This window comes from Corynebacterium sp. HMSC058E07 (assembly GCF_001809885.1).
Lineage (GTDB): Bacteria > Actinomycetota > Actinomycetes > Mycobacteriales > Mycobacteriaceae > Corynebacterium > Corynebacterium macclintockiae.
The window spans coordinates 1-57,515 of sequence record NZ_KV799275.1 but is presented as its reverse complement, the minus strand read 5'-3'; the positions used below and the strand labels follow the sequence as shown (position 1 = coordinate 57,515).

The window sequence follows — 57,515 nt, the reverse complement described above, 5'->3', positions numbered from 1 at the left end:
GTTCCACAGGGCGGTGTAGGCCACCGACGGAAGGCTGGCGATCTGCGCTGCCAGCATCCCCTTGCCCGTCAGCACACCGGCCCGCGCCGGGCGCGCAGCGACGGTCGGGGTCAGCAGCACATCGACCTCGTCGAACACCCGATCCAGCTGCTCCCCCAGCCGGTCAGAGAAGCTCTCGGCCCAGCGCAGCACCGGCCCCTGCGCCCACACGCCCGCCGCGCGCGTGACTTTGTGACGCCCCTCGATGCGCTCGGGGTACTCAAGGTCAGCGATCTCCTTGCGGATCCCCGCAAAGAACTGAGTCACAAACGCCGCCGTCGGATCCTTGTGGCGCAGCGTGTAATCGCGCACGTCGTGGCCCATTTCGCGCAGCCGCTCGGCCATCGCGCGCACGGCACGGACGTGGTCGCGGTGCGGTGGAGTCAGCGGCGTTGTGGGGCGCAGGCTTACGCCGATTCTTAGTGACGCCCCCTCGGATTCGGTCGCGACGGAATCAGACAGGGCGTCAAAAAGAAGGGCGCAGTCGCGTGCGGAACGAGCGATCGGACCGGCGGTGCCGAGGCGACACCACAGATCCTCCCCTGGCAGTGTGCCGCGGGCGGGCTTGAGGCCGTACAGGCCGCAATGCGCGGAGGGGATGCGGATGGACCCGCCGCCGTCCCCGCCGACGGCGAAGGGCACCCAACCAGCAGCAACGGCGACGGCAGAGCCTCCGGAGGAACCGCCCGGGGTGAAGCGCGGGTTGTGCGGGTTGCGGGTGATGCCGCGGGCCTCGGACTCGGTGAACGGGAAGGCGCCGAAGGCGGGCATGGTGGTTTTGCCCAGGATGATGGCGCCGGCGTTGCGTAGGCGACGAACAATCTCGTCGTCAGCGGCCGCGGGCGTGGGGTTGGCGTTGGTGCCGTAGGTGGTGGGCACGCCGCGGACGTGGACTTCCTCCTTAATGAGCACCGGCACGCCGTGCAGCGGGCCGGGGTCGGTAGAGGAATCGAGTTCGGCGGCGGTGGCCAGAGCCTCGTCGTCGAGCAGCACCGAGACCGCATTGAAGTTCCGGTCCTGGGCGCGGATCCGGCGGAGGGCGCGTTCGATCAGGGGTACGGCGCCCTGATCCAAGGCCGCGGCGCGCCATTCGCTAGCGCTGAGCAATGGTCGCCTTCAGGTTCTCGCCGACGCGCTTGCCGGAGTGGATGCAGCCGCCGAGGAAGGTGCCTTCCAGGGCGTTCTTGCCGTGCATACCGCCACCGCCGAAACCGGCAACCTCGCCAGCGGCGTAGAGGCCCGGCAGCACGGAGCCGTCGGTGCGCAGGCAACGGCCGGACAGATCAGTTTCAATACCGCCGAGGGTCTTGCGGGTCAGCACGTGCAGCTTGACGGCGATGAGCGGCCCCTTCGTCTCGTCCAGCAGGCGGTGCGGAGCGGCGCAGCGGACGATCTTGTCGCCCAGGTAGCCGCGGGCGGTGCGGATGTAGTTGATCTGCGAGTCCTTGCTGAACTTGTTGTCGATCTGGGAATCGCGATCCTCGATGATGCGGCGGATCTCGTGCACGTCGAGCTTGGGCGCATCGTCGTCGGCGATAGCGTTCATGCCCTCGACCAGGGAGCCGAGGTCGTCGGCGACTACCCAGTCCTCGCCATGATCCATGAACGCCTTGACCGCTGGGTGCGTGCCGGGGCCAACCTTCGAGAGCAGGTTCTTGACCTTCTTGATGGTCAGATCCGGGTTCTGCTCGGAGCCGGAGAAGATGAACTCCTTGTCGGCGATCGCCTTGTTGAGGACGAACCACGAGTAGCTGTGGCCAGTGGTACCGAGGTGCTTCATGGTGGCGATCGTGTCGCCGCCCGGGATGATGTTAGACGGGAAGCGCTTACCGGTCGCGTCCAACCACAGAGAGGACGGGCCAGGGATGATGCGGATTCCATGGCCAGGCCAGATGGAGTTCCAATTCTTCATGCCCTCGGTGTAGGCCCACATGCGGTCGGTGTTGACGAGGTTCGCGCCGGCGGTTTCAGAGATTTTGATCATGCGGCCGTCTACGTGGGCCGGCACGCCGGTGACCATGTCGTTCGGGACCGGCCCCCACTGGTCGGTCGGCCACGCGCGGCGCACCAGGTCCAGGTTGCCGCCGATGCCGCCGGAGGTCACTACGACGGCGGACGCACGCTGTTCGAACTCCCCCACGACCTTTCTTGAGGACGCCACGCCGCGGTCCAGATCGCTAGGTTCCAGCACGCTGCCGCGAACGCCGACGACGGCGTCATTTTCTACGATCAGTTCGTCGACCTGGTGGCGGAAGCGGAACTCGACCTTGCCTTCTGCCTCGGCGGCTTCGATGGGCTCGCGGAAGACGCGCACAACCTCGGGCCCTGTGCCCCAGGTCAGGTGGAAGCGGGGAACGGAGTTGCCGTGGCCGCTGGCGTCGCCGGAGCCGCGCTCTGCCCAGCCGACGGTGGGCAGCACGTTGAGGCCCAGGGACTTCAGGTAGTCGCGTTTCTCGGTGGCGGCGAAGCGAACGTATTCGCGCCCCCAGCGGCGGGGCCAGTAGTCGTTTTGGGTGTCGTCGAACTGCGCGGAGTTCTCCCAGTCGCGCCAAGCGAGTTCTTCGGAATCCTTGACTCCCATCAGCTTCTGCTCGGGGCTATTCACGTAGAACAAGCCACCCAGCGACCAAAACGCCTGTCCGCCCAGGTTGTTGCGGTTTTCCTGGTCCAGGATCAGGACTTTCAAACCCGACTTCTGCGCCTCGTAGGCGGCGACGAGGCCAGCCAGGCCGGCACCGACGATGATGACATCGGGGTTGGTGGGAGTTGTCACGGGTGTTTCCTCTCGGTTAATCGCCAGTAGTTCTTATTACGCTAAAACTATCTGGCGACCCCCGCGGGGAAATCGCAAAACTATTTAGGGGCGAGTACGAATTGGACACACCCGATGTCATCGGCGGTGGCCAGGGCCTCGTGGAGAGCTAGCTGATAGTCCCAGAGTCGGCGGAAAACCGGGTCGAATCCGGCAGCTGCGGCCTGGCGTTCGCGGGACAGGAAGTTGGCACGCCACAGGGGCAAAGTCGCGCGCAGGTGGGTGCTGAGGTTGTTCTCGGCGACCACGCGCAGCTGGGTGTTCTCGGCGGCGGCTTCACGAACCTGGCCGACGGTTGGGTATTCCAGGGCGGGCCAGACGTAGGCGCGCATCACGTCGAGGGATTCCCGGGCAGTCTCGCGCATCTCCTCGGTGGCCACGATCGACTGAATGACGGCCAGGCCGTCGTCAGACAGCATGCGGTCGACGGCTTTGAGGTAGTGGCTCAGCCCACCCAGCCCCAGGGTTTCCATGCGTTCGACGGAAAAGATAGCCTCGTAGCGGCCCGACCACTGGCGGGGTGAGGGCACGGGGCCGGGAATGAGCTCTACATTGACCCCTCCCCCGACTCCGGCGGAGTGGACGCGGGCGCGGACGGCCGCGGCGTGCTCCTCGTCGCTGGTCAACACGTCCACCCGGGCGCCGCGGCGGGCGGCCTGCACGGCCAGCTGCCCGCCCGAGGAGGGCATCTCCAATACGCGGTCGCCGGGGCCAACCTCCGCCTCGTCAAGCATCGTGTCGATACGGCGACGCTGGGCATCGTCGAGGTCCAAGCGCTCCACCGGGTCCGGGTCACCGAACCAGGTAAAGTCGATCCCCTGATCGTGGGCACTGGTGCGGGAGGCGCTACTGAACTGGGCTGCGCCAGTGACACGCGACGCACCCGCGTAGAGCTCGACAAGGGCCTCCGGCAGCTCCCCCGGTAGCGGGCCGCGCCGCCTCGGCGAACGGCGTGCGAAAAACTCCCCCACCTTGCCTTCGAAAGGCTGGGAAAGCAGGATTCCCAGGATCTCCGGGAGGGGCTCGGCGTTCCATTCCCCGGCCATGTAACCCTCCGCAAGGCCCAACCACCCCTCGGCGACCACCCGATCGATCACCTGGCCATCCCGAACGACCATGTGCGGCACCGAGCCGGCGTCCAGACCAATACCGCGAGAAGACAGCAACGACTCGAGTCGCGAGGTAACACCTTCAGCGCGGCGACTCATGAAGCGGGCGTGCGGGGTGGCAACGAGGTGCGGCCAGCGCTCCTCGTCGATGTACGGCGACGTCATCCTGCCCTCCTTATGCGCTGTGACTCCCCCCGAAGTTACTAGGAAAACCACACCAAACTTCCGAGGCACAACCGAAAGATAAGGAAAATTTCAGATCCGGGGGCTCTCGGTGTGAACGCTACGCAGGAAACAATTAGGATAGTGCCGGATAACAACCATCATTGAGGAGAGAAGCAACTACATGACCAGCAAAACCAACCGCCACCACGTCGTCATTATCGGCGCGGGCTTCGGCGGCCTCTTTGCGGCGAAGAAGTTCAAGAACGAGAACGTCCAGGTCACCATCGTCGACCGGACGAACCACCACCTGTTCCAGCCGCTGCTGTACCAGGTTGCGACCGGCATCCTCTCGGAGGGAGAAATCGCCCCGTCCATCCGCCAGATCCTGGCGGACCAGGACAACGTCCGCGTGGTGAAGGGCGAAGTACGCAACGTGGACATCGCCGAGCAGACCGTGACCGCCGACCTGGGCGGCAAGGATGCCGTTCTGAAGTACGACTCGCTGATCCTGGCAGCTGGTGCCGGCCAGTCCTACTTCGGCAACGAGCAGTTCGCAGAGTTCGCGCCGGGCATGAAGTCCGTCGACGACGCGCTGGAGATCCGTGCCCGCGTGACCGGCGCCTTCGAACGCGCCGAGATCACCAACGATCCGGTAGAGCGCGAGCGACTGCTGACCTTCGTCGTCGTGGGCGCGGGCCCCACCGGCGTGGAGCTGGCGGGTCAGCTGGCCGAGATGTCCCACCGCACCTTGCGCGACGAGTTCCGTGAGATCGACACCGAGGACACGCGCATCCTGCTGATCGACGGCGGCTCGCAGGTCCTGGCTCCGTTCGGCAAGCGCCTGGGCCGCAAGGCCGCCCGCCGCCTGGAGGACCTGGGCGTGGACATCATCCTGAACTCCCTGGTGACCGACGTTTCCAAGGAGGGCGTGCGCTACAAGGACATGAAGACCGACGAAGAGTTCTTCGTTCCTTCCTACGCCAAGATCTGGTCTGCGGGTGTGGCCGCCTCCCCGCTGGGCAAGCACGTAGCGGAGCAGGCTGGCATCGAGGTCGACCGCGCGGGCCGCGTGCCAGTGAACGCCGACCTGACCCTGGGCGATCACCACAACATCTTCATCGTCGGCGACATGATGAGTAAGGACGGCCTGCCCGGCGTGGCCCAGGTCGCTATGCAGGGTGGCCAGTACGCCGCCAAGACCATTCTGGACGAGATCAACAACGGCACCTCCCACGAGGGCCGCGTGCCGTTCAGCTACTTCGACAAGGGCTCCATGGCCATCGTCTCCCGCTTCAACGCGGTGGTGAAGATGAACAAGGCCGAGGTCTCCGGCTTCCTCGGCTGGGTCATGTGGCTGGTGCTGCACCTGCTGTACATGGTTGGCTTCCGCAACCGCGCTGTCGCTGCGTTCAGCTGGGGCCTGAACTCCGTATCCCGTCGCCGCTGGCAGCTGGTGGCCACCCGCCAGCAGCTGCACGCCCGCAACGCGCTGCGTAAGCTCCGCGAACTGGAGGATAAGGAAGAGATCCGCTCCATCGAGGTGCGCGATAACCTGCGCTTCGGCGAGGGTCGCGACACCCGCGCGGTATCCGACTAGCCCCTACTTATTGGGCTGCATATCCGGCACAACCTGCGTCTTGAGGAAAGTCAGGGCGCAGCGTTTGCCGGTTTTTTCATTCTTGTGCTCGATGCGAAACAGGTGGGTGGTGCGCCCGATGTGCTCGGCCTCGGCGGTGGCGATGATGGTGTCCCCCTTGACCGATGGGCGCAGGAAGTGCGTCTGGTTCGAGGTGCCGACCACGGCTGGCTTCGCCTCGGCTGCGATATAGCTGGCCATGGAGCCGGCGGTCTCCCCCAGGCTGGCGTACACGCCACCGTTGGTCACACCCCAGGGCTGCAGGTGATCTTCTGTGATCTCGAGGGCAAGCTCCAGCTTGTTCGGCCCGACGGCGCGGTACTGCACGCCCAGGGTGCGGTCGAGGGTGGGGTGCTGAGCCAGCAGCTCGTTGAGGGTGGAGATCTCCTCAGTAGTGAGTTCGCGCTCTGCGGCAACACGGCTTAGTTCAATGAAAATATTGGACATGCGCCTAAGCCTAACCAAGACATCGCCCTGTAAGATGTAAAACCATGACTACTGCTGAAGGAACCGCCCAAATCGGTGTTGTTGGCCTGGCCGTCATGGGCTCCAACATCGCCCGGAACTTTGCCAACAACGGTCACACCGTGGCCGTCTACAACCGCACCACCGCGAAGACCAAGAAGTTCATGGAGGACTTCGGTGAGACCGGCAACTTCGTTCCCTCGGAGACGATCGCCGATTTCGTTAAGTCGCTGGAGCGGCCACGTCGCGCGCTCATTATGGTGCAGGCAGGTGCTGGTACGGACGCCGTCATCTCCCAGCTCGCTGAGGAAATGGACGAGGGCGACATCATCATCGACGGCGGTAATGCGCTGTACACCGACACGATTCGCCGTGAGGCTGAGATGTCCGAGCGTGGCCTGAACTTTGTCGGCGCCGGCATCTCCGGTGGCGAAGAGGGCGCGCTGAATGGCCCGGCGATTATGCCCGGTGGACCGGCGGAATCCTGGGAGGCTCTGGGCCCGCTGCTGGAGTCAGTGGCCGCGAAGGTCGACGGCACCCCGTGCGTGACCCACATTGGCCCCGACGGAGCGGGGCACTTTGTGAAGATGGTGCACAACGGCATCGAGTACGCAGACATGCAGGTCATCGGCGAGGCCTACCAGCTGCTGCGCTACGGCGCGGGCATGGAGCCAGCGGAGATCGCCGAGGTCTTTAAGACCTGGAACGAGGGCGACCTGGATTCCTACCTGATCGAGATCACCGCCGAGGTGCTCTCCCAGGTGGATGAGAAGACCGGCAAGCCGCTTGTCGACGTGATCGTTGACTCCGCAGGCCAGAAGGGCACCGGTCGCTGGACTGTGAAGGCGGCGCTGGACCTAGGCATCCCCACCACCGGTATCGGTGAGGCCGTGTTCGCCCGTGCGCTGTCCGGCGCCCGCGAGCAGCGCGACGCCACCATCGGCAACCTGCCTAGCGGCGAGCTATCCACCCTGGACGTGCCGAAGGAGGAGTTCATCGAGGACGTCCGCCGTGCGCTGTACGCCTCCAAGTTGGTGGCCTACGCGCAGGGCTTTGACGAGATCAAGGCGGGTTCCGACGAGCACAAGTGGGACGTCGATCCCCGCGACCTGGCCACCATTTGGCGCGGCGGATGCATCATCCGCGCGAAGTTCCTGAACCGAATCCGCGAGGCCTATGACGCCAACGCGGAGCTGCCCTCCCTGCTGCTGGACCCGTACTTCAAGGGCGAGCTGGGCAGTTTGATCGACTCCTGGCGCCGCGTGGTTATCCTGGCTACCCAGCTGGGCCAGCCGGTTCCGGTGTTCGCCTCTTCCCTGTCCTACTACGACTCGCTGCGTGCAGAGCGTTTGCCGGCAGCCCTGATCCAGGGGCAGCGCGACTACTTCGGCGCCCACACCTACCGCCGCACCGACCGCGAGGGCTCCTTCCACACTCTGTGGTCCGGGGATCGCAGCGAGGTCGAGGCGTAATTGTCCCGATCAGAGTTCGGAAAGCTTGGGCTGGATGACTGCATCACCAAGGAGCTTTCCGCCGAGGGGATAACCAAGCCCTTCCCGATTCAGGCGGCCGCCATCCCCGCGGCCGTCGAGGGGCGCGACGTTCTGGGCCGAGGACCGACAGGTTCCGGCAAGACATTCACGTTCGGGCTGCCGATGATTCAGTTGTTGAGGCGGGGGGCGTCCAAACCAAAGAAGCCGCGTGGCGTGGTGCTGGTGCCGACCAGAGAGCTGGCGACGCAGGTGCGCTCGCGGCTGGATCCGATCGCTAACGCAGCAGGTCAGCGACTGCTGGAGGTCGTCGGCGGGGTGAAGATTCAGCGCAACGTTACGGCGCTGGCGCGGCCGGTCGACATTCTGGTGGCTACGCCGGGGCGCGCGCTGGACCTGCTGGGCCAGGGGATGCTGGACTTTTCCGACGTGAAGGTCGTGGCCATCGACGAGGCCGACCAGATGGCCGACATGGGCTTTCTGCCGCAGGTGACGAAGCTGCTGGATCGCATGCCGAAGCAGGCTCAGCACCTACTGTTTTCCGCCACACTCGACGGCGATGTGCAGGTGCTGGTGGACAAGTACATGCGCGATCCGGTGACGCACTCCACGGGTGAAGCCACCGCTAGCGTGGACACGATGAACCACCTGCTGGGTGTGGTGAGCAGCCGCGAGGAACGCAACGAGCTGGTCGTGAAGATTGGAAAGCTGCGCAAGCGGACTGTAATGTTCATGCGCACCAAGTACGCAGTGGACCGGCAGGTAAAGAAGCTGGTGCGCGCGGGCGTGCCCGCCGTGGGAATCCACGGAAACAAGGGGCAGAATACGCGCCAGTCGGCGCTGGATGGCTTCACGGAAGGCAAGAACTCCGTGCTGGTGGCAACCGACATTGCCGCCCGCGGAATCGATGTGAAGGGCGTGGAGCTGGTCGTACACATCGATCCGCCCGCGGAACACAAGGCGTACGTCCACCGGGCCGGGCGCACGGCGCGCGCCGGGGCCAGTGGCACGGTGGTCACGCTAACCTTCGCCGATACACAGCAAGCCACCGAGAAAATGATGGCCAAGGCGGGCGTGCACCCCACCGTGCTGCCGGGTTCACAGTTGATCGCCGAGTTGAAGAAGATTTAGGAGTCGAATTACTCAAGTGGAAATACTGCTTTCCATAATCGGGCTAGTGCTATTTGTGCTGCTGACAGGCGCTACGGGCCTGTTCGTGGCCGTGGAGTTCGCGATGACGGGGCTGGAGCGCTCCACCATCGACGAGCACGCCCGCACCAAGGGCGATGGCACGGCGAAGCTGGTGCAAAGGGCGCACGGGCAGCTGTCCTTCCTGCTGTCCGGGGCGCAGCTGGGCATCACGATCACCACCTTGGCCACCGGCTATCTGGCGGAGCCGATCCTGGCTAAATTCTTCAACCCGCTGCTGGAGCTAATAGGGCTGAGCGAAGCCGTCGCAATGCCTATCGCGCTGGTGCTGTCACTGATCGTAGCGACGGTGCTGTCGATGGTCTTCGGCGAGCTGGTACCGAAGAACCTGGCGATCACCAATCCGCTGGATACCGCTCGGACGACAATCCGGCCGGTGTGGGCCTTCAACGTGGCGCTGAAGTGGTTCATCAACGGGATGAACGCGATGGCCAACGCGATTGTGCGGAGGCTGGGGATTGAGCCGGCGGACGAGTTGGCGTCCGCACGATCGGCCGAGGAACTATCGGCGCTGGTGCGTAACTCAACGGGCAACGGTGGATTCACCGAGTCGAAGGCGCGGATTCTGGACCTGTCGCTGCGGTTTAGTGACGCCTCAGCGGAGGATGTGATGACACCCCGTTCGACCGTCGAATCTCTGACTGTCGAGGACACCGCGCAGGATCTGATCGAGCTGGCGTTAGAGACCGGCCACTCGCGCTTCCCCGTGACGCGCGGGGATCTGGACGATACCGCGGGCGTGGTGCATGTGAAGGACGCGCTGACCATTTCCCACGAGGCACGCCCCACCACCACACTGGATAAGTTGATGAAGGCCGTGCCCTCGGTGCCGGATTCCTTGAGCGGCGATGACGTGCTGAACCGCGTGCGGGCCGCGGGCTCACAGCTGGTGATGGTTGTGGACGAATACGGCGGCACCGCCGGGATCGTGACCATCGAGGACGTGGTCGAGGAGATCCTCGGCGAAGTGTGGGACGAGCACGACGACGCGGAAGAGGACAAGGAGGTCCGCAAGGCGGGCACCAGCTGGGAGGTTTCCGGGCTGGTGCGCACCGACGAACTGCCGGATGCGGTGGGATACACCGCGCCGGAAGGCGATTATGACACGCTCGGCGGGTTGATCATGGCCACGTTGGGTCGCATCCCCGCCGAGGGTGACGAAGTGCTGCTGCCCGACGGCTGGCGCGCCACGGTCAAGGAGATGGATAACCGCCGTGTGGATAGAGTCCTGCTGCGACCGCTGACCGAGGAGGAGGCAAACTAATGAGTGACATTTGGGCCATAGTTCTCGCCGTCTTCCTGCTGGCACTCAACGGGTACTTCGTGGCGGTGGAGTTCGCGCTAATTTCCTCGCGCAAGGATCGCCTGGATTCCATGATCGCCGCGGGCAACAAGCGCGCCGAGCGGGTGCAGTACGCCGCGGAGCACCTGTCGATCATGCTGGCAGGCGCGCAGTTCGGTATCACCATCGCTTCCCTGCTGTTGGGTAAGGTCGGCGAACCCGCGATCGCGCACCTGATCGAGGCCCCCTTCGAGGCACTGGGAATGCCGTCGGAGTTGTTGCACCCGGTCGGCTTTACGATCTCCCTGCTGCTGGTGACGATGCTGCACATCATCCTGGGCGAAATGGTGCCGAAGAACATTGCTCTGGCCGGGCCGGAGACCGTGGCGACGTTCGTGGTGCCCCTGCACCTGCTGTTCGTAAAGGTCACGAACCCGATCATGCAGCTGCTGAACTGGATCGCTCGCCAGACGCTGAAGCTGATGGGCGTGGAACAGAAGGACGAGCTGGACTCCACCGTCTCCCCGTCCGAGCTGGCCAGCATGATCCAGGATTCCCGCTCCGAGGGGCTCATCGCCCCCGAGGAAGCCACCCGGTTGAACAAGGCGCTGGGATCTTCCCGCCGCACGCTGGACGAGGTGCTGATTCCCCTCGCCGACGTGCACTGCATCCTGCAGGAAGGCCCGCGCATGCAGGTCGCGGCCGTGGAAAAGGCGGTGCAGGAAACCGGGTACTCCCGCTTCCCCGTCACCGACAAGAACGGCAAGTGGATCGGCTACGTACACGTCAAGGATGTGCTGGACAATCTGGTGGAGCCCAACGGGCAGCTAGACACCACGGACATTCGCCCGCTGCTGCGGGTAAAGTCCGGCTCCAGCTTCGACGTTGCCATGCGCAACATGCGGCGCACCTCTAGCCACATCGCCGCGGTGGAGGGCACCAATGGGCAGATCATCGGCATGATCACGCTGGAGGACATCATCGAGGAACTCGTCGGCACCGTCCGCGACTGGACCCATGACTGAGGTACTCCACGACTGGCGCGATAGACAGGCCGCCCACCGGGAACGCGTACTGCGCCTAACCGAGGGGCACCGTCAGCGCCGCGCGGAGGGTGAACGGCACCCGGTGTGGGATTTCATGTTCACCTACTACCCCACTACCCCTGGGAAGTTGAGCCACTGGCATCCGGGCGTCAATAAGGGTGTGGTGTGGGACGGCAACGACGACCTGCCGCACTACAAGGACCACTACGTGCGCCGCGGCGATGTGTGGACCCTCGACGTGGAGCGGCACCTGGCTGCGCGGGGCAAGACGGTGCGCTATATCGCGCGTCTGCTGGAGGCAACGTACCGGCACCCGCCCGTGCTCGGCTGTTTCGGGCTGCACGAGTGGGCGATGGTCTACAAGGACACGCCACGCCACCCCGAGCCTCTGCGCTTGGGTGCGGCCGGTACCGACGAGGTTGTTGAGGCCTCGCAGTTGAAGTGCACGCACTTCGACGCTTATCGCTTTTTTACGGACGCCGCCGCGCCCCGCAACGCCCACACCCCAACACGCGACGCGCAGCCCCAGTTGGAACAGCCGGGCTGCCTGCACGCCACCATGGATCTATACAAATGGGCGACGAAGCTGGGGCCGCTGGTGCCCGGCGAGGTATGGCTCGATAGCTTCGAGCTGGCATGCGACGTACGGCGGCTAGACATGGAGGCATCGCCGTATGACCTGCGCGAATGGGGGTTCGAGCCCGTGCGGATCGAGACGGCCGCGGGGCGGGCGGAGGATGTGCAGCGACAAAAGGGGCTGATGGATCGCGGGCAGCGCCTGCGCAAGCAACTGCTGGCCTACACTGGATAGAAAACTACCGGGAGGATTCAATCGTGGCACGTCACGCAAGCGGGAAGCAGAACTATCGGATCGCCGGATGGATCTGGGCTGCGCTGGCGGCAGTGATTGTGATCGCAGTGATGGTAGTCGGGTGGATCGTGCTGGCGCGCAACAACCAGGATCAGCTGGCGGCGCCGGAATGCCCGCAGGGGGATTTCGTGGTGCAGGTGTGGGCTGCGGATACCGCTGGATTGAAGCCGAAGGTCGACGAGTTTAACGAGGCCAACGAGGTCCAGTTGGACCACTGCCTAAAGGCGGAGGCGGTAGAGAAGCCGGATGCGGAGGCTATTGCCGCGTACAAGGCATGGGGTGAGGGCGGTCAGCCAGGCGCCGCGCTGTGGCAGCCGGCGGATCGGCAGAAGGCCGACGAGGCCTTGGCGGTCTCCAAGGTGGAGATCGGAGAAGAGAAAAATGGTGTGTTGGCTCCACAGTTGCGGGACAAAGCACTGCCCGAGTTGGATCAGCGGGCGCGGGGAGCTTTCTTAAGGCAGTTCTAGGTCTAAGCCATGCGGCGACGGCGGCGCTCGGCGAGCTCGTCGATAGCCGCGTCCTGGACGACCTTCTCAGAGGGGAAGGAAGTAATCGTGCCGGTGAGTTCCTTCATCAGCCCCGGGACAGCGATGCCGAATACACCCTGGCCACCGTTGAGGAGGTCGATGACTTCCTCCGAGGAGCGGCATTCGTAGACGGTGTGGCCGTCGGAGACAAGGGTGATGCCGGCGAGGTCGTCGACGCCCAGGTTCTCCAGCTTTTCTACCGCCTTGCGGATGTTCTGCAGGGAGATGCCCGTATCCAGCAGGCCCTTGACGATCTTCAGCACCAGAATGTCGCGGAAGGAGTACAGGCGCTGGGAGCCGGAGCCCGCGGCGTTGCGGATGCTCGGCTGCACCAGCTTGGTGCGTGCCCAGTAATCCAGCTGGCGGTAAGTGATGCCAGCTACCTGGCAGGCGATCGGCACTCGGTAGCCGACCTCGTCGTCGGGGCCATGGACGTCGAAAAGGGCATCCTGCATGGGAAAGACTCCTGGTGTAATTTCAATTCTCTTCTAAAGATTAGACCGGTTCGCGACATAGTCAACCGCTAGCCGAGAATTACTTTAACACGAGTCACAAAAATCACACGTTTAACAACACGCGTGTCATTCTTTCAACCAGTCGTCGAGGTCGCTGGATAGACCCAACCCTTCCCACATCTGTTGGAAATCGGAGTCTGCGTTGTCGCTGGCACTGAAGCCCATCTCCGCCGGATCCCAGTCGAGAAGGAAGTCCACCTGGTCGCCATCCTCGTCGACCTGCTTGAGCTTCGCTTCCAGCTCTTCCACCCAGGCGGGGTTCACGCGGATCAGTGCGCTTTCCACTCCCGGAGCCACCCGCACGTCGAAGAGCACACCCGCGTGCCACAGAGGTTCCAGGGTGGAAGGACGGAGGTCGATGTAGCGTTCAGACTCCCCCTCCTCCAGCACCAGGCCGGCGGTCATCTGACCGCGGGAGTTGGTCGCAATGCGGGCAAACCAGGGGTCGCGCGCCTCGTCGTTTTTGAGGATATTCGCCAGTACCTCGGCATCCGTGGGGCGCCCGCCCAGATCCACCGTGGGTTCTACCCAGATCGGCAGGATGTGGGTGCGTTGGGGCGTCATAAAGATAAGGCAGTCAGCCACCGAACTGCCGCAGCCAAGGGCGCTGGCGACCGCGCGGCCGAGGAAGACAACCTCAGTGCCTTTGCCGTTATCCAAGGTTGCCCTTCACCAGAGCGGTGTTGAGGGAGATGATCAGCGCGGACATCTCGCGGGCGGTTTCGGCGGAGCGCTGCTTTGCGTTCTCGTCGCGACCGTGAGCCAGCGGGTCGGCGATGCGGGACACCATGTCCAGCTGGCGGTTCGCGATGGTCAGCAGCGACTTCAGGTGGCGATTATCCAGCCCGTGGTCGGTCAGGTTCTGCGCGATCTGCACGATCTCCACATCGTCGACCGAGTAGAAACCGGCCGGGTCAGCAGTGATCAGCCCCATGCGGATGAGTGCGCCGGTGAAGGAATCCTGCACGTTAGCACGCGCCGTGACATCCGCGCGGGTCAGTCGGCGGGACTGGGCAGCGCGCATCTGTTCGGCGGAAATGGCGCCGGGGGCGGACTTGCGGGCAGCGGTCACAGGGGTGACCTTGCCGGAATCCATTGCCTCCAGGCGCTGGCGGATAACCTTCAGCGGCAGGTACTCGTCCCTCTGCAGGGTAAGGATGTAACGCAGTCGCGAAATATCCTCTGGCGAAAAGCGCCGGTAGCCGCTCTGCGAACGGCGTGGGCTAACCAGCCCTTCGGATTCCAGGAAGCGGATCTTCGAGACGGTGACGTCCGGGAAGTCCGGCTTCAACTGCTTCAGCACGTCGCCGATGGACGAGGTGGGAAGAACCGCACCGGCTGGGGCGGAGGAAGGGACGGGAGCGCTAGCGTGGCTTCTCTGTGCGCTCACTTTTCTTTAGGCTTCCTTCGAACCGTTTAGGAACACCAGGCGGAACTTGCCGATCTGAATCTCGTCGCCGTTAGACAGAACGGAGGAGTTCTTCGGCTCACGGTTAACGTAGGTTCCGTTCAGGGATCCGACGTCGACTACCTCGTACTGGTCGCCATTGCGGCGGAACTCTGCGTGACGGCGGGAAACGGTGACATCATCCAAGAAGATGTCGCTGTCGGGGTGGCGGCCAGCCGCGGTGGTCTCCTGATCCAGCAGGAAGCGGGAGCCAGCGTTCGGGCCACGCTTCACGACCAGCAGCGCGGAGCCCTCGGGAAGACCCTCCACACCGGCGGGAGAGGCATCGTGCTGAGAACCAGATTCCATCTCCTTTAGAAGGTCTGCGCGGAAGACCGACGTGGTCTCGACAGATGCCTCCGGCACTCCGGTGTTATCGCTCATGGCTTTAAAGTCCTCTCATTCGAACTAATCGGTTCGGCTTTAACAATACGTCTAACAATACCCTAAAGCAGTTAGCGGAACATCTGAACGATAGATCCCATCACAGACCCCCCGGAGGAGGACAGCGGGTTGTCGTTCACCATGTAAGTCCACGTTGCGCTGGGCTTATGCAGGCCCAGGTCGCCCAGTTGAGCGCCGTCTGCGGTGATCTCGACCTCGTCAAAAGTCTGGCGGGCCTTTTCCACCGCGCGCTCGGCCAACTCGCCGAAAGCTGCGATCGACATGCGGTGGAACTCGTCGATCGGCGATTCGCGGGCGATGGCGCGCAGGTGGATCGACTCGCGCACGTCGTCAAGGTAGGCCAGGTGCTCCGACCACTCGTTATCCAGGTGGAAAAGCATGATCTCGCGGGCGGCCTGCTCTAGTACTTCCTCGCTGATGCCCTGCTTCTTGAGCTCCGCGGCCCGGTCGACATTGTGGTAGCTCAAGTCATCCCAGGCTGCGGCGGTATCCAGCAAGGTGTCGCGACGGTCGTTGACGATGTCCCGCTGATCCTTGATGAGCTTGTTGTACTTCCACGTGGTGGCATGGATATCCAGCATCTGGCCTTCGGTCACGCGCTGGCAATGGTCCACGAACTGCAGAACCTTCTTCTGCGGCAGCAGGCCGTCGTCCTCAGGCTGAGCCTGCAGCTCCTCCCCTGCTCCGCCGATGGCGACCACGTCGTCTTCCAAGGAGACAAAGAACACAGAGCTGCCCGGGTCGCCCTGGCGGCCCGCGCGGCCGCGGAGCTGGTTATCCAGGCGCTGGGAACGGAAGCGCCCCACGCCGACGACATGCAGGCCGCCGGTCTCCACGACCTCGTCGTGCTCTGCTTCGTCGGTACCACCCAGCTTGATGTCCGTGCCGCGTCCGGCCATCTGCGTGGAGACGGTTACGCGACCCGGCCGACCGGCCTCGGCGACAACGGCCGCTTCGGCCTCGTGGTTCTTCGCGTTCAGCACGGAGCATTCCACGCCGGCAGACTGCAAAGCCTCGGCCAGCTCTTCGGATTCCGCGACGTCCTGGGTTCCCACCAGCTGCGGCTGACCGGTCTTCTGAACTTCGATGATGTGCTTGACCACCGCGTCGTTGCGCTCGGCGGCGGAGACGTACACCCGGTCGGCCTCGTCGAAGCGGACGTTCGGCACGTTCGGCTCGATCACGGAGACCTGCAAGTTGTAGAACTGGCGCAGCTGGTCGCCCGCGGCCAGCGCGGTGCCGGTCATGCCGCACACTTCGGGGTACATGCCGACCAGTGCCTGGATCGTGACCTGGTCGAGGATGCGACCGCCGTCGGTGACGTCCAGGCCCTCCTTGGCCTCCACTGCGGCCTGCAGGCCGTCGGGCCAGCGCTGCAGTTCGGCGACGCGTCCACGGGAGCCGTCAATAAGAGCAACCTTGCCCTCGCGCACGATGTAGTGCACGTCGCGGATCAGTAGGTGCTCGGCGTGCAGGGCAACATTGACCTGCACTAGCAGATCGCCTTCGTCCTCGTAGAGGGAATCCACGCCCAGCTGCTTTTCCACGAAGGCCGAGCCTTCGTCGGTCAGGAAGACGTTGCGGTGATCCTCGGAGATGTGGAAGTGCTTGTCTTCCTCCATCCGCTTGACCAGGTCGGTAATGCGGCCTGCGGGCGCGGGGCCCGGCTCGGAACCGGCCAGGACCAGCGGCACCAGGGCTTCGTCGACCATGACCGAGTCGGCCTCGTCGATCACGGCCACGTCTGCCGGGGTGCGCACCTGGTCGGAGCGGCGGGTAATCAGTTGGTCGCGCAGCACGTCAAAGCCGAGCTCGTTGATGGCGCCGAAGATTACGTCGCGGGAGTAGATCTCGCGCCGCTGGTTCGCGGTCAAGTCCTCGTTAATCGCGCCGTGGGACAGACCGAAGAAGTCGAACATCGGGCCCATCCAGTCGTTATCGCGACCGGCCAGGTAGCTGTTCACCGTGATGACGTGTACGCGCTTGCCCTGCAGTGCGAAGCCTACGGCGGCCATCGCACCGGCCAGGGTCTTGCCCTCACCAGTGGCCATCTCCACCACATCGCCGTGCAGCAGGCGGTAGGTGCCCTGCATCTGCACGTCGAAAGGCTCCATGTTCAGGGTGCGGCTGGCTACCTCGCGCAGAATGCCGAGCAACGCTGGAGCGTCGTCTACCTGCCCGCCGAAGTGGTGGCCATCCTCGCTAGTGGATTGTTTGGTGATGACGTCCGAGGCGGCGTCGCGAAGCTCCTCATCGCTTAGCCCCGAGTAGCGCGACGAGTCGGCCTGAGCGACCACGGCCCGGCTTTTCTTCTGATTCTTCTTCGGGGAAGATCCCATTGCCTTCCAGAACCAGTCAAATGCCATGAATGTGCCCTTCGAGTGAGAGATGTAAAAATGTACTGACCACGTTAACCGACTAATGGCAAGAGGCGATCCATGACCCGCACGATTCGCTCCGTTCACGTGACAATTCCCACCGAAAATGGCTGGCAGTTGGCAGGAACGGTGGATATGCCGCGAGATGTGACGATGGAGGAGGCACCCCGGCGGGCGGTCGTCGCGCACTGCTTTACGTGCACGCGCAGCGCGATTGGGGTGGCGCGCATTTCCAAGGCGCTGGCGCGGGCGGGGTATGCGAGCCTGCGATTCGATTTTGCGGGGTTGGGTGATTCGGAGGGGCGGTTCGAGGAGACGACGCTGGCGACGAATGTGTCCGACGTGCAGGCTGCCGCCGAGTGGTTCGGCGGGGCGGAGTTGTTGGTGGGACATTCGCTGGGAGGCACCGCGGTGCAACGGGCGGCGGCGGCGATTCCTTCGGCTGAAAGCATCGTAACCATCGGCACCCCTTTTGAGCTGCGGGATACCGCGAAGCGCGCGCCGGAGATCATGCACATGTTCGAGCGCCAACGGGAGCTTTCTTTGGGGCAGGCGCTGCTGGATGAGCTCGCCACGGCCGATTCTGCCGATACCGTTGCCGCTGTTTCTTCTAGTGACGCCACGTCTCTGGTGCTGCACTCCCCCGATGATCTGGTAGTTCCAGTGGCAGAGGCGCATGCGATGCGGGAGGCTTTGCCGAAACCGGATTGGGTGGCGTTGGAGGGCATGGATCACCTGCTTTTGCAAAGAGGATCCGGGCAGCGAGTGGGCGAATTCATCGCAGCATGGGAGAGCTTGCGCCTACAGTAGGGGCATGGCTGAAGAAAAACTGACTTTTATTCCGACCGCCGACCTGGTGGACATCATTGGTAGCGACGTGCGCAGCTGCGATACGCAGTTCCGCGACCTGGGCGGTGTGGTGGAGTTCTGCGGCAAGATCACCACGGTGAAGTGCTTCCAGGACAACGCGCTGCTGAAGAAGGTGCTGCAGGAGGATAACCCGGGTGGCGTGCTAGTGATCGACGGCGATGCGTCGATGCACACCGCACTGGTGGGCGACATCATTGCAGGCATGGGCAAGGATCACGGCTGGGCCGGAGTGGTGGTTAATGGGCCGATCCGCGATTCCAAGGTGATCGGCCAGATGGAGTTCGGCTGCAAGGCGCTGGGCACCAACCCGCGTAAGTCCACCAAGACCGGTGAGGGCGAGCGCGACGTGACGGTGAGCTTCGGCAGCGTGGACTTTGTCCCAGGCGAATACATTTACTGCGATTCGGACGGCATTATCGTTACCGACAAGGCTGTGCAGCCGGTATAAGCAGGGGATTTCATAACGGCGATGGGAGTGGGGTAACCTATCGCCGTTGCCTTTTTTACAGGGCTTCGGCGGACTGTGGCGCAGCTTGGTAGCGCACTACACTGGGGGTGTAGGGGTCGCAGGTTCAAATCCTGTCAGTCCGACCAATTTCATTATTCTGGGGGGCATGACCTCACCATCACCACAGAAAAAGAATAACTCTCCTTGGTGCAGGTATTGGGCTGGCACTGACCTACAAAGAATAACTAAGGCTTCTTTACATATGGCAGGCCTTCGATCACTTCGTCGTTATCAAAAATGACTGAGCGACCGCATCTAAGGCAACCCGTTGTGACGCTCGGTCCACGAGGTTGTTGACTTTGATTCCGGCAAGCAGCTCCTCGGCACTTCCAAGGGTGCTCCCCCGACGCCACCGGCAAAGCCCACACCGCCCTCACCCAAGCCCTCCGTCTATATCGACGCCCTCGCCGACGCGGTAATCCGAGGCGAGTACGCCAAGGTCGACAAGAAAGGAACTCTGACCTTCACATTTAGGGAGGACTCCCAAGTCTCATGTCGATGCTGACTGGTGAACAGAAGTGAGGTGGAGATGACGTCCGTGCCAATGTTCAATCAGCCAACGGTCATGACTGGCGATGATGAGAGTTCCTCGCCAGTCCCGTAGCGCGTTCTCGAGTGCATCCATCGATTCCAAATCAAGGTAGTTAGTTGGCTCATCAATGATCAACAAAGCTGGCTGTTTCGCTAGGGCGACTGCAAATTGAGCCCGGCGTTGATTCCCTGCAGACAAGTTCACGATGGGAGTGCTCCACATTGAAGGATGCAGAATTCCTTTTCCAGCCTCGCCGACGCCATCTTGCCACCTCTCCGAGTCAAATCCTGCAATTGAACCATCAGGAAGCGTCTGCGGCACCACGCCGACGGGATCATCACGGGTGAGGGTGCCACTGTTCATAGTCCCCTCGGGTGCGTTTCCTGTGGCGATCCAGTTAAGCAGGGTTGATTTACCCGCCCCGTTTTCTCCTGTCACGAGGAGGTGCTCGCCTCGCCCTAAATCGAACGTAACCGGCAAAAGCCGACCTGCCACTGTCGCATCTCTGAGCGAGACGGCCAAACCAGTTCCGGGGTCAATCTTGAGGGAGGGGAACGCCAGGTTGTAGTGGCGGGGTTTCCGTATCTCTCGCTCTGAAATGCGTTCCAGGCGGACGTCGTCACTTCGGGTTCTTTTTGCCGATGTGGCTGCTGCGCGATCGGTGAAGAACTTCTTCTCTTTGCGAGTTGCGGTTTCAACCCGAACCCCACCACGGGCGATCTTCATGCTTTCGCGCCGATGCTCGTGTAGCTCGCGTTTCTCAGCTTGCTGTGCGGCGTGGATCTGTCGGTGTTTTGCACGGGCAGTCTTCTTCGCCAGCAGGTAGTGCGTGTAGTCCCCTGCGTTGCGGTACAAGCCCACGACCTTCTGTCCGTCCGCTTTGGCGAGTTCTTGCCAAACGGTGATGTCCATGTCGTAGATGGCAGTGGCGGTGTCGTTGATGAAAGATCTGTCGTGGCTCGTAGCGAGCACAGAGCCGTTCCAGTTCTTGACAACACCAGTGAGGAAATCGGCTGCTTCATGATCGAGATGATTGGTCGGCTCGTCTAGGATCAACACCTCAGGTCGCATCATCAGCAGGGTAGCCAGTTTCAGGCGTGCACGCTGACCTGGCGAAAGGGTCTGCATCATTCGATTGCTTCCCGACCCCATGAAATCTACGAGTCCCAGTCCTGCGAGTGTTTCATTCACTCGTGCATCCAACGACCACACATCAAGGGCGTTCAACCGGGCAAGAAGTTGGTCAAACTCCATTGCTAGATGAGTGTCTCCCGCTGCCATGGCTTCTGTGGCTTGGTCGAAGCGCGTGAGTAGCTCATTAAACGGTTTAAGCGCCGAGTCAAGGAATTGCGCAACGCTGCCGTCGAAAGACTCTGGATCGGGAACGTGCTGAGGAACAGGCCCAGAAACAATTCGGCCCGAATCAGGCGTCAACTCACCAGTGAGGACCCTTAACAGGGTGGATTTGCCGACCCCGTTCGGGCCAATCAAAAAGGCGCGTTCACCGTTTGGCACATGCAAACTCACACGGTCGAGAATGAGGCGGGAGCCGAATGAAAAAGAAATAGAATCGAGCAAAATTTCGGGCATAGTAATCTCCAATAGGAAGAAGTAACTTCAGTCACGTCTCAGCAGAGCTGAGTGGAGATCACATGTTCACCGGAATTACACGCTCCTCGGTTCGGGTAGGTCGTCAGTCGACGAATCCAGTCTAATTATACGCGATTATACGCGATTCGCTGAGACTCAAGCGGCTCCGTAATAGGGGCGAAACGCTGAATTGACCAGCTGCCTCCGTTTTGAACCAATCAGACGACCAAAACGCAGTTCGCACGCATTTGTATCCGTCGTGGCAAGAAAGTTTCGTACACGGTGCGTGAAGCACCGTCCGAGGCCAGTCCGATGTCGTCGGAAGCGAAAAGAATATCCACCATGAGCCGGATCGCGTCACGCGGAGTGTAGAACGCACCCGCGGCTTTGCCCTTGGTGTCGAATGCCTTGTACATGACGTGCTCGAAGAGGTCACCCATCTGGGCATCCGGCAGCGCCTCCATACTCATGTCGATGGTGGCGAAGTGTTTGACCACCGGCCACAGGCGTGAGGCACTGTCGAGAGTCTTCATCTTCACCGCGAAATCGAAAGCATCCCACACGTCGCGGACAGAGGCCGAGAACGCACCGACATAATCCATCAGCGCCTCATATACATGGTCGTCGAGCTGCGCGATCCGCGGCAAGTCCAGGCGAGAAGAGTTATAGAAGGAAAGACCAAAGCGAGCCTGCACCTCCCAGTCGATCATCTCGTCGCTGAAGCCCTCCTCCTGAAGACTCCATACCAGGTCGAGAACTTCATCTTTGGTCGGGGCGAGAATGCACTCAAGACGTCGCAGCACCGTCATCGGCAGAATATAGTCTCCGTAATCTTCAGGCTCGACGATGGAGCGCAGAAACTTGTCCGCTGTGTTCCAAACGGCGGACTGATTGAGTTCCGCTGTACTCATCCGGGCATGCCTCCTTGGGCCGAAAGTCTCAGTGCCCCTACGGTAAACGCACTGTCCAAAATCGTTCTCGAGACACGCACGTGCTGTCTCGCCTTCTAGTGCATCACCCCCGATAGACACCGTGCTGCTATGTTCGAACGAAGTATCGAACAGCTTCAATCCTTCAAGCTTTGCTGTCTTGCCTTATAAACCACCCTTAGCCACCCCTCCCACTCTCTAACGCGCTACACCTACCCCACTTCACTGCTTCAAGACTTAAGAACGACCTTCCTCCCCAACGTCAACTACTGGTTGACACACCTGTCAACCTATGGTTGACTAACTGTCATGGATCCATTGACGAATATCCGACACACACTGCAAGCAGTCAGCCTCGCCGAACACGAATTGGAGGATGCCGTCTCGCAAGCAAGAGATGCAGGACATTCATGGGCGGACATTGGGCAAGCGCTCAATGTTTCCCGCCAGGCAGCCTTTAAACGATTCGGTGCGGTGCGAAACCCCTTTACAGGAGAAACCATGGCCCCAGTATCAACCGACAAGCTCCCAGAGATTTCCGACAAGCTCATTCGCCACATTGCCAAGGGCGAAGAAGCAGAAACCATTGAAATGCTCGATCCGCACGTCCGCGAGGACCTCCCCTGGTCCGTCATCGTGGACGTTTGGACATCAATCCTGACCGACTTCGGCGAGCTCCAGGAGATCACCGACCAGACGATCGTCCCCATCAAGGGAGACCGCAACGCGGCACCGGAGTCAGAAGCACTCTCCGCAAAAAGCACGGGCACCTCTGTCGTCGTCTCGACGCTCAACCACGAAGCCGGCGAACTGATGTCTCGGATCGCCGTCAGCAGAGAGGGCACGGTCGTTGGCGTTCTTTTCTTGACGCCCGATGCCACGGACTACCCGTTCTAAGTCAGCTCCCGTAGTGGTAGCGGCGATCCGCCGTCTGCCACCACAAATAGTCCCCCCAAGGCAGACTCATCTCAAACGAGAATCATTAGTCCTCAATGAGGGCGTGGTGGGCGCCGCGCCCCCGCTCCAGGTTCTCGATGGAACCGAGGAGGCGGCGAGCGTTCTCGGGAGAGCGCAAAAGGTAGGCAGTTTCCCGCAGTGATTCATACTCGGTATAGCTAATCGGCTTCACAGCGCACCTCCTGTCCTGAAAACCGCCGCAGGTCGTGTGCCTTCAATACTATCTGCCCCACTCGGGGTAGAAATCGCCTCCATTGGCGAGTTACCAGCCCCTGTGAGGTAGACTACATCCATGGAGCTCTTGCTGATTTACCTCGGTGTGGTCTTCGTTTGTGGCCTCATTGCTTGGGCCGTGCGGCTCCCACCCCTTATTGGCTTCCTCGCAGCCGGTTTCGCGCTCCACGCGGCCGGTGTGGAACACGTTGATTCCCTGGACCTTTTCGCCGATATCGGTGTGACCCTCATGCTCTTCGCCATCGGCCTACGCCTGGATCTTCGCGCGCTGACGGATAAGGCAGTCTGGCTCACCGCGAGCGCTCATGTTCTCGTGATGACGCTTATTGGTGCTGGCTTCATCACCGGCCTCGGCGCCCTCGGTGCCTTCGGCCCCACCGATTTCTCCGTGGCCGTAAATATCGCTCTGGTCTTGAGTTTCTCCAGCACCATCGTCGTCATCAAGATCCTGCAGGACCGAGGCGACGAGCAAGCCCTCTACGGCAACATCTGCGTCGGCGTGCTGATCATGCAGGACATTCTGGCCGTCGCGTTCATGAGCATCCTTCGGGGCGAACCGCCACGCCTGGCCTCCCTGCTGCTAGTCGCCATTGTCCCGCTGCTGGCATTGACCACCCGCCGTTGGTACAAGCTCGGCCACGGCGAGCTTGGCTCCCTGTTCGGCATCGTTATGGCATTGCTGCCGGGTTACGCACTCTTCGAATGGGTGGGGCTCTCCGGTAGCCTCGGAGCCCTCATCATGGGCGTGGTTCTCTCCCGCTCCCCCGGCGCAGAACAACTCAGCCACTCCCTGTTTACCCTCAAGGAGCTACTGCTGGTTGGCTTCTTCGTCAACATCGGCTTCCTGGGTCTACCAAACCTGCAAAACCTCGCCGACGCTGCCCTGTTGCTCATTCTGCTGCCCGTCCAAGGCATCGCCTACTGGGCGATCCTGTGGGGCCTCGGACTGCGCAATCGCACCTCCGTTCTCGCTTCACTATTGTTGGCGAACTACTCGGAGTTCGCGCTCATTATCGCTGCTCTCGGAGTAAGTGACGGTTGGCTCAACCAGCGCTGGCTGCTTTCCCTAGTACTCGCGGTATCCCTCAGCTTCGTCATTTCCGCAATTCTGAACCCGCAGAGTGTCTCGCGGGCAACACGCCTGGCAAAGCGCCTCCCGACGCGCCCGCCGCACAAGATCCACCCAGAGGATCGCCCCATCAAACTCGGCGATGCCCACGCCCTGGTTCTCGGCGTGGGCCGCCTGGGGGTGTCTTGCTACAACGAACTCACCGAGGTCTACGGCACGAAGGTCTTGGGCGTGGAGCACGACCCCGCCCGAGTGCGCCACCTGCAGGAGCGCGGTTACAACGTTGTGGAGGGCGACGCCACAGATATCGACTTCTGGGAGCGTGTGAAGGACAGCCACCAGATCGACATGATCATGCTTGCCATGCCCGCCCAGCACGCCAACGTAGACGCAGTAAAGGAGATTTTTGCCTCCAACATCAATCCGGAGGAATGCACCATCAGTTCAGTGGCCATGTACCGCGAGGATGTCGAGGAACTCGAAGAACTTGGGATCAACGTTGTTGTCCACCTGCAGGACGGTGCCGGCGAATCCCTCGCCGAACGCACCTTTACAGAGAATCAGCAGCGTCGCGCTCGGTCCCAGTAGCACGGCGGTCCGTGAAATACCGCACCGCATAGTACGCCGCAGCCACCACGACGAAGGCCACGCCCAGGAAGGTGAAGGCGCCCTGCCACAGCGGGTTATCGTGAGCCACGCCCTGGCCGAAGAAGCCGAACCTGCGGGACGTGGCGTTGCTGACGAAAGGCAGGAACACCACCGTCAATACCGCCACCACTGCGAAGCTCAGGAGCTGCTCAACAACCCAGCCCAGCACTCCCTTCACCTTGTCTGAGACCGCCTGTACCAGCCGGAACCCGGCGTCCAGAAAAACGACAAAGAGCGGTACCAAGAACACCCAGTGGTGATACCAGCTAAACGGCGAGATGATGCAGGCGACAACGCCGCCGAGGGCCATAATCATCGAGTAGTTACCGCGACGGTAGCAGCCCAGGACCACGATGCTGTACAGCACCACGATGGCGACAACGCCGACGAGCCACAGCACCGTGTTGTCGTAACCGAGGCGGTGCAAGACTGCGCCGAGGGACTGCGCGCCGGGATTGTCCTCGCCGCCGATGCGCTGGGTTTCGAAGATCTTGGTCTGCCAGAAAGACTTGGCGTCCGGGACGAACAGGAAGCCAATGACGACGGTCGCGAGGATCGTGAGGGTCATGTAGACCATCGCGCGCCAGCGCCTGCCCAGCAACAACGGCAGGTAGAAGAAGACCGGGGTGAGCTTAATGCCGGCGGCCACACCACTGAATACGCCGCCGCCCTTGTTGCCGGTGCGCCTGCGCAGGAAATCCAGGGCAACCAAGCCCATGAGGAAGATGTTGATCTGGCCCCAGAAGAAGGTGCCGAAAACCGGGGCCAGGTGGATGGAAGCGACTAGCGCCGCCAGGGAAACGAGGATTAGCCCCGGGGACCAGGCATAACCACGCTCGCGGAAAACACCGACAATCACCGCGAAAAGCACCAACGCGGTGAGCGCCAACCAGATACTCGCCGCAACCTCGAACGGGGCCAAGGGCAGCACCCTGAAGATCGCGCCGGAAAAGGGCGGATACGTAAAAGGAAGGCCCCCTACGAAAGGCTGGGAGTACAGCTCCTGCCCGCTGTTCAGAGCCACCGCCGCGTTGTAATAGACCTTAAAGTCCGTCGGCCACTTAAAGAGATTTGTGAACCAGGAAGCGCGAGTTTCCGGCAGAGTGAGCCGGTAGACCGCATACGCGGCGAGCAGGGCGAAAGCCACGAACGCGCCGAAAGCGCCCGGCAGCCTCTTGGTGGTGGACTCGGTTTTCACAGCCCCACCTTAAAACGCAGGATGCAAAAACCCGCGTAGGCGGTGCGGGAGTCTGCAAAAAAGGCATGACAAAAGTCATGGTGCAATTCGTGATGAACGGTATGCGCGCCCCCTTCGTCGGCGAAATAACGTGAAAACCATGAGCACAACACAACTGGCACACGCCATAGAAGTAAGCGGAATCAGCAAGACCTTCAACCCACGATCCAACAAACCAGTGCACGCGCTGAAGGACGTAAGCCTCAGCGTTCGCCCGGGCGAGATCATCGCACTGCTCGGCACCAACGGCGCGGGCAAGACCACCCTGGTGGACCTGATCCTGGGGCTTACCTCCCCGACCGCCGGCACCGTGAAGGTCATGGGCCAATCCCCCAAGCAGGCGGTGTACAACCAGAACATCAGCGCACTGATGCAGACCGGTGGCCTGCTCCACGAACTGACAGTGAAGGACACGGTGGAGATGATTGCCGCCGCGTTCCCGGAGCACCTGCCCCTCGACGAGGTCATCGAGCAGGCAAACCTGGAACCCATCTACAAGCGCCGCGTAGGCAAGTGCTCCGGCGGCGAGCAGCAGCGTCTTCGCTTCGCCCTGGCCATCCTCGGCAACCCGGACATCCTCATCCTCGATGAACCCACCGCTGGTATGGACGCCGGCGCACGCCACCGCTTCTGGGACTCCATGAAGCACCAGGCCCAGCTGGGCCGCACGATCATCTTTGCCACCCACTACCTAGAGGAAGCGGACAACTTCGCTCAACGCATCGTGCTGATGAATAAAGGCGAGATCATCGCCGATGGCACCACCGACGAGCTGCGAAACCTGAGCGCCAACCGTGTGGTCAGCGCCGAGTTCCCGGGCGGATTCCCCGAGTTGTCGGGACTTAGGGGCGTCATAAAAAGCGAAGTAAACGGCCGCCGCCTGCGGATGACGACCAACGACTCTGACGCGCTTGCCCGGTACCTGTTGACGGAAACTGACGCCCGCAACCTCGACATCACCAGTCACAGCCTAGAGGACACGTTCCTCGCGCTGACGAACGAACACCAGGAGGCCTAACAATGAGCACCACCCTAAAATTCGCCGGCCACGAGCTACTACGCCTGCGCCGGGACATGACCACCCTGTTCTTCAGCATCGGCATGCCGATCTTCTTCTACCTGCTTTTCGGCGCAATGCAGGAATACGGCGATCAGGAAATGAACGGCGGTAACGTCTCCGCATTCGTCATGCTAGGCATGGCTTTCTACGCCGGAGTGGTAGGCGCAGTTGGCGCGGCGGGATCTGCCGTAACCGATAGCCGCAGCGGATGGGGTAGGCAGCTGGCGCTGACACCCCTGCGTCCCTGGCAGCTCGCCTTCGCCACTACCTTAAGCATCACCGTGCGCGCAGTGCTGCCGATAGCGGCAGTGTTTATTGTCGGCGGGCTGACGAAATCACACATGCAAGTTGACCAGTGGATACTGAGCTTTATCGCATGTGCACTGTGTGCCATCCCCTTCGGATTCTACGGCCTGGCATGGACATTGCTGATCCCCAAAGAAAATACAGTGGCCATCGCCACAGCCTCCATCGTGATTCTCGCCTTCGCGGGCAACGTATTCATGCCACTGAGCGGATCGCTTCTGCAGGTGGGCCGTTTCACTCCGATGTACGGCGCGGTAACGCTGGTTCGCTGGCCGCTGGCAGAAGGCGCACAATTGCTCGATCAAGGGCTGCTGTTCGACCCGATGTGGTACGCCTGGGTTAGCATCGCAATATGGACGGCGATCTTCGTAGGCTTTTGCCTTCTCATGAGCAAGCGAGACAAGGGACGAAGCTAATGCGCCCTTTCGACGGGTTCCGGCTGAACTCCGCCATCTTCGCTTCAATATGGCTGGTATTCCTGGTGCCCGTCGCTCTGCAGGTTTACATGGGGGAAGGATTCTCTACTACGGCGAAAGCCTGGATGACAGTATGCCTGCTGGCTTTCGGCGCGTTCTACTTCTACGCCTTCGGCTCGCTGAAGTACTTCCCCCGTGACTGGGGAACACTTGCGCGGGCACTGCTGCGCTGGGGCATACTGCTAGCCATTGCGTTGGCCAGCGTGCCCGCGATGAAGTCTGGCGCAGTGTCCTTTGCTCCCTACCTGGCCGCGATGTTGGGATTCACGGTGACGCTACGAAAGGCGCTGCCGATCGTGGTGGCAACGGGTGTGCTCGGGACTGTCGCTGTGTGGAACTGGTCGCCGGACGACCTTACCTGGGCTGCATTCACCCTTATCGGCATGCCGCTGATGCTCGTCGCACTTGGGATCTTCAGCCAATACGATGAATCCCGCCACAAGCTGCGACACGACCTGGACCTGGCGCAGCAACGAGAGGATATCGCAACGGACGTGCACGACCTGTTGGGTCACTCGCTGACGGTTATCAACCTGAAGTCCGAGGTCGCCAGGCGGGCAATGGATAGCAACCCCGAGCAGGCCAAACAGGAGCTCAAGGAGATCAGCGACCTCTCCCGCCTGGCCTTGGCGGAAGTGCGCTCGACAGTCACCCGCATGCGCACACCCACCTTCGCCGGTGAGCTGCAGGCAGCGCGCCGGGCTTTGGAAACTAAGGGCGTCACCGCGCATCTACCCGAACTCCTGAAAGCACCGGGCGCACACGACGCGGTGTTTTCCTGGGGGCTGCGTGAGCTCACGACAAACGTGGTGCGGCACTCCGGGGCGAGCGCGTGCTGGGTGAGCGTCAATGCCCACAAGCTGCAGGTTACCGACGACGGCTGCGGGTTTAACGGTGAAGCCACGCAGGGTACTGGCGGTTTGGCCGGCCTGCGCGAGAGGGTCGAGGTAGCCGGCGGGCAGCTGATCGTACGCCGCGAACGGGGTCTGAGTACGGTGTTGATCGCTATGGAAGGCGACGACAAACTAATCGACGACGGCGCAGTGCCAGAGGAGGCCGCCCGATGAGCATTCGTGTATTACTTGCCGAGGACCAATCACTGGTGCGCGGAGCATTGATCGCGCTGCTCAACGCGGAGCCGGACATCGAAGTCGTTGCCGAATGTGCGACCGGGACTGAGGCCGTGGCTCTCGCGCAGGAGCAGCCCATCGACGTGGCTCTGCTGGACATCGAAATGCCCGGGCTGAACGGCATCGATGCCGCAAAGGAGCTGGCCGGGAATCGGTGCCGCTGCCTGATCGTGACGACATTCGGCAAGGCCGGGTACGTGAAACGTGCCATGGAGGTTGGCGTGGACGGATTCATCGTTAAGGACACGCCTCCCGAGGAGCTCGCCGATGCTATCCGACGGATCCATGCCGGCCTGCGCGTTATCGACCCGACGCTTGCCCAGGAAAGCTTATTGACGCCCGATAATCCCCTTAGTGAACGTGAGACCGAGGTGTGTCAGCAGCTTTTCGAGGGTAAGAGCTCCCCCTCCATCGCCAAGGCGCTGCACCTGTCGCCGGGCACGGTACGAAATCACATTTCCAGCATCATGTCGAAGACGGGTGCAGGCAATCGCTACGAGGCGGCGCACGTGGCGAAGACGAATGGGTGGATTTAGCTCGCCCTGCAGACTAGCTGAATCCTTGTTAAATTCATGTGCGTTGTCTCACAGTAGACGCATGATCTTTTAACAAATAGCTCCCCCAGTTAGGAAAGCATGAAGACACCCCTCACCTGGCGCAAGGCCACTGCCGCAGCCGTGGCCGCCATCGTTTCTATCGGCTCCGCAGGCACCGCAGTTGCCGCCACCAACTCCAGCATCGGTTCTTCCGTCGCCGGCTCTTCTTTTAATCTCACCATCGGTTCATCCGTAACAGGTTCCTCAAAACCTCAGCCGGAGGAGCAGCAGGGCTTCGACCTGCAGTCGCACCGTGGCGGTCGCGGCGAGTACACCGAGGAATCCCGCAAGGCTTTTGAAGAATCTTTAAAGATGGGAGTATCCACCCTCGAGCTGGACATCGTACTGGCCGAGGACGGAACCCCGGTTGTATGGCACGATCCGGAAATCCAGGCCGACAAGTGCACCGATACCAAGCCAGCCACCGAGAACGACCCGGAGTTCCCCTACGTGGGCAAGCTCGTCCACGAGCTGAATTGGAAGCAGCTGCAGACCCTGAACTGCAACAAGGTGCTGAAGGGATTCCCCGAGGCTAAGGCCGAGAAGTCGAACAAGCTGCTGCAGCTGCAGGACGTCTTCGATATTGCTGCCGCCGATCCGCAGATGCGCTTCAACATCGAGACCAAAATCGAGGCCGAGAACCGCGAGAAGTCTGCCACACCGCAGGAGTTTGTCGACGCGATCCTGCCGGTCGTCCGCCACAACAAGGCAACCTCTCGCACCACCATCCAGTCTTTCGACTGGCGCTCCTTGCCACTTGTGCGCAAGGCCCAGCCGGACATCTCTCTCGCTCTTCTTTATGACGCCACCACGTGGAAATCCGGCTCCCAGTGGATCGGTGACGTTGACTACGACAAGCTCGGTGGCGACGTGAACAAGGCCGCTAAGCAGTTGGGCGCGGAAATCCTATCCCCGGACTACAAGCTGGTCACCCCGGAGAACGTGGCTTCCGCCCATGCTGCGGGGTTGCAGGTTCTGCCGTGGACCGTGAACGAGGAATCCGACATGCAGGCCATGGTCGACGCTAAGGTGGACGGCCTGATCACCGACTATCCGACCCGCGGCCTGGACGTTGTAAAGAAGAACAAGCTCCAGGTTCTCTAAACCAGCTTGAGTTCCCGGTAGCGGTTCGCCGCCGCCAGGATCTCCGCCCCACGTGGGCGGCTCAAATGCCCGGGGTGATCACGCCCGGGCACCAAAACGGCCAGACCATCCTCGGTGATGCGTCGCTCCAACCTCGCGACCAGCTCCACCAGTGGGGTCTGGCCGTCGGCGTTTTTCGATAGCCAAGCCAGCGCCGCAGCAATCGCGGCGGTCTGCGAGGGTGCAACGAGTTGGCCAACGGCTGCTAGATCGATGTCCGAGCGATCCACGCTAATGGTGGATAGCCCCCGTGGCTTGGGAGGCTTTCGCGACTTCAAGGCGCCGCGAGCCAAGATGCGGCTAGCGGTGATGTGCTGGAACCCATCTTGTTCTGACAGCTCCTCCTCCCCCGCGAGTTCGTGGGCACGGGCGGTGACATCGCTGGGACGGTAGGCATCCATTGCAATGACGGTATCGGCCAGTTGCAGATAAGCACCCGAGCCGCCGGCGATCAGCACGGTGGAGACCGAGGTGGCGTCGTATAAAGAGCGAACGCGCTGCACAAACGGGGTGATGGGCTCTTTATCATTCGGCACGAGGCGCTGCATGAGATGGTCGCGGATCATGAAGTTCGTGGCGGAAGTGTCCTCGTCGATAAGCAGCGATGATGTCCCCGAGGCATGCGCTTCGACGACGTTGGCAGCCTGGGAGGTAGAACCCGACGCATTGGTAGTCATGAAATGGCGCGTGTCAGCGCCGGTGGGCAGATTAGTGATGAAGGGGGAAATATCGGTGTCGGTGATGGGGCGCCCATCCTCCGCGCGAACGCTGGCGACATCAGCGCGGGAGATGACCCATTCGCGACCATCACCTGCCACATGAGGATAGACGCCGCGTTCCAGAGCGCGGAGCAGAGTGGACTTGCCGTGATAGCCCCCGCCAACGATAACGGTCAGCCCCTCCGGGATGCCCATGCCGGTGACTGTGCGACCACTAGAGAGTTCAAAGGTTTGGGTGAGCGATTCAGGCGACTGGAAGGCTGTGGCCTGGGCTGTGGCGAGAGGACGATCACTATCGCCTGCGGCGCGCGGGAGGATGGCGCCGTTGCCGACAAAAGCAACGAGCTTGCGAGGTTTCAGCTGGGCACGCAGAGCCTCTTGGTCACGCAGAAGAGCCACGTGGTCTGCGAGCGCTGCGGCGTCGGCAGGAGCGAAACGGTCATAGCGCAAACAATCATCTGCAAGGGCTGGCAGATCGTCGGCCAGGAGGTGCGCGGCTTGGCGGCCGAGAATACGGCGCCCCTTGGCGGGCAGCCCTACCAGCAGGCGGGCCTCTACACGATCAGGGGTGACAAGCACGTGGGTACGTTCGAGAACCTGCTGACCGATGTCGCCGATGTGGACGTTCTTCGGGCGGTTGCGCTCTGTCTGGATTCGGCGGGCCAGGAAATCGGCGACCGCTACCCTGCCGGTGGCATCACTAACGAGGTGCGCGGGAATATGCGCGGCGCTTATCGGCAGAATGAGGCGCACCTTGGAGGGGCTGGCATAGGGATCGGCCTGAACGTGGTCGATGGAAACTGTCAGGCCGGGTTCGCTATAGGCCCCCGCGAGTTTTTTATATGCTTTGTACCCCGCGCCATCGAGGTTCTTGGTGCGCGAAAACAGCTCCTCCAGGGTTCCTTGTGCAGTGTTTCTTGACATGCGCTCAAGCGTAGGCGAACTGCTCAGAGAAAAAACTTTAAAAAATTGTTTTGAGGGCGTAACACTTAGGCGTGGGAATCGTTTGTATTGGTGAAGGCGCTAAACAAACCCACATAAACCCTTAGCGTCAGTCACTACACACAGAAAGGATCACTCCCATGATTGAACTCGTTGCAACCTTCTTCCAGAACCTCGTCCAGGTAATCGGCGGCGCTATCGCTGGCCTGGTCGGCCTGATCACTGGCAAGTAGGAATCCCCCTTCTTCTGAGGTTTCTCACTGGTCCCCGTCCACCTCGTGTGGGCGGGGATTTCTTTATAGGATCGTTTTCATGTTGGCCTTCCTCGCAGAGAATCCACTCATCGCCCTCGTCATTATCCTCGCCCTCGGCTTCGCTATCGGCAAGATTCGCTTGGGCGGAATGTCGCTGGGCACAGCGGCAATTCTTTTCGTCGCCATCATCTTCTCCACCCTGGATCCCAACATCCAGCTTCCCCCGCTGCTGTTCCAATTCGGTTTGGCGATCTTCGTCTACGCCATCGGACTAACGGCTGGCCATGCCTTCTTTGCCGATTTCCGCCGTCGCGGATGGCGCATGCTCCTCTTTGTGGTCGTACTCCTCGTCGGCCTCATGGGCATGACGTGGCTACTGGTGCCGCTGTTTGGTGTGGAGGCCACCACCGCGACCGGTTCCTTCGCTGCTGCACTGACTTCGACCCCTGGTATGGCGGCTGTCGTGGATATGTTGGAGGGCACCAACCCGGAGTTGGCTGCTCACCCAGTTGTCGGTTACTCCCTGGCTTATCCCGGTGGCGTGCTGGGAGCCATCGCAGTCGCAGCCATCGGTACGAAGCTTCTCAAAGTTAACCACCGACAGGACGCTATCGACGAGGACGTTCTGCATGCTCCACTGGAGCACCGTGGCATCCGCCTGCGAGACGGCATTACGGGCTGCGTACGTGACCTGCGCACCATCGCTGACACAAAGATCATCGTCACCCGTCTGGTGCGACCACACCACGCCACTGAGGATGTGCAAGAAAAGGACCACAAGCTGGCCTACCCGGATGCCGAGGTCTTCCCTGGCATGATCGTCGTGATTACGGGCACGCCCGACTCCCTGGATAAAGCCACTGCTGCGCTGGGTGAAGAGGTCGATATCGACATCGACAGCTCCTACATCGGCTACCGCCGCATTACCCTTTCAAACCCCAACATCGCCGGGCGCAGCATCAAAGACATTGATCCGATCAGCCATGGCTTCATCATCGCCCGCATTCGTCGCGGCGATGAAGACCTGGTTCCGGGCCCAGACGATGTACTGCATTACTCCGACCGCGTCCGTGTGGTCACTCCTAAGCACCGCATCGACGAGGTTTCTCAGCTCTTGGGCGATTCGGAGCGCTCCCTCGCAGATGTCAATTTGCTGCCGTTTACTCTCGGCCTAGCCATCGGTTTGCTTATCGGCGCGATCCCCATCCCCCTGCCCGGAGGCGCCACACTCAATCTGGGCTTCGGCGGTGGTCCCATTGTCATGGGTCTCGTGTTTGGCGCGCTCGCCCGCACCGGCCCCATCGGCTGGCAAATCCCCTACCACGCCAACAAGGCCCTAAGCAGTCTTGGATTGGCGATCTTCTTGGCGGGCGTGGGCACTATCGCGGGCACGGGATTCCGCGACGCTTTGACGGACATCTCGTCCCTAAAATACATCGCGCTGGGGCTGATCGTTACCGTCGTATCCGCCCTGGTCTGTGGTCTGGCCGGAATGTGGGTACTGCGCCTCAAATGGGACGAGGCAATGGGCATGGCCGCGGGTGTATCTACCAACCCCGCGGTGATCAGCTACCTCAACGACCAGTCGGGCACTGAACTACCCATGCGTGGGTATGCCACGGTCTACCCGGCAGCGATGATCGGGAAGATCGTCGGCTGCCAGGTATTGCTACTGATGCTGCTGTAAAGCAGCAGCTTTACAGATCCTGTGCACCGGCGCGCTGTGGCAGCACGCGCGGGCGCACGCCGACGATTTCCTCGGCGATGCGCACGACCTGGTTGGAGTAGCCGAACTCGTTGTCGTACCAGACGTACAGCACCAGGTGGTTGCCGTTGGCGATGGTGGCCAGGCCGTCGACGATGCCCGCGTGAGTGGTGCCAACAAAGTCGGTGGACACGACCTCCGGGGACTTAATGAAGTCGATCTGCTGGCGCAGCGTGGAGTGCAGGGAAACGCGGCGCAGGAAGTTGTTGACCTCGTCAGCCTCAACTTCCTTATCCAGGGTCAGGTTCAGCACTGCCATGGATACATCCGGGGTGGGAACGCGGATAGCGTTACCGGTCAGCTTGCCCGCGAACTCCGGCAGAGCCTTGGCCACTGCCTTCGCCGCGCCCGTTGCGGTGAGCACCATGTTCAGGCCAGCAGCGCGGCCACGACGGTCGCCCTTGTGGAAGTTATCGATCAGGTTCTGGTCGTTAGTGAAGGAGTGCACGGTCTCGACGTGGCCATGCTGCACGCCGTAACGGTCGTTGATCACCTTCAGCACCGGGGTGATGCCGTTGGTGGTGCAGGACGCCGCGGATAGAATCCGGTCATCCTCAGTGATGTCGCCGTGGTTGATGCCGTAGACGATGTTCTTGATGTCGCCCTTGCCCGGGGCGGTCAGCAGAACCTTGGACACGCCCTTGGACTGCAGGTGCTGGGACAGGCCGTCGCGGTCGCGCCACACGCCGGTGTTGTCCACCACGATCGCATCGTTGATGCCGTAGCTGGTGTAGTCGATCTCCGCCGGGTTGTTAGCGTAGATGATCTTGATTGGGGTGCCGTTGGCCCAGATCGTGTTGTTCTCGTGATCCGTGGTGATGGTGCCGTCGAAGGCGCCGTGGACGGAGTCGCGGCGCAGCAGGGAGGCACGCTTAACCAGGTCGCCCTCGCCCTTGGAACGGACGACGACGGCGCGCAGGCGGGCACCACCGTAAGTAGCCTCGCGGGAAACCAGGATGCGGGCCAGCAGACGGCCGATGCGGCCGAAGCCGTAGAGGACGATGTCGCGGGGCTCTACCTGCTCCGGGCCACCGATGACCTCGGCCAGCTCGCGCTCCAGGTACTCGCGCAGGGTCAGGCCCTCGGAGTTCTTGTTGTAGCGGCTAGCCAGGGATCCGATGTCGATGGAGGCGGTGCCCAGGTTCATTTCCACCAGTTCGCGCAGAACCGGCAGGGTCTGCTCCAGCGGCAGCTCCTTTTCCACCACGCGGCGGGCGTAGCGGTGGGACTTGATGATGTCGATGTCGGTGACGTTGACCAGCAGTCGACCGAAAATAGAGGTTACGACGTTCTTATCGCGGTGCAGTCGGCTGATCAGCGGCAGCATCTCTTGTGCCAGAGCCAGCCGCTCGTTCCAATCGCTGTGCAGATCGCTCGTGGTGTGCGCGTTGTCGGTCATCTATACCTCACTACCTCACTGGAGGGAATCGTTTTGCCAAAATCCGGGGGTCACCCGCTTACCCCCTAAGTCTAGTGGCAGACTCCCCCACACCCATTAATCCGGGGGCTTAAAGGGGTAGACGTTTATTCTGGGAATATGACTAACTCTTCTGCAACCAACAATCCGCAGCCCAGCGATGTGGAGATCGCGCAGGCCCACACGCTGGAACCCATCACCACGATCGCGGAGCGCGCCGGCATCCCGGAAGCCGCCCTGATCCCCTACGGCCGCACAAAGGCCAAGATCGACGTTCCCGCGCTCAAGGCTGAACGTGGGGGCGTCAATAAGAAGGGCAAGCTCGTGCTCGTGACGGCGATGAGCCCAACCCCCGCTGGTGAAGGCAAGTCCACCGTGCTTATCGGTCTGGCAGATGCCGTGCGTGCGGCGGGGCGCCAGACGATGGTGGCGATCCGCGAACCCTCCCAGGGACCGGTCATGGGCATCAAGGGCGGCGCAGCGGGCGGCGGCTACGCGCAGATCGTGCCGATGGAGGACATCAACCTACACTTCACCGGCGACATGCACGCCATCACCGCGGCGACGAACACTCTGGCTGCGATGATCGATAACCACGTGCAACACGGCAACGCGCTGGGCATCGACCCGCGGCGTGTGACGTGGCGACGCTGCCTGGACGTCAACGATCGCTCGCTGCGCCACGTGGTCACCGGCCTGGGCGGGCCGGGTCAGGGCACTCCGCGCGAGGGCGGCTTCGACATCACCGCAGCCAGCGAGATCATGGCGATCCTGTGTCTGGCCACCGACCTGGAGGATCTGAAGAAGCGCATCGGGCGCATCGTGGTGGGTCAGACCTACGACCGCAAGCCCGTCACCGCGGGCGACCTGAAGTGCGCGGGCGCAATCACCGCCCTGCTGCGCGACGCGATCAACCCGAACCTAGTACAGACCCTGGGCGGCACCCCTGCCCTGGTACACGGCGGGCCTTTTGCGAACATCGCCCACGGCTGTAACTCCCTGATTGCGACGACGACGGCGCTGGATCTGTCGGAGGTCGTGCTGACCGAGGCCGGATTCGGCAGCGACCTGGGCGCGGAGAAGTTCTTCGACATCAAGTCCCGAGCCGGCGACCTGGCCGTGGCCGCAACCGTAGTGGTGGCCACGATCCGCTCGCTGAAGCACAACGGCGGCTCCGTACTGAAGGCCGGACTGGCCAACCTGGAGCGCCACGTCAGCAACATCCGCAAGTTCGGCGTGGAGCCCGTGGTGGCGCTGAACCTGTTTAGCTCCGACACGGACGCCGAGCGCCAACTGATCGCCGACTGGGGCAAGGACTTCGGGGTGCGCGTGGTGGAATGCAACGTGTGGGCCGAGGGCGGCGCCGGTGCGGCGGATCTGGCCACTGCCGTGTTGGAGGTCGTTGATGGTGTTTCTGGTGATGACGCCCCTAGCTCCAGCCACCAGATCTATCAGCCCATCGATGGCGTGGAAGCCACCCTGCGCACGCTTGCCACGGAGATCTACGGCGCGGCGGACGTGCAGTTCGGCCCGCAGGCCGTGAAGGATCTGGCGTTTCTGAAGGACAACGGCTGGGACAAGCTGCCGGTGTGCGTGTCGAAGACGCAGTACTCGTTCAGCGATGACCCCAGCGCGCTGGGTGCGCCGAGCGGCCACACCCTGCACGTCCGCGAACTGGTGCCACGCATCGGCGCCGGATTCGTGGTCGCACTGACGGGCGACGTGATGACTCTGCCTGGGCTGCCGAAGAAGCCCGCGGCCGAGCGCATCGACGTGGATGCGCAGGGAGTTATCTCCGGGCTGTTCTAGCCGGGCTGGCGAGTCCAGCCAGTCCAGCTACTTCTTGCGCTTCTTTTCGCGCACGCGGACCGCGATACGCACCGGCGAGCCTTCGAAGCCGAAGGATTCGCGCAGCTTGCGCTCCAGGAAGCGGCGGTAGCCGTGCTCCAGGAAGCCGGTGGTGAACAGCACGATCACCGGCGGCTTGGTGGAAGCCTGGGTGGCAAACAGCACGCGCGGCAGGCGACCGCCACGCATCGGCGGCGGGGTCTCCGCGATCACGGCGCGCAGCCAGGTGTTCAGCTGGCCGGTGGAAATGCGCTGATCCCAGCTCTCCAAAGCCTCAATCATCGCGGGCTCCAGCTTCTGCAGCGCGCGGCCGGTCTTCGCGGAAATGTTCACGCGGCGAGCCCACGGAACGTGGGACAATTGCAGCTCAATCTCGCGTTCCAGCAGCTCGCGGCGGTCTTCATCCACAAGATCCCACTTGTTGTAGGCCACGACCAGGGCACGCCCCGAGTCAAGGATCATGCGAAGTACTCGCTGATCCTGCTCGGCGATGGGTTCGCTAGCGTCCACAAGAAAAACAGCGACCTCCGCCGCGTCGATGGCGGAGCGGGTGCGCAGCGAGGCGTAGAACTCGTGGCCGCGCGCCTGCTTCGTCTTTTTGCGAATGCCCGCGGTGTCGACGAACTTCCAGGTCTTTTCCTCCAGCTCGACGATGGAGTCGACCGGGTCGACTGTAGTGCCGGCGACGTTGTTGACCACGGAGCGTTCCTCGCCTGTGATCTTGTTCAGCAGGGAGGACTTGCCCACGTTCGGGCGGCCGACCAGAGCCACGCGGCGCGGGCCGGAAACGACGGAAAGCTCGCGGGGGTGCTCCGGGAAGGAGCGCAAAACCTCGTCCAGCACGTCCGCCGCACCCTTGCCGTGCTGCGCAGACACCGGGTACGGGTTATCCAGGCCCAGCGCCCAGAACTCGGCGACGTCGCCCAGCTGCGCGTCCGCGTCACACTTGTTAGCCACCACGATCACCGGCACCTGACTGCGCTGCAGCTTGCGGGCAATGACCTCATCGGTGGAAGTGATGCCCACCTTCGAGTCGACCACAAAGACGATCACGTCGGCGGTTTCCATGGCGGTTTCAGCCTGGCGGGCGATGGCTGCGTGGATGCCCTTCGCATCCGGATCCCAGCCGCCCGTGTCCTGCACCCAGAACCGGCGGCCGGACCACTCGCCCAAATAGGAAATGCGGTCGCGGGTGACGCCCGGGAAGTCCTCCACCACGGCTTCGCGGCGACCGATGAAGCGGTTGACCAGCGTGGACTTACCCACGTTCGGTCGGCCGACGATAGCGACGGTGCACAGCGCTTCGCGCTCTGCTTCTTCGTCGTCCATCATGCCGAAGGCCTGTTCCAGGGCTTCCCAGTCCTCTTCGGTTTCCGGCATATCGCCGCCACCCTCCAAGGTGAAGTCCTCGGGGCCGGTGATGAAGAACTCTTCGGGGTCGGATTCGTCGTCTTCGTCGTCTTCGTAGTCGCCGAACTCTTCGTCCGAGAAGTCAGCGTCCGAGAAATCAGACTCCCCCAGCACCTCGCCGTCGGCGGTGCGGAAGGTCAGTTCCTCGGGGACCTCCGCGCTGTCGGATGAAGCGCTGGCCAGGGTCAGCTCTGCCAGTTTCTCCAGCACCTCGTCGATGTCCATCTCTCCGGTGTCGACGATCACAGCGTCGTCTGCGGGGCGTAGCGGGGACGTTTCGCGGGAGGAGTCTGCCTCATCACGGCGCTGCACGTCCGCGAGTACCGCGTCGAAATCCACGTCCCGGCCAGCGGCAATGTCTTGGTCGTAACGCCGCTGAGCCCGCACCTCTGCGGAGGCGGTCATGAAGATCTTCACTGGGGCGTCCGCAAGAACAACAGTGCCGATGTCGCGGCCCTCGACCACGCAGCGACCGGCGGCGAAGGCCAGGGAGCGCTGCAAGGCCACCAGGTTCTCGCGAACCTCCGGGATGGCGGCTACGGCGGAGACGTGTGCGGTGACCTCGGGGCCGCGGATCTCGCCGGAAACGTCGGTGCCGTCCAGCAGAACCTCGGTGGACGTGGGATCCTCGTTGATCTCCAGCGGCAGGTCGGCGGTGGCGGCAATGATCGCCTCGCGGGCAGACTCCGTGGATGGATCGATGCCCTGGCGCAGTACGTGCAGGGTAGCCACGCGGTACATTGCGCCGGTATCCAGGTACTTTGCGTCCGCGGCGGTGGCTAGGCGGCGGCAGACGGTGGACTTGCCGGTGCCGCTGGGGCCGTCAACGGCGACAATCAGGCCACCGTCGGCGACATTGGTGGCGCTGGCGAGCTGATCCAGGGCAGAGCCGGGCTCGTAGAAAGGTGCGTTCGTCATGGAAAGGTCGTTCCCCTAGTTAATTGTGTGTCTATGTCGGCTGTAGTGGCAGTGTTTACTGCGGTGGCAGTGTTGGCTGCGCTGGTTCTACAGCCCGACCTTCTTATACAAGCTTTGCAATTCCGCCTGATTCAGCGCGCGGATCGTGCCCGGCTTCTGCTCGCCCAATTGCACGGTGTGGATCTTAGTGCGGACCAGCGCCTGAACTGGGAAGCCGGCCTCCTTCAGCATGCGGCGCACAATGTGCTTGCGCCCTTCGTGCAGCTCGATCTTGATCAGCGACTTACCCTGCCAGACGTCCACGATCTGCACGCTATCGGCGCGGGCGGTGCCGTCGTCCAGCTCCACGCCGTCCTTCAGGTCGCGGATCAGTTTGCGGCTGGCCTCGCCCAGCACCGTGGCCATGTAGGTCTTTCGCACCTCGTACTTCGGGTGCATCAGGCGGTTGGCCAGCTCGCCGTCGTTGGTGAGCAGCAGCAGCCCCTCCGTCGCGGCGTCCAAACGACCAACGTGGAACAGACCCTGGCCTTCCTTCAGACGGGTGCCGACCAGGTCACCGACGCACGGGCGACCTAGCTCGTCGCTCATGGTGGAGTGCACGCCACGCGGCTTGTTCAGCACGAAGTACACCATTTCCTCGTTGACCTGCACGCGCTCTCCATCCACGCGGACAATATCCACGCTCGGGTCGATGCGGGTGCCCATCTTCACGACGATTTCGCCGTTGACTTCCACACGACCGGCGGCGATGAGCTTCTCGCTCATGCGGCGGCTGGCCACACCTGCGGAAGCCAGCACCTTCTGTAGGCGCACCTGGGCTTTCTCCGAATCGGGCTGGTTCAGAGCTGCGGCTGCCTCCTGCTCCGTTACGTGCTGGCGCTTGGCTGGCTTGGCCTGCGATAGGTAGATGTCTTTCGGAGCGGTCTCCGGTGTGCCGTCTCGGCGAGCGGGTGTGTCCACGGTGTTTCTAGCCCTTCGAACTAAAATCTTGAATTATCCGCCCGAATTGTACCCCTCAGCCTGCTTAATTGTCGATACTGTCGATGCTGTCTACCTCCGGCAGCAACGGCGCCAGATCCGGCAGTTGATCCAGCGATTCAATCCCGATCTGTTCCAGGAAAAGCTCGGTCGTGGAGTACAGGTGCGCTCCGCCCTGCTCCCCTGTCTCGGCGATCAGCCCGCGCAGCGACAGGGTACGCATCACGCCATCGCAGTTCACGCCACGCACCGCCGCCACCTGGCTCCTAGTTACAGGCTGCCGGTAGGCCACCACCGCCAGGGTCTCCAGCGCGGCGCGGCTCAGGCGCTGCTGCGTGCCGTCCAGCAGCTTCGCCTCCACCACATCCGAGTTCGCGCGCCGTGTGTACAGCCGGAACGCCCCCTCGTGCTCACGGAGTTCAAAGCCGCTACCTCGGGCGTCAAACTCCGCCGCGATCTCGTGGAGGGTCTGCGCCACCTCGGCCTCGGGAACCGCGCGTTCCTCGGTGGAAAGTACGCGGGCGAGCTCTGTGGGCGTCACTGCCTCATCGCTGACCAACAGCAACGACTCCACGCGGCTGCGCAGCACCGACACCTGCGGCAGCGGCGCGGGGTTGGGTTGTTCGCTCATGGTCTGTGCCCTCTCTGTCTTGTTTATGGACGCCTATTCCCAGTTGCTGGCCGCCACCACCGCCGGATCGACATCCAGCCCGGTCCAGGCCACCGACATGTCCTGCAGCGGCTCGGGCTGTTCAATGCCGATGGCGCGAGCCTTGTACAGCTCCAAGAGCGCCAGGAAACGACCGACGACGATCATGTTCATCTCCGCATCGGCAATCAGGGCGCCGAAGGTCACCCACTTGTTTTCGCCGGCAACCTTGAGGGTGTTAAGGATCCGCCCGGCCTGCTCCGGCACCGAGACCGCCACCTGGTGGATGTGGCCGGTATCGACGTGATCCGGTTTGGGGCGGAACACGGCGGCGGCGAGCTCAGCAAACTCGTCGACGGTCTTACCGATCTTCACTTCCGGCAGCAGGTTCGCGTGGTGTTCCTCCAGCGACAAAGTGGCGGGATAGGAACGCGCGGCATCGCGCTGCCAATCGGAGAACAGGTTCGCCACCTGCTTGTAGGCGCGGTACTGCAGCAGACGGGCGAACAGCAGGTCGCGGGTCTCGAGCAGCGCCAGGTCTTCTTCGCTGTCGACCTCGCCCCGGGGCACCAGGCGGGCGGCTTTGAGATCCAGCAGCGTGGAGGCGACGACCAGGAACTCCGTGACCTCATCCAGGTCGTCCGCGCTGGAGCTTAGGCTCTTGGTGTAGGCGATGAACTCGTCGGTGACCTGTGCCAGGGCGATCTCGGTGATGTCCAGCTTGTGGGAGTGGATCAGCTGCAGCAGCAGGTCGAAAGGACCGTCGAAGTTCGCCAACGCCACCCGGAAGCCGGTGATCTCCGGCTGCTCCGGCTGCGCGGACTCCGGAGCCAGCTGGCTAGATTTGCTGAGCGACGCGCTCAATGACTTCCTTCGCCAGGTTCGAATACTGCACCGCGCCCGAGGAACTCGGCGCCCAGGTGTTAATCGGCTCTCCGGCCACCGAGGTCTCCGGGAACCGCACGGTACGGGTGATCACGGAATCGAAGACCTTATCGCCGAAGGCCTCCACCAGCCGCTCCATGACCTCGCGGGCGTGGAGGGTACGCCGGTCGAACATCGTCACCAGGATGCCCAGCACCTCCAGTTTGAAGTTCAGGCGGTCGCGGACCTTTTCCACCGTGTCCATCAGCAGAGCCAGGCCACGCAGCGAGAAGTACTCGGACTCCACTGGAATGATCACCGAATCCGCACAGCTCAGCGCGTTGACGGTCAGCAGCCCCAGGGAAGGCTGGCAGTCGACGATAATGAAGTCGTAGTCGCGCATCACCGGACGCAGCGCGCGGGCCAGGGCCTGTTCGCGACCGACCTCGTTAACCAGCTGAATCTCCGCAGCCGACAAGTCAATATTCGCGGGAACGACATCCAGACCGTCGACGGGGCTGGAGTGGATGGCGTCAAGAATAGAGGCAGAAGAATCGACCAACAGGTTGTAAACCGTCACGTCGAGCTCATCGTGGCTAATGCCCAAACCGGCGGACAGTGCGCCCTGTGGGTCCAGGTCTACCAGCAGCACCTTGCGCCCGAACGCGGCCAGCGAGGCACCGATGTTGATCGTCGAAGTGGTCTTGCCCACCCCGCCCTTCTGGTTACACATCGCGATGATGGAGGCCGGGCCGTGGCGATCCAACGGCTCGGGATCCGGCAGCTCCTTGATAGGTCGTCCGGTCAGGCCGATGCGCTGATCGGGCTTATCAAACAACGCATCCGCGTGTGACTGTGAACGTGACATCGGCGATCCCGTCAAGCCCTTTCCCTTGATTGTTGTGTTTAGCCTTTAATTACACCCTAGAGATTATCAGGCACGCTAGGTGCGGGGGTGAGATGAGGCCCAAATCTCCCGCAAGTGCTCAGGGCTGACCTTGGTGTAAATCTGCGTGGTAGCCACGCTAGCGTGCCCCAGCAGTTCCTGCACTACACGGATGTCCGCGCCGCCTTCCAAAAGATGGGTGGCGAAGCTGTGGCGCAGGCTGTGCGGCGAGACATGATCCAGCCCCGCCGTCTCCGCCGCCTGCGAGACGATCTTGAAGCCCGATTGCCGCCCCAGTCGCGCGCCACGGTTGTTCAGGAACAGCGCCGGGCTGCCCTTCTTGTTCAGGCTCGGTCGCGCGCGCACCAGGTAGCGCTCCACCGCCTGCAGCGCGGGTCGCCCTAGCGGCACGATGCGTTCCTTGCCACCCTTGCCGCGCACAAGCAGCATGCGCTGTTCGCGGTCGAGATCGTCGACGTCGAGGTCTAGCAGCTCAGTGATGCGGGCGCCGGTCGAGTAGAGCATCTCTAGCAGCGCACGGTCACGGATGTTTATTATTGACGCCCCGTCGCCCGCCGGCACCGCGTCCAGCAAAGCCTCTACCTGAGCCAGACTGAGAGCTTTCGGAATGGAGCCGCCCAGCGAGGGCGTGGGGACGTCCGCCGCCACGTCGAAGGGCAGGCGCCCGTCGGCGTGGGCAAAGGAGTGCAGGCCGCGGATCGCCGCCAGCGCCCGAGCGGCCGAAGATGCCGCGAGGTTCAGGTCCTTGCGCAGGTGGATGAGGTAATCCTCGATGTCCGTGGCCGTGACGTCCTGGAGCGACGTGTCACCCAGCCACTCCAGGTAGCGGTCCAGGTCGCGCTGGTAGTTCGACAGCGTGTGGACAGACACGTCACGCTCGGTTTTTAAGTGCCGGATGTACGCCCGGCCGAGCTTCTGGTTCGCTTCGAGGCTCAACGGAGGAACTTCATATCTGTGCCGAGCTTGGCTTCCGCGCGGGCGGAGCGGCGTTCGGCGAGGCCCGAGTGGTAGTTGAAAGGTTCGGAGACGTCGCGACGGGTATCCGCCGCCAGGTGCAGCAGGGCGATGGTGGCGATGGAGTTTTCCACCACGCCCGTCTGAGCCCACTCGATTGCTTCGGGAATTGGCACCCAGCGGGTCTCGATCTCCGCTTCCTCGAACTCCGCTTCTGGCAGGTCGAAGTCGGCGAGGTCGTCGTCCAGATCTTCGGCCAGGTAAATGCGGCACATTTCCTCGCTGAACCCCGGGGAGGTCACCACATCGCCCAGCAGGTGCCAGGAATGCGCACGCAGCCCAGCTTCCTCGGCGAGCTCGCGGCGGGCGGCCTCTAGGGGATCCTCCCCCACTAGATCCAGCAAGCCGGCCGGGATCTCCCACAGGTGCCGCCCCACGCCGTGGCGATATTGGCGGATCATCATCACGTGATTGTCGCGCACAGCCGCGACGGCAACGGCGGAGAAATGTTCAACGATTTCCCGCTTCGCCTCGCCGGTAGCGGTAGTGATCGTATCGCGTCGCACGCCGATGATCGGCGCATCCAGCAGCAATTCGCTATCGACGACGCGGTACGGGGTGTTGTCGGTGCTCATGACTCCCTAGTTTAGGAGCGCTGGTTTAGGAGCGCTCGGCCTGGTGCTTCAACGCAGCGTCCACCAGCCCCTGGAACAGCGGGTGGGAACGGGTCGGGCGGGACTTGTACTCCGGGTGCGCCTGGGTGGCGACGAAGTACGGGTGTACATCCTTCGGGTACTCCACAAACTCCACCAGGGTGCCGTCCGGGGAGGTGCCGGAGAACTGCAGGCCGGAGCCCTCGGTGATCTGCTCGCGGTATGCGTTATTCACCTCGTAGCGGTGGCGGTGGCGCTCCGAGACATCAGTGGTGCCATAGAGCTCCGCAACCAGGGAGCCTTCGGCCAGGCGCGCCGGGTAGGCGCCCAGTCGCATGGTGCCACCCAGGTCAGCCTCGCCCGAGACAGCCGCCTTCTGTTCCTCCATGGTGGAGATGACGGGGGTGGAGGCGTTGGCGTCAAACTCCGTAGAAGAAGCATCTTTCAGCCCTGCGGTGCGCGCAGCCTCAATGACGATGCACTGCAGGCCAAGGCAAATGCCGAGCAGTGGCAGCTTATTCTTGCGGGCGTAGGTGATGGCGCCGATCTTGCCCTCGATGCCACGGTTGCCGAAACCACCGGGGATGACCACGCCGTCGACGTCCTTCAGAGCCTCGGCCGCGGCCTCCTCGGTCTCGCAGTCGTCGGAGGTAATCCACTTCACCCGGGCGCGGACGTTTGCGCCGAAGCCGCCGGCACGGATGGCCTCGGCGACGGAGAGGTACGCGTCCGGCAGGTCGATGTACTTGCCGACGATGCCGATGGTGACCTCACCGTTGGGGTTGTGCACGCTATCCAGCAGGCTGCCCCAGGTGGACCAATCCACGTCGCGGAACGGCAGGTTCAGGCGACGGATGATGTAGTTATCCAGGTGCTGGGAGTGCAGCACCTTCGGGATGTCATAGATGGAGGGTGCATCCGGGCAGGAAACCACGCCGTCCTCGTCCACGTCGCACATCAGGGCGATCTTGGCCTTCATGGCCTGCGGTACTTCGCGGTCGGCGCGCAGGACGATGGCGTCCGGTACGATACCGATGCTGCGCAGCTCCGCGACGGAGTGCTGGGTCGGCTTGGTCTTCAGCTCGCCCGACGGAGCCAGGTACGGCACCAGGGAGACATGGATGAAGGCGATGTTCTCACGGCCGGCCTCGTGGCGAACCTGGCGGATGGCCTCCAGGAAGGGCTGGGATTCGATATCTCCGACGGTGCCACCGATCTCGCTGATGACGACGTCCGGGGCCTGCCCGTTCTTATCCGGCTGTCCCATGGCCATCACCGCAGCCTTGATCTCATCGGTGATGTGCGGGATCACCTGGACGGTCTTACCCAGGAACTCACCGCGGCGCTCCTTGGCGATGACGTTCGAGTACACCTTGCCGGTGGTGACATTGCCCGCGGCGGACAGGTTGCGATCCAGGAAACGCTCGTAGTGGCCGAGGTCCAGGTCGGTTTCCGCACCGTCCTCGGTAACGAACACCTCGCCGTGTTCGAAGGGATTCATGGTGCCCGGATCGACGTTGAGGTACGGATCCAGCTTCTGCATCGTGACGCGCAGGCCACGAGAGGACAACAATTGGCCCAGGCTAGCTGCCGTTAGCCCTTTGCCTAGTGAGGACGCCACACCGCCGGTGACGAAAATGAATTTAGTGCTGTTTTCTGCACGATTAGTGGCCAAGGCAACTCCCGAATCAACGACGCTTAACTTCGCTATCTACGGGGTTTCAGCCTAACACATGCCTATTCAGGCGTAGCATCCGACGCGTTCGCAGTGGCCCCGTAGTGCCCCGACTTCCCGTTCTTCTGCTGCGCCAGAGCGCGAATGGTGGCGATGCGTCCTGCGACGGTGTCCGCGTTGTCGACCGTGGAAACGGCCTCCTTCATGGAATTATCCGCGCGCACCTGGCCGATGGCACCGTTGTCTTCAGCACTGCCGGACTCTGCAGCCAGGACTGCCCCCTTCATGCGGGAGTCCAGCCCCGCCGCGAACTCCGCGGCGAACTTGGTGCCGTAATTGCCGTGGGCTTCGTCGTCGGAGGTATTCCCGCCAACGACCAGGGCCAGATCCGCAGGCTTCGGGGCCTCGCCCTGGTAGGCAATGAAGTCGTCGTTAGCCAGGGCACCGAGGGCGATTCCGCGATCCGTTTCGCTGGCTTCGTGCTCGCCAGCCGACAGTGCGGCGCCGAGCAGCTGTCCGGTGTGCATGCCTGGGGCAAGGTTGTCCTCCGACAACTTCGCACCAGCCGGCAGGGAGTTAGCTGCGATCGACTTCAGCGTGTCTCCCCCGTCCGAGCCGAGCGCCTTGTCCGTCAGCTCGACCACACCATTGACTTTGCCGCCGGCCATTTTGACGAGGCGCTTGAGGCTATCGATGTTGGCCTGGTCGGCGTCCGGAAGAACAAAAACATCGACCGACGCACCGCGCAACAGGTTGTGCACCGCGGGGCCCGCGACCGAGCTCAAGACCTTGTCGCTGGCGGCAGAGTTGCCCTCGGCCTTCTCGCGGGCAGCCTTCTCGTCCTTCAGCTTCTGTTCGGCGGAGGAATCCTTCGCGACCGGACCGCCCGGCACGTTCGGCGCAATGGCGAAAAAACCCAGTGCGGTGCCGACGGCGATACCGAAGCCCAGACCGGCGATGACCTTGCCGGTGGCTCCTGTGGAGTGCTTGCTCATGCTTGTCTTTCTAGCTCCCTGCTTTTCCTGGCTTACTTCTTAAACAGATCCTGCACGCTCAGTGCAAAGTTGTTCCAAGTGTCCACGAGGTTATCCACGAAGGAGCCGTCACCGGAGAGGCCGATGACCGCAACGATAACGGCCACGGCAACCAGAACGCCCAGCAAAGCCCAGATCCAGCCACCGCCAGACCGGGACACGCGGTAGAGCTCTGCGACGGCGGTGGAATCCACCAGGCGCGGCCCCACACGCAGGCGCGACATCAGGGCAGACGGGGTCTCCGGCGACTGTGCCTGCTGGAATACGCGATCCAGATCCTCCACCTCGCCGAGGTTCACCACCATCGATGCTCCGTGGTAGTTGGCCAGTAGCAGAGCCAGGTCGGTGGGATCCTGCGTGGCCGCAGGGAAAGTCATGGCGCCCACGCCCAGGTCCTGGATGCGCTCCAGGCCGACGGCGTGGCCATCCGGATCGGCGGGCAGCACGACGGTAGCGCCGCTGCGCAGAGCCTCGTTGGAGATCTTCTCCGGGTCGCCGATGATCACGTTCGGGCGGTAGCCCTCCTGGATCAGACTATCGGCTGCATTTTCCACGGCGACAATGATCGGCGAGTACTCGCGCATGAAGTACCGCAGGTCCTTGAGCTTCTGCTCAATCTGCGGATCCGGGCTAGCGACCAGCACCTTCCGGTCGTCCATGTCCACGTCGACGTCCGGGATGCCAAGGCCATCGACCAGCAGAGGAGCCTCGGAGCGGACGAATTCGGACATGTTGCCGGACAGGGCCTCCATGTGGTCGCCCAGGGCTTCGCGTGCGTCCTCGAAGCGGCTGGAGGCGGTATCCATATCCAGCAGCTCTCCACCGCCGATGGGGCGATCGCCGTAGTAGACCTTGCCCTCGTCGACGCGCCCCTTCTTGCCGTTCTTGACCTTGGCAAGCAGGTCGTCGCCGGCGTTTTCGATAAGCAGGATGCCTTCGTCCAGCATCAACTGCGGGCCGAAGTTGGGTACCTGCCCCGTGGTGAATTGGCGAGCGTTCACGACGGCGGCAACGCGTGCGTCAATGAGTTTTTGGCAGGTGGCACGGCTGATGTCGGCCTCGTCGACAATTGCGATGTCGCCCTCGGAGATCTTAGCCTTGGTTAATCCCTTGGGTCCGGTGAGGTCACGGGTGGCGCCGTTGATTCCGGGCTGGTCAGAACGGGAGAAAATCATGCCCACCATTGTGGTGTTCATGTGGCCTGTGTTGCGTTAGGCGCGCCGGTAGACGGCGGTTTTCCTCTTTCTTCTCCCGTTGTGCCGCAGCCGCCTAGCGAATCACCTTCCGCACGGTCTGGCGCGCAGCCTGTCCCGCAGTCTCTTCGTGCTTCTTCCGCCCGCGGTTCTTTCCCTTGCCGGAAACCAGCGGGTCTTCCCCACTGAGGAACAAGCGCCGGAAGTACGACCGATCCTGCTTGCTGTAAGTCACCGCCCCGCCGCGCAGGCCGCTCTTTGCCCCGTTGCCGGCCCGGCCGCCTGCCGCGCCCCTGCCCATCATTGTTGACGCCGCACTTCCCCCGCCCCGCATTCCAGCGCCGCCCTTCGCGGAACCAGAGTTGTGAGGCGCTCCGACGATTCCCTTGCCGGACTGCGGAGCCTTTGCAGGTGGGGAATCGACGGGAAGTGGGCGGACGTTCTGCGAGTTGAGGCTGCCAGGCAGACTTGGGCGTGGGGCCGTGCTGGAAATATTGCGCAAGGTTCCCTGCTGTGCCCCGCCCCTGGCGTGCGCACCTGCGCTGGCACCTGAACCGTAGCCCGCGCCCGTGCCTGCACCGCCGAAGCCTGCACCGCCGTTGATCGCACCGCCGTTGAACGCATTCGCGCGCCCAAAGCGATCCTGGGCGTTGATCAGCGTGCCAGGAGCAGTTGCACCGGCATTGCTGTGCGGGCTGGCAGCTAATCCTTGCGCCGGTGCCGCTGTTGTCACTGTCGTGGGCGGTACCGCTGGCGCGTTGGGGCTAACTGCAGGTGCATGGGGTGCTGCTGTCGCTGCCGCGGGCTGGATTGGTTGCGGCGCAGGCGATGGTGAGTGCAACGTCCCCGACACGCCTGCAGGCTGCGTTGGTGCGGTTGCGGCCGTGGGCTTCGGAGCGTTTGCCGCCGCCGTTGCAGCTTGCTCCCCGTGCGCGGTCGCGCTGGCCGGGGTAACGGCGTTCGTCTGGCCGTTGATCTGCGAGACCTTGGGTTGCGCGGAGGCGGTGGAGACGGTGGAGGCGTCCAGACCTCCCCCACCCGTGTGTCCAACAATCGGTACGCCTAGGTTGGAAACCGGTGGGCGGACGAGTTCCAGGGAGGGTTGCAGGTGGGTGGATACGTAATTGGAGACGGCGGCCTGCTCGGCGAGAAGTCGGTCGGCTGGGTCCGGGATAAGCGAAGTGGTTGCCTGGATTGCTTCCAGAGCTTTGAGGTTGCTGCCACGGATAACCGGGAACTGACGGACTGACTTCGCCATTGCGGTGGTATTTGCGGCGACTACGACTCCGGTCTTGTGTACGTCGTCGATCGCCTGGCGTGCCATATCGAAGGAGAACCCTTCGGAGGAACTGGCGAGCCCCGACGAGGCGCTCTTGAGGTCATCCATCGACGTTTTCAAAGCTTTGGCCGCGCTTTCCCAAGAGTCTGCGGCAAAAAGCGGTGCTGAGTCGTCGGCTTGGAATGCGGCAATGAGGGACGCCAATGGCATGGTCGCTTCCGCCGCGGTAACCGGTGTGTTGTACAGCAGGTTGTCGATCGTTCGGGCGTCTCGAGTCGGAATAAAAAACTTCCGAACCTCCCTGTCAGCGACAGACACTTCGGAGCTCACTTGGTCAAAAGACTTGCCATTGAAGTGCTCCTGAATATCCAGTCCTACTAGCTGATTAGTGAATACTTCCTGGAGCCAATCGACGTTTGAAGTCATTATGTCCAAAACATTCTTCGCAGAGCCGGTTTGTCCGACCCAGAACGAACCGTGTTGCATGAACGCGCCGTTTATAGACGGAACAGTTGTGTATTTGTTCAGGCTCCCCGTCTTTATTTTCAATTTACGGAGCGCGACCCCAGCCTTTGAAAGACTTCTCTGGACATCCCGTAAGCAAGCAATATCGAATTTAATCATTTCCCCACCCCTTTGTCAGAAATTTATGCAATATTATCAAAGACTTGGAAGAATACTTCAGATAAGAAGCACACCTCCACCGTAGGTTTATCCTTGTTCAATACACCATTCATTGAATACAAACCGACGCCGTCCACGTCTTTACCCACACCACATTCATTGTCATCAGATTTTTCATAAAGCCCTACCAAGCTAACATCTGGACGAGTCGATTGATAGGTCGTACTCTTTTCATATTTTTCAAGAGGTCGGCCCGGATCGAAAAGTATACTGAAGAGCTCAGGTTGAAAGCTTCCGTTTATTGGATCCTTTTCCTCAAAATGGCAGCCATAATACAGCCCATCGTTATCGGACTCCAGAAACTCAAACCCCACCTCCCGCATTCTCTCGATCACCTTCTCATCGCACACGTCAGGCAACCCCGCCAGCGGATCGTTTGGGAGCTTCGCCTTTAGCTTCGGAAGGTCGATCGGATCCCCCACAAACCTCTGCGATTTCCAGACGTAATGCTCCCAAGGATCCTCCGGCTCAGTCTCGAACCACATCCCCTTGTGCCCTTCAGGTTTTAGCACACGTCCGTCCCCCTGCCCCTCGCCCGAGCCTGGGTTATCCACAGAGGACTCGCCTGTGGATAACCCATCTGCTTCAGCAAAAGCGCCGTTCAAGGGCTGTTCCACCTCTCCCGAACCGCAAGCCGCCACCGCAAAACCAAAGAAAACTAAAAACACACTTGCCGCTACGCGCTTCATCAGAAATCCCCCTCGCATACCGCACGCTTGTCGCCACGGGCGCGTGCTCCCCCTTCAACACTGCACCACTGTAGCGCCGATCACACCGCTGCGCGCGGGGTAGCTCCAAAAAGAATCTAGACTGCTCCGACCGTACAGCCCGCTATGCCCGCAGGGCAGCCTTCGCCTCCGTGGCCATCTCCATCAGCTCTTCCGCGTGCGCCCGCCCCGTCTCAGATTCCAGACCCGCCAGCATGCGCGACAATTCCTCCACCCGCTCGGCCTCTTCAAGCGTGCGCACAGAAGAAGTCACCGAGTCGGCCGACGTCGCCTTAGCCACGTACACGTGGGCGTCACCAAACGCAGCGACCTGAGGCAAGTGAGTCACCACAATGACCTGATTATCGACCGCCAGCTTCGCCAAACGGCGCCCGATCTCCACAGCGGCTTTACCGCCCACACCAGCGTCGACCTCGTCGAACACCATCGTCCGACCGCCATCCGTGCCTGCGGCCAGCACCACTTCCAGCGCCAGCATCACGCGCGACAGCTCACCACCAGAGGCCGAACCCGCCAGCGGATTGACATTTCCGCCCTGTACCAGCTGGAACTCAACCTCGTCGATACCGTGCAGCCCAAGGTCATCCGGCTTCTCGCTGGCACGCCGCACGTCCACGCGGATCTCAGCCGACATGTGCAGGCCCCGGATCTCTTCGGTGACAGCCTTTGAAATTTTTTTGGACGCCCTCACACGCGCCTTCGACAGCTCCTCCGCCACGTTGCGCGCAGCATCCTGTGCAGAGGCGACCTGATCCTGCAGCTTCTGTAGCGCTTCATCGGAAACGTCCATCGATTCCAAACGCTGGCGAGCCTGCTCACGCCACGCCAGCGCCCCATCGACGTCCACGGCGTATTTGCGCAGTTCCCGCAGCTGAGTCTGGCGCTGCAGCAGCCCGTCCAGCTCATCGGGGTCGGGCACGTCCAACAGCGCCTGGCCAACCTCGGAGGAAATGTCAGCCAGCAGCACTCCAACCTCGCTCAGGCGATCAGCCAGCTCGGACAGATTCCCGCCTTCGCCTTCCATGTCCGTCAGACTGGATAGCTCGTTAGCTGCCTGGGAAACCAGGGAACTGGCACCTTCGGAATCGCCGAAGTCATCGCCGGCCGCCATTCCATCCATACCGTCCAGCGCCGCCTGCGCCCGCTGTAACCCCGCGCGGATATCATCGGCGGCCTGCAGACGCTTGATCTGCGCTTTGACCTCCACGTCCTCTCCTGGCTGCGGGTCGATCTCGTCGATAGCCTCCACAGCTCGTTGCAGGGTCTCGCTTTCCAGGGCCAGGTCGCGCCGCGCCTCCATGCGGCACTGCAGGTCCTTGGCTAGGCGCAGCCACTCGGCGCGACGGGCCTGGTATGTGGCAACCTTCTCTCCCAACCCCGCATAGTCGTCGAGCGCGGCGAGCTGACGCACCGGATCCAGCAGACGCAGCTGGTCGTTCTGCCCATGGATGGTGATGACGTGGCCGGCGAACTCCCCCAACACGCCCGCTGCCACCGTCTTACCCGCCAGGTGCGCGCGAGAACGCCCCGTAGCGTTCACTGTGCGGGAGGCTATGACCTCGCCCTCGTCGCTGTAACCGCCGACTTCTTCGACCAGCTCCGCAACCGCCGCGGAGTCGGTGGAGAAAATGCCTTCCACGCTGGCCTTATCAGCGCCGTTGCGAACCCGCGACGGGTCCGCGCGGTGGCCGGAAAGCAAGCGTAGGGAGCTGACCACCATCGTCTTACCCGCACCGGTCTCACCGGTGACAACGCTCAAGCCCGTGGAAAACTCCGCCGTCGCTTCCTCGATCACACCGAGGTTGCGAATGTGTAGTTCGTGCAGCATTACTAGTGGCGCGGTCCCCTCCAGCCCGTCACAGGCAGGCGGAACTTGTGTACCAGGCGGTCGGTAAACGGTGCGGAATCCAGGCGCACCCAGCGCACGGGCTGCGGGCCACGGCGAATCTCCACGCGCGCGCCCGGGGGCATGTGGATCTGGCGGAAGCCATCCATCACCACGGTCGCCGGGGAGGTCGAAGGGTTCGTCTCCACCGCCACCATCGAATTCGGGGAGACCACCAGCGGGCGGCTAAACAACGTGTGCGCGTTGCTGGTCACCACCAGAATCGCGTCCAACTCCGGCCACAGAACTGGGCCACCTGCGCTGAAAGCGTAGGCGGTGGAGCCGGTGGGCGTCGATACCAAAACACCGTCACAACCGAACGAAGATACAGGGCGCTTGTCGACCTCCAGGATCGTATCCAGCACACCTTGGCGGTTTAGGTTTTCCACGGAGCACTCGTTCAGCGCCCAGCCAGTGCCCAACACGCGACCATCCATGTCGCGGGCAGTAATGGACAGGGTCATGCGATCTTCGATGCGGTAGTCGCGGTCGATAACGCGGTCGACGGCCTCCTGCAGAGATTCCTGCTCCCACTCCGCCAGGAAACCGATGTGGCCCATGTTGATGCCCAGCACCGGCACGTCCGCTGAGTGCGCAATGTCGGCGGCGCGCAGGAAGGTGCCGTCGCCGCCCAAGACGATCACCATCTCCACGCCAGTGGCGGCTTCCTTGGTGTGGCCGTAGCGCTTAAATCGCCCCAGAACCTCGTGCCGAGCGACCGGGGCAGGGTCCGCGGTAGCCATTACACGCACGTTGATCCCGCCCTTTTGCAACCTAGACGCAGCCTCCGCCGCCAGGCCCAGATTTTCGTGAACACCGGTGTGCGCAACTAGCAGAACCTCGCGTTCTGTTTGCTTGCCCGCGTCCTGGTCAGTTCCCGGGTTGGTCACTGCGGGCCCTCCTTAATGGCGGTTGCAATCATCTGGTCCAGGCCGTCAAAGTCAGCCTCTGTATCCATGCTAGGCGAGTCTTTGACCAGCCACAGAAAATACTCCACATTGCCGCTCGGTCCCGGCAGCGGGGAAGCGACAACGGCCTTCGTCTTCAGACCATACTTCATCGCCTCGACAGCCACCTGACGGGTCACTTCTGCCCGCAGTTCTGGGCTGCGCACAACGCCGCCGTGGCCCAGCCTGTCCTTGCCGACCTCGAACTGGGGCTTCACCATCGGCAACAGGTCGCCGCCTTCCTTCACACACGCGGCCAGAGCGGGCAGCACCAGGCGAATAGAAATAAAGCTCAGGTCGCCGACCATCAGATCAACCTGCCCGCCGAGTGCCTCCGGGGTAAGGGTGCGCACGTTCGTCCGGTCCATCACGTCCACACGGTCGTCGTTCTGCAGGCGCCAGATCAGCTGCCCATAGCCAACGTCCACGGCCTTGACCTTCGCCGCCCCGCGGTCCAGGCACACGTCCGTGAATCCGCCCGTCGAGGCACCGGCATCCAACACCGTCTTGCCTTCCACGGAAAGTCCTTGGGGTTCGAAAGCCGCCAGAGCTCCCAGCAACTTGTGTGCGCCCCGGCTGGCCCAGCGGTCATCCTCCGACTCCGCAACCTTGATGGAAACGTTGCCGTCGACCCCGCTGGCCGGCTTCTTTGCCAGCATTCCATTGACGGTTACTCGCCCGGCCTTGATCATCTCCTGCGCGTGCTCGCGGCTGCGCGCGATCTTCCGCGCTACCAGCTCTGCATCCAGGCGCTGCAGCTTGGCTCCTCTTTTCGCCACTAGCGCTCGCCCCCGAGTGCCTCGTTAACCACCCTGTGAGCTTCTTCCAACACGGCAGCTTCCTCCGCGCCGTGTACATCGCGTGCGAGTAGCTCGTCGACGGCCTGTGCCAGCTCTTCTTGTTGACGCCCACTGTCCCCCGACAGCATCGAAGGTTTCGGTTGCCCCTCGCCCACTTACTTCCAACCTCCCAGGGCCTCCATGGCCTGCGCATCTGCGCCTACAAAGTCGATATCAGCCGCGCACGTTACCTGAGTGATCTGCGGGTCATCGATAAGCTGCCACGCCAAGGGCGCTGCGACGGCCAGAGCTTCGGCAGCCATGACCTCCACGTCGCCCAGTTCACCGGCCTCCACGCGGATGGTTGCGCTGCTCGGTTCCACGCTTGCGGACCAGCCGGGCAGGTGGTCGCGTAGATTGCCGGCGATAAACGTCGGTCGGTGGGACGAGGGGGCGTCAATAATATCGGTATGGGTAGACACCCCGGTGACGGTGCAGAGAGTATCCATGCCCGCGGCGTTGCCACCAGCGATGTCGGTATCCAGGCGATCACCGACGGCAAGGGGCTTCGTGGAGCCAATGCGGTGTGCAGCAACCTCGAACATCGCGGGGCCAGGCTTACCGGCAGACTGAGGCTTTACGCCAGTAGCGGAGGTGACAGCGGCGACCATCGAACCGTTGCCGACCATGAATCCGCGCTCCGAGGGCAACGTGGTGTCCAGGTTCGAGGCGAAGTAGCGTGCGCCGTGCTGGATAGCCAACGCGCCTTCCGACAGGCGAGCCCAGTCGTTATCCGGACTGTGCCCGTGGAATACGACATGCGGGTGGTCATCGGCGGTGTCCGTCAGCGCAAAGCCCGCGTCCGCAACCAGCTGCTTGAAGGAATCGTGGCCGATGACGTACGCGAGCGGGCGTTCGACTTCTGCTTCCGCGATGTACTGCTTGCCCAGATCACAGGCTGCCATGGCGGAGGTCACCACGTGGTCCGCGTCGGCGGCAAATCCCATGGACTGCAGGTGCTCAGCTACCTGCTGGGGTGAGCGCGACGCGTTGTTGGTGACGTACATGACCTGGCGGCCTTCCAGTCCCTCGGCTGCGCCGGGGATTGGGGTGTGGCCAGAAAAGACGGTGCCGTCAAGGTCGGCTAGCAGGGCATCGTAGTTATCCAGCAGCGGGTGGGCCATGGGCTACTTATCCTCGTCCGGCTCTACGCCGAGCTCTGCCAGACGATCGGGAACGTCGAGGACTTCCTCGGTATCCATTTCCTCTGCCCGGCGGAACCATTCGATGGCCTCGTCCTTGCGCTCTGCGGTGGCCAGCGCGTCGGCATAAGCGTAGAAGAGACGCATACGGGTTACGTCGGGCGCTTCAGCGTTATCCAGCTGTGCTTCCAGCGCTAGCAGGGCTTCTTCCGGGTGGTCGAGGTCTTGGTGTGCACCAGCAACGACGATGGCCAGCTCTGCCTTCGATTCGGCATCCAGCTGGTCGGCCTGCGGGTCGTTAGCTACTTCTAGGGCCTTCTCCGGCTTGCCGAGTCCACGTTCCGCGTCCGCCAGCACAGGCAGCAGGCCGGGGCCGCCGGCCATGCGACGGGCCGCGCGGAGCTCCGCGATGGCTTCCTTCCATTCGCCTGCGTGGTAGGCGACGATGCCACACGTTTCGCGGGCTACGGACACGCGCCCAGCGCGATCCTTCGCAGCGCGGGCGTGGGCAAGGGCCTTGTCCGGATCATCGTCCAGAAGCGTAGCGGCCATAATCAGGTGCTTCGCCACCATGTCCGCGTTGTCCTTGGAAAGGCTGCGGAGTTCCTGGCGTACGGACGGGTCGAGTTCCTTGGGGTCGAGGTCGTTCGGGACGTCGGGTTCGTTCAGGCGCTTGTTAAGCCGCTCTTCGCGGTAGCCAGCGCGCTGCGGGCCGCTGTGGGGTCCGCGTTGGGTCTCCCAGTTGGAGCCGCCGCGCTTCTTATTGGAGTTGCGGTTGGGGCGTCCGCCACGGTTGGGCTTGAACCCGCCCTTGTTTCGGAACTTGCCATCCCCCTGCGGGCGGCCGCCGCGACTGCGATTGTTATCTGAATGCTCAGCCATGCTTTGGGGTGCACCTTCCGTTTTCGTTGTTCAGTGAGCCTTCCGGCTCACCTCTTAAACCTTATCAATCCTAGTTACCAGGAACGCTGTAGCGCAATGTTGCTGCTTTTGTTTATTGACGCCTCTAGCCCCAGCGGAAGGACGTTCAGACATACAAAAACGAGGTGTGGGTTGCTGTAACCTTTGAAAGGCTACAACGACCCACACCTCGTTTATCTCTAGTTTTAATGCCGGCGGTGACTTACTCTCCCACACCCTCCCAGGTGCA

51 protein-coding genes and 1 tRNA gene (1 of these 52 running past the window's edge) are annotated in these 57,515 nt (G+C 62.3%); 19 read left to right on the top strand and 33 right to left on the bottom strand.

What is annotated here, in order from left to right:
• The 3 genes from HMPREF2678_RS05670 to HMPREF2678_RS05660 form a co-directional block, all read right to left on the bottom strand.
• Positions 1-1,146, bottom strand: partial view of an amidase family protein gene (locus HMPREF2678_RS05670; RefSeq protein WP_070551321.1) — the 5' portion only. The gene continues 132 nt to the left of window position 1, outside the view; only the first 1,146 of its 1,278 coding nucleotides appear in the window; the start codon lies at positions 1,144-1,146; its stop codon lies off the left edge, out of view.
• The gene (locus HMPREF2678_RS05665) at positions 1,133-2,812 is read right to left on the bottom strand and encodes an FAD-binding dehydrogenase (protein WP_070551319.1); all 1,680 of its coding nucleotides are present in this window, start codon (positions 2,810-2,812) and stop codon (positions 1,133-1,135) included. Before HMPREF2678_RS05665 ends, HMPREF2678_RS05670 begins: the two co-directional genes overlap by 14 nt.
• An 80-nt stretch (positions 2,813-2,892) precedes the next feature.
• Entirely contained in the window at positions 2,893-4,125 is a 1,233-nt protein-coding gene (locus tag HMPREF2678_RS05660) for a class I SAM-dependent methyltransferase (protein ID WP_070551317.1), read from the bottom strand.
• A 181-nt stretch (positions 4,126-4,306) separates the two neighbouring features.
• Between HMPREF2678_RS05660 and HMPREF2678_RS05655 the strand changes: the two genes are divergently transcribed.
• Positions 4,307-5,722, top strand: a complete 1,416-nt coding sequence (locus HMPREF2678_RS05655) for an NAD(P)/FAD-dependent oxidoreductase (RefSeq protein WP_034967751.1) — start codon at positions 4,307-4,309, stop codon at positions 5,720-5,722.
• A 3-nt stretch (positions 5,723-5,725) separates the two neighbouring features.
• Here HMPREF2678_RS05655 and HMPREF2678_RS05650 read toward each other — a convergent pair whose 3' ends face one another.
• Positions 5,726-6,208: a PaaI family thioesterase gene (locus HMPREF2678_RS05650; protein ID WP_034981916.1), complete on the bottom strand. Its 483-nt coding sequence runs from the start codon at positions 6,206-6,208 to the stop codon at positions 5,726-5,728.
• A gap of 44 nt (positions 6,209-6,252) precedes the next feature.
• On the opposite strand from HMPREF2678_RS05650, the gene gndA reads away from it, so the two are divergent.
• The 6 genes from gndA to HMPREF2678_RS05620 are packed head-to-tail and all read left to right on the top strand — an operon-like array spanning position 6,253 to position 12,591.
• Positions 6,253-7,698 carry an NADP-dependent phosphogluconate dehydrogenase gene (gene gndA, locus HMPREF2678_RS05645; protein WP_070551315.1) on the top strand — a complete coding sequence of 482 codons (1,446 nt, stop codon included), beginning with the start codon at positions 6,253-6,255 and terminating at the stop codon, positions 7,696-7,698.
• Positions 7,699-8,847 carry a DEAD/DEAH box helicase gene (locus HMPREF2678_RS05640; protein ID WP_034981913.1) on the top strand — a complete coding sequence of 383 codons (1,149 nt, stop codon included), beginning with the start codon at positions 7,699-7,701 and terminating at the stop codon, positions 8,845-8,847.
• Between the two features lie 16 nt (positions 8,848-8,863).
• Positions 8,864-10,189 carry a hemolysin family protein gene (locus HMPREF2678_RS05635; protein ID WP_034981911.1) on the top strand — a complete coding sequence of 442 codons (1,326 nt, stop codon included), beginning with the start codon at positions 8,864-8,866 and terminating at the stop codon, positions 10,187-10,189.
• The gene (locus tag HMPREF2678_RS05630) at positions 10,189-11,232 is read left to right on the top strand and encodes a hemolysin family protein (RefSeq protein WP_070551313.1); all 1,044 of its coding nucleotides are present in this window, start codon (positions 10,189-10,191) and stop codon (positions 11,230-11,232) included. Before HMPREF2678_RS05635 ends, HMPREF2678_RS05630 begins: the two co-directional genes overlap by 1 nt.
• Complete coding sequence (locus HMPREF2678_RS05625; protein WP_070551311.1) at positions 11,225-12,064, top strand: 3-methyladenine DNA glycosylase; 840 nt, start codon at positions 11,225-11,227, stop codon at positions 12,062-12,064. The genes HMPREF2678_RS05630 and HMPREF2678_RS05625 overlap by 8 nt, the downstream gene beginning before the upstream one ends.
• 23 nt (positions 12,065-12,087) lie before the next feature.
• Positions 12,088-12,591 (top strand): hypothetical protein, encoded by a 504-nt coding sequence (locus HMPREF2678_RS05620; RefSeq protein ID WP_070551309.1) that lies wholly within the window; start codon positions 12,088-12,090, stop codon positions 12,589-12,591.
• Between the two features lie 2 nt (positions 12,592-12,593).
• Here HMPREF2678_RS05620 and HMPREF2678_RS05615 read toward each other — a convergent pair whose 3' ends face one another.
• The 5 genes from HMPREF2678_RS05615 to secA2 form a co-directional block, all read right to left on the bottom strand.
• Complete coding sequence (locus HMPREF2678_RS05615) at positions 12,594-13,106, bottom strand: MerR family transcriptional regulator (RefSeq protein WP_034967731.1); 513 nt, start codon at positions 13,104-13,106, stop codon at positions 12,594-12,596.
• Positions 13,107-13,232: 126 nt separating this feature from the next.
• Complete coding sequence (locus HMPREF2678_RS05610; RefSeq protein WP_034981905.1) at positions 13,233-13,826, bottom strand: hypothetical protein; 594 nt, start codon at positions 13,824-13,826, stop codon at positions 13,233-13,235.
• Positions 13,819-14,556, bottom strand: a complete 738-nt coding sequence (locus tag HMPREF2678_RS05605; protein WP_034981904.1) for a transcriptional regulator FtsR — start codon at positions 14,554-14,556, stop codon at positions 13,819-13,821. The genes HMPREF2678_RS05610 and HMPREF2678_RS05605 overlap by 8 nt, the downstream gene beginning before the upstream one ends.
• Before the next feature lie 6 nt (positions 14,557-14,562).
• Positions 14,563-14,997 carry an oxoglutarate dehydrogenase inhibitor Odhl gene (gene odhI, locus HMPREF2678_RS05600; protein WP_005294594.1) on the bottom strand — a complete coding sequence of 145 codons (435 nt, stop codon included), beginning with the start codon at positions 14,995-14,997 and terminating at the stop codon, positions 14,563-14,565.
• Between the two features lie 71 nt (positions 14,998-15,068).
• Positions 15,069-17,384, bottom strand: a complete 2,316-nt coding sequence (gene secA2, locus HMPREF2678_RS05595; protein ID WP_043012081.1) for an accessory Sec system translocase SecA2 — start codon at positions 17,382-17,384, stop codon at positions 15,069-15,071.
• A gap of 72 nt (positions 17,385-17,456) precedes the next feature.
• On the opposite strand from secA2, the gene HMPREF2678_RS05590 reads away from it, so the two are divergent.
• From HMPREF2678_RS05590 to HMPREF2678_RS05580, 3 genes are all read left to right on the top strand, one after another.
• Complete coding sequence (locus tag HMPREF2678_RS05590) at positions 17,457-18,206, top strand: alpha/beta hydrolase family protein (protein WP_043015148.1); 750 nt, start codon at positions 17,457-17,459, stop codon at positions 18,204-18,206.
• A gap of 4 nt (positions 18,207-18,210) precedes the next feature.
• The gene (gene rraA / locus HMPREF2678_RS05585; protein ID WP_034967717.1) at positions 18,211-18,714 is read left to right on the top strand and encodes a ribonuclease E activity regulator RraA; all 504 of its coding nucleotides are present in this window, start codon (positions 18,211-18,213) and stop codon (positions 18,712-18,714) included.
• A 69-nt stretch (positions 18,715-18,783) separates the two neighbouring features.
• Positions 18,784-18,860 (top strand) — tRNA-Pro (locus HMPREF2678_RS05580).
• Between the two features lie 404 nt (positions 18,861-19,264).
• Here HMPREF2678_RS05580 and HMPREF2678_RS05575 read toward each other — a convergent pair.
• Positions 19,265-20,896 (bottom strand): ABC-F family ATP-binding cassette domain-containing protein, encoded by a 1,632-nt coding sequence (locus HMPREF2678_RS05575; protein ID WP_070551307.1) that lies wholly within the window; start codon positions 20,894-20,896, stop codon positions 19,265-19,267.
• Between the two features lie 218 nt (positions 20,897-21,114).
• Positions 21,115-21,807: a type I restriction-modification system subunit M N-terminal domain-containing protein gene (locus HMPREF2678_RS05570; protein ID WP_034967712.1), complete on the bottom strand. Its 693-nt coding sequence runs from the start codon at positions 21,805-21,807 to the stop codon at positions 21,115-21,117.
• A 519-nt stretch (positions 21,808-22,326) separates the two neighbouring features.
• On the opposite strand from HMPREF2678_RS05570, the gene HMPREF2678_RS05565 reads away from it, so the two are divergent.
• On the top strand, positions 22,327-22,722 hold the full coding sequence (locus HMPREF2678_RS05565; protein ID WP_034967709.1) for a hypothetical protein: 396 nt from the start codon (positions 22,327-22,329) through the stop codon (positions 22,720-22,722).
• Between the two features lie 85 nt (positions 22,723-22,807).
• Here HMPREF2678_RS05565 and HMPREF2678_RS10455 read toward each other — a convergent pair whose 3' ends face one another.
• Positions 22,808-22,954 carry a type II toxin-antitoxin system Phd/YefM family antitoxin gene (locus HMPREF2678_RS10455; RefSeq protein ID WP_141747035.1) on the bottom strand — a complete coding sequence of 49 codons (147 nt, stop codon included), beginning with the start codon at positions 22,952-22,954 and terminating at the stop codon, positions 22,808-22,810.
• 120 nt (positions 22,955-23,074) lie between these two features.
• Here HMPREF2678_RS10455 and HMPREF2678_RS05555 point away from each other — a divergent pair, with 120 nt between their 5' ends.
• Positions 23,075-24,673, top strand: coding sequence for a cation:proton antiporter family protein (locus HMPREF2678_RS05555; RefSeq protein ID WP_034967707.1), 1,599 nt, complete (start codon positions 23,075-23,077; stop codon positions 24,671-24,673).
• On the opposite strand, the gene HMPREF2678_RS05550 is transcribed toward HMPREF2678_RS05555, so the two are convergent.
• Positions 24,636-25,931 carry a glycosyltransferase family 87 protein gene (locus tag HMPREF2678_RS05550; protein ID WP_051879606.1) on the bottom strand — a complete coding sequence of 432 codons (1,296 nt, stop codon included), beginning with the start codon at positions 25,929-25,931 and terminating at the stop codon, positions 24,636-24,638. The genes HMPREF2678_RS05555 and HMPREF2678_RS05550 overlap by 38 nt on opposite strands.
• 139 nt (positions 25,932-26,070) lie before the next feature.
• On the opposite strand from HMPREF2678_RS05550, the gene HMPREF2678_RS05545 reads away from it, so the two are divergent.
• From HMPREF2678_RS05545 to HMPREF2678_RS05525, 5 genes are all read left to right on the top strand, one after another.
• Positions 26,071-26,988 (top strand): ABC transporter ATP-binding protein, encoded by a 918-nt coding sequence (locus HMPREF2678_RS05545; RefSeq protein WP_034967705.1) that lies wholly within the window; start codon positions 26,071-26,073, stop codon positions 26,986-26,988.
• Between the two features lie 2 nt (positions 26,989-26,990).
• On the top strand, positions 26,991-27,752 hold the full coding sequence (locus HMPREF2678_RS05540; protein WP_034967703.1) for an ABC transporter permease: 762 nt from the start codon (positions 26,991-26,993) through the stop codon (positions 27,750-27,752).
• Positions 27,752-28,879: a sensor histidine kinase gene (locus tag HMPREF2678_RS05535; RefSeq protein WP_070551305.1), complete on the top strand. Its 1,128-nt coding sequence runs from the start codon at positions 27,752-27,754 to the stop codon at positions 28,877-28,879. Before HMPREF2678_RS05540 ends, HMPREF2678_RS05535 begins: the two co-directional genes overlap by 1 nt.
• Positions 28,876-29,478, top strand: coding sequence for a response regulator transcription factor (locus tag HMPREF2678_RS05530; protein WP_034967700.1), 603 nt, complete (start codon positions 28,876-28,878; stop codon positions 29,476-29,478). Before HMPREF2678_RS05535 ends, HMPREF2678_RS05530 begins: the two co-directional genes overlap by 4 nt.
• A gap of 99 nt (positions 29,479-29,577) precedes the next feature.
• Complete coding sequence (locus tag HMPREF2678_RS05525; protein ID WP_034976611.1) at positions 29,578-30,642, top strand: glycerophosphodiester phosphodiesterase family protein; 1,065 nt, start codon at positions 29,578-29,580, stop codon at positions 30,640-30,642.
• On the opposite strand, the gene HMPREF2678_RS05520 is transcribed toward HMPREF2678_RS05525, so the two are convergent.
• Complete coding sequence (locus HMPREF2678_RS05520; RefSeq protein WP_070551303.1) at positions 30,639-32,324, bottom strand: ABC-ATPase domain-containing protein; 1,686 nt, start codon at positions 32,322-32,324, stop codon at positions 30,639-30,641. The genes HMPREF2678_RS05525 and HMPREF2678_RS05520 overlap by 4 nt on opposite strands.
• A 330-nt stretch (positions 32,325-32,654) precedes the next feature.
• On the opposite strand from HMPREF2678_RS05520, the gene HMPREF2678_RS05515 reads away from it, so the two are divergent.
• Entirely contained in the window at positions 32,655-34,283 is a 1,629-nt protein-coding gene (locus HMPREF2678_RS05515) for an aspartate:alanine exchanger family transporter (protein WP_070551301.1), read from the top strand.
• A gap of 10 nt (positions 34,284-34,293) precedes the next feature.
• Here the strand turns inward: HMPREF2678_RS05515 and HMPREF2678_RS05510 are convergent, their stop codons facing one another.
• The gene (locus tag HMPREF2678_RS05510; RefSeq protein WP_070551299.1) at positions 34,294-35,760 is read right to left on the bottom strand and encodes a glyceraldehyde-3-phosphate dehydrogenase; all 1,467 of its coding nucleotides are present in this window, start codon (positions 35,758-35,760) and stop codon (positions 34,294-34,296) included.
• A 138-nt stretch (positions 35,761-35,898) separates the two neighbouring features.
• Here HMPREF2678_RS05510 and HMPREF2678_RS05505 point away from each other — a divergent pair, with 138 nt between their 5' ends.
• Positions 35,899-37,587, top strand: a complete 1,689-nt coding sequence (locus tag HMPREF2678_RS05505) for a formate--tetrahydrofolate ligase (protein WP_034967693.1) — start codon at positions 35,899-35,901, stop codon at positions 37,585-37,587.
• Positions 37,588-37,614: 27 nt separating this feature from the next.
• Here HMPREF2678_RS05505 and der read toward each other — a convergent pair whose 3' ends face one another.
• The 18 genes from der to HMPREF2678_RS05420 all read right to left on the bottom strand — a co-directional run bounded on the left by der (position 37,615) and on the right by HMPREF2678_RS05420 (position 57,247).
• Positions 37,615-39,954, bottom strand: coding sequence for a bifunctional cytidylate kinase/GTPase Der (gene der, locus HMPREF2678_RS05500; RefSeq protein WP_070551297.1), 2,340 nt, complete (start codon positions 39,952-39,954; stop codon positions 37,615-37,617).
• Positions 39,955-40,041: 87 nt separating this feature from the next.
• Complete coding sequence (locus HMPREF2678_RS05495) at positions 40,042-40,914, bottom strand: pseudouridine synthase (protein ID WP_034974260.1); 873 nt, start codon at positions 40,912-40,914, stop codon at positions 40,042-40,044.
• A gap of 64 nt (positions 40,915-40,978) precedes the next feature.
• Positions 40,979-41,563 (bottom strand): SMC-Scp complex subunit ScpB, encoded by a 585-nt coding sequence (scpB, locus tag HMPREF2678_RS05490; RefSeq protein ID WP_034981890.1) that lies wholly within the window; start codon positions 41,561-41,563, stop codon positions 40,979-40,981.
• Between the two features lie 33 nt (positions 41,564-41,596).
• Entirely contained in the window at positions 41,597-42,445 is an 849-nt protein-coding gene (locus HMPREF2678_RS05485) for a segregation and condensation protein A (RefSeq protein WP_371325837.1), read from the bottom strand.
• Positions 42,420-43,313, bottom strand: coding sequence for a ParA family protein (locus tag HMPREF2678_RS05480; protein WP_034981889.1), 894 nt, complete (start codon positions 43,311-43,313; stop codon positions 42,420-42,422). The genes HMPREF2678_RS05485 and HMPREF2678_RS05480 overlap by 26 nt, the downstream gene beginning before the upstream one ends.
• Positions 43,314-43,388: 75 nt before the next feature.
• Complete coding sequence (locus HMPREF2678_RS05475) at positions 43,389-44,288, bottom strand: tyrosine recombinase (protein ID WP_034981888.1); 900 nt, start codon at positions 44,286-44,288, stop codon at positions 43,389-43,391.
• Positions 44,285-44,941 carry an NUDIX domain-containing protein gene (locus HMPREF2678_RS05470; protein WP_034991450.1) on the bottom strand — a complete coding sequence of 219 codons (657 nt, stop codon included), beginning with the start codon at positions 44,939-44,941 and terminating at the stop codon, positions 44,285-44,287. The genes HMPREF2678_RS05475 and HMPREF2678_RS05470 overlap by 4 nt, the downstream gene beginning before the upstream one ends.
• 25 nt (positions 44,942-44,966) lie before the next feature.
• Positions 44,967-46,634, bottom strand: coding sequence for a CTP synthase (locus tag HMPREF2678_RS05465; RefSeq protein WP_070551295.1), 1,668 nt, complete (start codon positions 46,632-46,634; stop codon positions 44,967-44,969).
• Positions 46,635-46,696: 62 nt separating this feature from the next.
• Complete coding sequence (locus HMPREF2678_RS05460) at positions 46,697-47,629, bottom strand: copper transporter (RefSeq protein ID WP_035002213.1); 933 nt, start codon at positions 47,627-47,629, stop codon at positions 46,697-46,699.
• 32 nt (positions 47,630-47,661) lie between these two features.
• The gene (gene steA / locus HMPREF2678_RS05455) at positions 47,662-48,864 is read right to left on the bottom strand and encodes a putative cytokinetic ring protein SteA (protein ID WP_083303427.1); all 1,203 of its coding nucleotides are present in this window, start codon (positions 48,862-48,864) and stop codon (positions 47,662-47,664) included.
• A 73-nt stretch (positions 48,865-48,937) separates the two neighbouring features.
• Entirely contained in the window at positions 48,938-50,566 is a 1,629-nt protein-coding gene (locus tag HMPREF2678_RS05450) for a hypothetical protein (RefSeq protein WP_246817896.1), read from the bottom strand.
• A 221-nt stretch (positions 50,567-50,787) separates the two neighbouring features.
• Complete coding sequence (locus tag HMPREF2678_RS05445; RefSeq protein ID WP_141747034.1) at positions 50,788-51,513, bottom strand: hypothetical protein; 726 nt, start codon at positions 51,511-51,513, stop codon at positions 50,788-50,790.
• Positions 51,514-51,655: 142 nt separating this feature from the next.
• Entirely contained in the window at positions 51,656-53,380 is a 1,725-nt protein-coding gene (recN, locus tag HMPREF2678_RS05440; RefSeq protein ID WP_070551289.1) for a DNA repair protein RecN, read from the bottom strand.
• Positions 53,381-53,382: 2 nt separating this feature from the next.
• On the bottom strand, positions 53,383-54,327 hold the full coding sequence (locus tag HMPREF2678_RS05435; RefSeq protein ID WP_034967668.1) for an NAD kinase: 945 nt from the start codon (positions 54,325-54,327) through the stop codon (positions 53,383-53,385).
• Positions 54,324-55,163: a TlyA family RNA methyltransferase gene (locus tag HMPREF2678_RS05430; protein ID WP_070551287.1), complete on the bottom strand. Its 840-nt coding sequence runs from the start codon at positions 55,161-55,163 to the stop codon at positions 54,324-54,326. The genes HMPREF2678_RS05435 and HMPREF2678_RS05430 overlap by 4 nt, the downstream gene beginning before the upstream one ends.
• Positions 55,163-55,339, bottom strand: coding sequence for a hypothetical protein (locus HMPREF2678_RS10365; protein ID WP_168163088.1), 177 nt, complete (start codon positions 55,337-55,339; stop codon positions 55,163-55,165). The genes HMPREF2678_RS05430 and HMPREF2678_RS10365 overlap by 1 nt, the downstream gene beginning before the upstream one ends.
• Positions 55,340-56,347, bottom strand: a complete 1,008-nt coding sequence (locus HMPREF2678_RS05425; protein ID WP_070551285.1) for an HAD-IIA family hydrolase — start codon at positions 56,345-56,347, stop codon at positions 55,340-55,342. It abuts the gene before it with no gap.
• 3 nt (positions 56,348-56,350) lie between these two features.
• Positions 56,351-57,247 carry a tetratricopeptide repeat protein gene (locus HMPREF2678_RS05420; RefSeq protein ID WP_034967657.1) on the bottom strand — a complete coding sequence of 299 codons (897 nt, stop codon included), beginning with the start codon at positions 57,245-57,247 and terminating at the stop codon, positions 56,351-56,353.
• Positions 57,248-57,515 lie beyond the last annotated feature (268 nt).

What these genes read in the sequence shown, in the direction of transcription:
- HMPREF2678_RS05625 (WP_070551311.1), top strand. Translation starts at nt 11,225, where the DNA reads ATGACTGAGGTACTCCACGACTGGCGCGATAGACAGGCCGCCCACCGG.
- der (WP_070551297.1), bottom strand. Translation starts at nt 39,954, where the DNA reads ATGACGAACGCACCTTTCTACGAGCCCGGCTCTGCCCTGGATCAGCTC.
- HMPREF2678_RS05540 (WP_034967703.1), top strand. Translation starts at nt 26,991, where the DNA reads ATGAGCACCACCCTAAAATTCGCCGGCCACGAGCTACTACGCCTGCGC.
- HMPREF2678_RS05555 (WP_034967707.1), top strand. Translation starts at nt 23,075, where the DNA reads ATGGAGCTCTTGCTGATTTACCTCGGTGTGGTCTTCGTTTGTGGCCTC.
- HMPREF2678_RS05615 (WP_034967731.1), bottom strand. Translation starts at nt 13,106, where the DNA reads ATGCAGGATGCCCTTTTCGACGTCCATGGCCCCGACGACGAGGTCGGC.
- HMPREF2678_RS05510 (WP_070551299.1), bottom strand. Translation starts at nt 35,760, where the DNA reads ATGACCGACAACGCGCACACCACGAGCGATCTGCACAGCGATTGGAAC.
- rraA (WP_034967717.1), top strand. Translation starts at nt 18,211, where the DNA reads ATGGCTGAAGAAAAACTGACTTTTATTCCGACCGCCGACCTGGTGGAC.
- HMPREF2678_RS05535 (WP_070551305.1), top strand. Translation starts at nt 27,752, where the DNA reads ATGCGCCCTTTCGACGGGTTCCGGCTGAACTCCGCCATCTTCGCTTCA.
- HMPREF2678_RS05450 (WP_246817896.1), bottom strand. Translation starts at nt 50,566, where the DNA reads ATGACTTCAAACGTCGATTGGCTCCAGGAAGTATTCACTAATCAGCTA.
- HMPREF2678_RS05515 (WP_070551301.1), top strand. Translation starts at nt 32,655, where the DNA reads ATGTTGGCCTTCCTCGCAGAGAATCCACTCATCGCCCTCGTCATTATC.
- HMPREF2678_RS05575 (WP_070551307.1), bottom strand. Translation starts at nt 20,896, where the DNA reads ATGCCCGAAATTTTGCTCGATTCTATTTCTTTTTCATTCGGCTCCCGC.
- secA2 (WP_043012081.1), bottom strand. Translation starts at nt 17,384, where the DNA reads ATGGCATTTGACTGGTTCTGGAAGGCAATGGGATCTTCCCCGAAGAAG.
- scpB (WP_034981890.1), bottom strand. Translation starts at nt 41,563, where the DNA reads ATGAGCGAACAACCCAACCCCGCGCCGCTGCCGCAGGTGTCGGTGCTG.
- HMPREF2678_RS05650 (WP_034981916.1), bottom strand. Translation starts at nt 6,208, where the DNA reads ATGTCCAATATTTTCATTGAACTAAGCCGTGTTGCCGCAGAGCGCGAA.
- HMPREF2678_RS05525 (WP_034976611.1), top strand. Translation starts at nt 29,578, where the DNA reads ATGAAGACACCCCTCACCTGGCGCAAGGCCACTGCCGCAGCCGTGGCC.
- HMPREF2678_RS05520 (WP_070551303.1), bottom strand. Translation starts at nt 32,324, where the DNA reads ATGTCAAGAAACACTGCACAAGGAACCCTGGAGGAGCTGTTTTCGCGC.
- HMPREF2678_RS05630 (WP_070551313.1), top strand. Translation starts at nt 10,189, where the DNA reads ATGAGTGACATTTGGGCCATAGTTCTCGCCGTCTTCCTGCTGGCACTC.
- HMPREF2678_RS05420 (WP_034967657.1), bottom strand. Translation starts at nt 57,247, where the DNA reads ATGGCTGAGCATTCAGATAACAATCGCAGTCGCGGCGGCCGCCCGCAG.
- odhI (WP_005294594.1), bottom strand. Translation starts at nt 14,997, where the DNA reads ATGAGCGATAACACCGGAGTGCCGGAGGCATCTGTCGAGACCACGTCG.
- HMPREF2678_RS05570 (WP_034967712.1), bottom strand. Translation starts at nt 21,807, where the DNA reads ATGAGTACAGCGGAACTCAATCAGTCCGCCGTTTGGAACACAGCGGAC.
- HMPREF2678_RS05565 (WP_034967709.1), top strand. Translation starts at nt 22,327, where the DNA reads ATGGCCCCAGTATCAACCGACAAGCTCCCAGAGATTTCCGACAAGCTC.
- HMPREF2678_RS05480 (WP_034981889.1), bottom strand. Translation starts at nt 43,313, where the DNA reads ATGTCACGTTCACAGTCACACGCGGATGCGTTGTTTGATAAGCCCGAT.
- recN (WP_070551289.1), bottom strand. Translation starts at nt 53,380, where the DNA reads ATGCTGCACGAACTACACATTCGCAACCTCGGTGTGATCGAGGAAGCG.
- gndA (WP_070551315.1), top strand. Translation starts at nt 6,253, where the DNA reads ATGACTACTGCTGAAGGAACCGCCCAAATCGGTGTTGTTGGCCTGGCC.
- HMPREF2678_RS05460 (WP_035002213.1), bottom strand. Translation starts at nt 47,629, where the DNA reads ATGAGCAAGCACTCCACAGGAGCCACCGGCAAGGTCATCGCCGGTCTG.
- HMPREF2678_RS05590 (WP_043015148.1), top strand. Translation starts at nt 17,457, where the DNA reads ATGACCCGCACGATTCGCTCCGTTCACGTGACAATTCCCACCGAAAAT.
- HMPREF2678_RS05545 (WP_034967705.1), top strand. Translation starts at nt 26,071, where the DNA reads ATGAGCACAACACAACTGGCACACGCCATAGAAGTAAGCGGAATCAGC.
- HMPREF2678_RS05425 (WP_070551285.1), bottom strand. Translation starts at nt 56,347, where the DNA reads ATGGCCCACCCGCTGCTGGATAACTACGATGCCCTGCTAGCCGACCTT.
- HMPREF2678_RS05655 (WP_034967751.1), top strand. Translation starts at nt 4,307, where the DNA reads ATGACCAGCAAAACCAACCGCCACCACGTCGTCATTATCGGCGCGGGC.
- steA (WP_083303427.1), bottom strand. Translation starts at nt 48,864, where the DNA reads ATGAACACCACAATGGTGGGCATGATTTTCTCCCGTTCTGACCAGCCC.
- HMPREF2678_RS05505 (WP_034967693.1), top strand. Translation starts at nt 35,899, where the DNA reads ATGACTAACTCTTCTGCAACCAACAATCCGCAGCCCAGCGATGTGGAG.
- HMPREF2678_RS05530 (WP_034967700.1), top strand. Translation starts at nt 28,876, where the DNA reads ATGAGCATTCGTGTATTACTTGCCGAGGACCAATCACTGGTGCGCGGA.
- HMPREF2678_RS05470 (WP_034991450.1), bottom strand. Translation starts at nt 44,941, where the DNA reads ATGAGCACCGACAACACCCCGTACCGCGTCGTCGATAGCGAATTGCTG.
- HMPREF2678_RS05445 (WP_141747034.1), bottom strand. Translation starts at nt 51,513, where the DNA reads ATGAAGCGCGTAGCGGCAAGTGTGTTTTTAGTTTTCTTTGGTTTTGCG.
- HMPREF2678_RS05660 (WP_070551317.1), bottom strand. Translation starts at nt 4,125, where the DNA reads ATGACGTCGCCGTACATCGACGAGGAGCGCTGGCCGCACCTCGTTGCC.